This is a genomic window from Dyella sp. Tek66A03 (assembly GCF_052567735.1).
Map to the genome: position 1 here is coordinate 974,699 of NZ_CP199584.1, position 56,156 is coordinate 1,030,854.

Genomic DNA, 56,156 nt, shown 5'->3' on the forward strand with positions numbered 1-56,156 from the left:
GTCTGCTGATGGTGAGCCGCTTCCGCTACTACAGCTTCAAGTCGCTGCCGATGGGCGATCGCGTGCCGTTCCTGTGGATCATCATCGGCGTGCTGATCCTGGTACCGTTTTTCGTGGATCCGCCGCGCGTGCTGTTCGTGGTGTTTACCTTATACCTGTTGTCCGGGCCGGTCATGACCCTGTGGGGTCGCGCGACCCGCCGCCGGCGTCGCGGAGCGGCTTGAGCATGGCCACGCTCGCCCAAGCCTCTTCGGCCCACCGTGAGCGTGTGCTGCGCGCCTTGGGTGTGACGCCTTGGGTGCGCCGCGTCCCGTCTGAAGTCGTTACCGAAACCATCGAGATTGCGCCGGCGGCAGCATCGTCGGGCGCATGCGTCGTGCTGTTGCCGGCGGGTTGCTCACAGCGTGAGCTGGACTTGGTGGGGCGTGCGTTGATGACCAGTGGCGCAACCGTGGCTCGCGCGCCACGTATCGAAGTGAGCAATGGCCAGCTGCCTTCGGTGCCGGAGGCTCGCGCCTATCTTGTCTTTGGCGAGGCGCAGGCGCATGCGCTGGGCCGTGAGCTGCCGGCGGCGACGCTCAGCCGGGCACATATCGTACTGGCCGACGAGCCTGCCGGCGTGTTGGCGTCGGCGGCAAGCAAACGTCGCCTGTGGAATGCGCTGCGCAGCCTGCGGCGTGCCCTGGCCGCACCCATGGAATAGTGACCATGGTCGCCGTGGCCCGTCCTCATGCCGAGATCCGCGCCATGCGGCGCGAAGATTTGCCCGCGGTCGCGGCCATGGAGGCCGCCTCCTACGATTTTCCCTGGACGCAAGGCATCTTCAGCGACTGCCTGAAGGCCGGTCATCCGTGTTGGGTGATGTGGGTCGAGGGCGAGGCGGCAGGTTACGGTGTGTTGTCCGTGGCCGCTGGCGAAGCCCACGTGCTGAACGTGTGTATCGGTCCAGCGCATCGCGGGCTGGGCCTGGGACGCTTGCTGATGCGACGACTGCTCGATATCGCACGCTGGAACGGAGCGACGCGCGTGTTCCTCGAGGTCCGCCCTTCCAATCCCATCGCGCAGAAACTCTACGAGTCGATGGGCTTTGACGAGATCGGTCGGCGACCGAAGTACTACCCGGCCAAGCAAGGGCGCGAGGATGCCATTGTGATGGCGTTGGATTTGTTGCCCTCGTAGCTCCCGTCGCCCTCGTCACACCGAGCACGCATCGAGATGCGTGGACGAACTCGTCGCCGAGGAGGGGAAAGAAAGTCGCGATCACTGGCGATATGGCGATGGCATTGAGCATCGGCGACTTTCGCGTGTGTGCCGGTGAGACCGGCTGGCATTTTGGTTAATACAAGGCCATGACCTGGATCATTGCCGACAACGGGCTATGTAAAAGCCTACAAATAATGTGGGTGTTGAATGGGTACCCTCCCAGGAGTCAGGTGACGTAGCGTTGACCACCTCGGCGTTCGCCGGGTGATGCGCGGTTTCAGGCACTTCGTTAGGTCGGGATGAATGCACGTGGGCCGAGATGACCTCATCCCGGGGCAGGGTCGTTCATCCGGATTTCCGCCAAAGCCAATCGCACCGCGTCAGGTTCCGTACGCTTGTAGGGATACCCATGCAGACAGCAAGTCGCTTCCGCAGCATTGCATTGCTCTCCTTGGCCATGTGGGCCACGCTCGAGGCGTTCGCACAGACGGCTCCGCCACGCCCTGCACCAGACGCCGCTGTAACCTTGGCACCCATCGTGGTTTCAGGCGTCCTGCCCGGTCCCGCGCTGTGGCGGGTAAGCAAGGACGGTCACGTGATGTGGGTGCTTGGCATCACCTCTCCCTTGCCGAAAGACATGCAGTGGGAGTCGTCCAAGGTTGAGCAGCTGATTGCCTCGTCCCAGCAGGTGCTCAAGCCGCCGGGGATGGGCATGGGGGCGAACGTAGGCCTTTGGGGCCGGCTGTCCCTGATCCCCTCGATGATCGGACTGGAGAGGCTTCCCGATGGCCAGACGCTGCAACAGGCGCTCCCGTCCGAGCTCTACAACCGTTGGCTCGTGCAAAAGCACAAGTACCTGCAAGACAGTCGGAATGTCGAGCGATTGAGGCCGTCTTTTGCGGGAAAGAAGTTATACAGCGCTGCGCTAAGTCAATCGGGGCTGACCGACAACCGTACGGTGGAGCAGGTCGTCTATGCCGCCGCCAAACGAAGCAAGGTAGCCGTCACGGACACGCTCTATGTCTTGATGCTGGATAACCCAAGCCAAGCGGCAAAGCAGTTCAAGAAGGCGTCAATCGATGACCAGCAGTGCCTCCGCGGCATTCTCGACTCGATAGACCAGGATTTTCTGCAGGCCACGGAACGGGCGAACGCATGGGCGACGGGAGACCTACAGACGCTGAGCAACGTGCTGTCTACCAGACAGCAGGATGAATGTCTTTCCGCCATCGGCAACACGAGCTTTGCGAAAACCATTGGTATGACCGATGTATCCCACCAAATCCAAAAGGCATGGATCAAGGCTGCGGAGGCCGCACTGGAGCGTGCCCCGCAATCAGTGGCCTTGCTCCCCATGAATTTGGTCGTGGCCGGCAATGGCTACCTGAAAGCGCTGGAGAAGGAGGGCTACACCGTAGAGGCGCCGGAAGCCCTCTCCGAAACGAAGGCTGGTCTTTGAGTTCGACTTGGCGTTTTGCGCCAAGAAGGAACGTGGCGGCTTTGCTCCTTCTCCCCGTTGGGTCGCCCAAAGGGGAGAGGGAGTAAGAGTTTTTCACCCCAGCTTCTGCGCCTGTTCGCGCAGCGCATGGAGCTGCACGCCCCAGTCGGCGATGCGCTGGCGCTCCTGTGTCACCACTTCGGCGGGTGCATTCGCCACGAAGTTGGCGTTGCCGAGCTTACCCTCGCACTTCTTGATCTCGCTTTCGATGCGGGCAATTTCCTTGGCCAGGCGCGTCTTCTCGGCGCCGAGGTCGATCAAGCCGGCCAGCGGAATCAGTACACGCAGCGAGCCGACCACGGCCGCGGCTGCCGCAGGCTCGTCTGCGCCAGACGCGATCCATTGCGGTGCGTCGACGCGGGCGAGGAAGCTGATCTGCGCGGCGAACTTGGCGGCGCGTGAACGATCCGTCGCATCGCCGTCGGCGAGCAGAAGGGGAATGGTCTTGCCCGGGGCGATGTTCATTTCCGCGCGGATGCGGCGGATGCCGCTCAGCACATTCTTGAACCACTCGATTTCGGCGGTGGCGGCTTCGTCCGCCGCGATCTCGTCGGCACGCGGCCACGGACGCTGCATCAGGCCGCCTTCGGCGAGGCCGAGCTTCGGTGCGACCGATTGCCAGATCTCTTCGCTGATAAACGGCACGATCGGGTGCAGTGCGCGCAGCACGGTTTCCAGTACCACGACCAGGGTGTGACGCGTGGAGGCGGCCGCTAGTGCGTCGTCGCCATTCAAGGCTGGCTTTGACAGTTCCAGGAACCAGTCACAGAACTCGTTCCAGGTGAACTCGTACAGCTCCTGCGCCAGCAGGTCGAAGCGGTAACTGGCGAAATGCTGCTCCACATCGAGCAAGGTCTGCTTGAGGCGCGTAAGAATCCAGCGCTCCGCTTCCGTCGCCGGTGCGTCGGCGGGTGCCGGCAGTTCGCCTTCGGGCATGTTCATCAGCACGAAGCGCGCGGCATTCCACAGCTTGTTGCAGAACGCCTTGTAGCCTTCCGCGCGCTTGATGTCGAAATTGATGGTGCGGCTGTAACTTGCCAGCGCGGCGAAGGTGAAACGCAGCGCATCGGTGCCGATCGCGGGAATGCCGTTCGGGTAATCCTTGCGGATGCGCTTCTCGACCTTTTCTCGCACCTGCGGGATCAGCAGCGACTTGGTGGATTTCTCCACCAACGGCTCCAGTTCGATGCCGTCGATAAGGTCAAGCGGGTCTAGCGTATTGCCCTTGGACTTGGACATCTTCTGGCCTTCCGCATCGCGCACGATGGCGTTGATGTACACCTCGCGGAACGGCACCAGGCCAGTGAAGTATTTGGTCGCCATCACCATGCGGGCGACCCAGAAGAAGATGATGTCGAAGCCGGTGACCAACACCGCGCTGGGCAGGAAGATCTGGTCGTGCTGCCAGTCAGCCACGATCTCGCCGTGTTCGTTCTTCACCGGGCCTTCGGCGGGCCAGCCAAGCGTGGAGAACGGCCACAGCGCCGAGCTGAACCAGGTGTCGAGCACGTCATCGTCCTGACGCAGGGCGCCGACGGGAGCGACGGTGCCGTGCGCGCGGGCATCGGCTTCGTCTTCACCCACGAAGATGTTGCCTGCTTCGTCATACCACGCCGGAATGCGGTGGCCCCACCACAGCTGGCGGCTGATGCACCAGTCCTGGATGTTGTCCAGCCATTGCGTATACGTGGTGCTCCAGTTTTCCGGCACGAACTTGATCTCGCCCGAACGCACCGCGTCGAGTGCGGGTTCGGTAATCGCCTTGCGGCCACCGATGGTACCCGCCGGCTTGGCGCGACCTTCCGGAAGCTCGTCGGTGGTGAGGTCGAGGAACCACTGGTCGGTCAGCATCGGCTCGATCACCGCGTCCGAACGCTGGCTCACCGGCACCTGCAGTTTGTGTGGCTTGGTTTCGACCAGCAGGCCTTCGGCTTCCAGGTCGGCCAGCACGCGTTTGCGCGCCTCGAAGCGATCCAGGCCCTGGTACTTGGCCGGCGCGTTTTCGTTGACCTTGGCGTCGAGCGTAAAGATGCTGATCGGGGCAAGGTTATGGCGCTGGCCGATGGCGTAATCGTTGAAGTCGTGGGCCGGCGTAATCTTCACGCAGCCGGTGCCGAACTCGCGATCCACGTAGTCGTCGCCGATCACCGGAATCTCGCGGCCGGTCAGCGGCAGGGTCAGCGTCTTGCCAATGAGATGCGCATAGCGCTCGTCTTCCGGATGCACGGCGACGGCGACGTCGCCAAGCATGGTTTCCGGACGCGTGGTGGCAACCACCAGGCTGGTGCTGCCGTCCGCGGTGGGATAGCGAAGCGACCACATATGGCCGTCGCGTTCCACGTTGTTCACTTCCAGATCGGACACCGCCGTGCCCAGCAGCGGATCCCAGTTGACCAGGCGGTTGCCGCGGTAGATCAAGCCCGCGCGATACCACTCCACGAACACCTTGCGCACCGCCGCCGAGAGCCCCTCGTCCATGGTGAAGCGCTCGCGCGACCAGTCGGCGGCGGCGCCGATGCGGCGCATCTGGTTGGTGATGGTGGAGCCCGATTCTTCCTTCCACTTCCACACGCGCTCGATGAAGGCTTCGCGACCCAGGTCATGGCGGGTCTTGTCGTCGTTAGCGAGCTGGTTTTCCACGATCTTCTGCGTGGCGATGCCGGCGTGATCGGTACCCACCTGCCACAGCGTGTTCATGCCACGCATGCGCTGGTAGCGGATCAGCATATCCATCACGGTCTGCTGGAACGCATGCCCCATATGCAGCGTGCCAGTGACATTCGGCGGTGGCAGCAGGATGCAGTACGGCTCGCCACGACCGGAGGGCTTGAAGTCGCCACTGGCTTCCCAGCGGCTATACCACGTCGACTCGATCTGGCTGGGCTCGAAACTCTTTTCCATCGGGGGCTCGCGATTGCGCGCCAGGATCGGCGCGTGGGGATGGGCGTGAAAGGGTCGATTGTACGGGTGGGTGGGCTGGGGTGCCAAAAACGGGGGCGTTGGCCCATTAAAAACCGTCGGAACGACGGGATAGGGAGGCTGCCGCGAGCCCCCGCCCCTCACCCCGGCCCTCTCCCCGCAGGGGAGAGGGAGCAAGGCGGGTTAGCCGCGCAGGGTGCGGCCGTAGGCGTGGACTTCGTCCACCAGCACCTTGACGTGCTCGGGATCGACCTCGGGGGTGATGCCGTGGCCGAGGTTGAAGACGTGGCCGGGGTGGTTGCCGTAGCTGTCCAGCACCCGGCGCGCCTCGCGGCGGATGATCTCAGGGCTGGCGCGCAGTACGGCGGGGTCGAGATTGCCTTGCAGGGCCACGCGGCCGGCAACGGCCTGGCGGGCGTCGGACAAGTCCATGGTCCAGTCCACGCCCAGGCCGGCGCAGCCGGTGTCGGCCAGCTGGGACAGGTGCTGGCCGGCACCCTTGGAGAACAGGATCACCGGCAGCTCGCGGCTGTGGGGATCGGCCTTCAGCGCATCCATCACCTGGGCCATATAGCGCAGGGAGAATTCGCGGAACGCGGCCGGGCCCAGTAGGCCGCCCCAGGTGTCGAATACCATCAGCGCCTGGGCGCCGGCGGCGGCCTGGGCAATCAGGTAGGCGGCAACGGACTGCGCCAGCGTGTCGAGCAACTGGTGGGCCAGGGCCGGTTCATTCCAGCACATGGCCTTGAGTGTGGCGAAATCGCGCGAACCATGGCCCTCGACCATGTAGCACGCTAAGGTCCACGGACTACCGGAGAAGCCGATCAGCGGCACGCGACCATGCAGCTCGCGACGGATCAGGCGCACGGCATCCATCACATAGCGCAGCTCGCCTTCCATATCCGGCACGCCGAGCTTGTCGATGTCGGCCTTGCTGCGCACGGGGTGCGCGAACTGCGGACCTTCGCCTTGGGCGAAGTTCAGGCCAAGGCCCATCGCGTCGGGGATGGTGAGGATGTCGGAGAACAGGATGGCGGCGTCCAGCTCGAACCGTTGCAACGGCTGCAGCGTTACTTCGCACGCCAGCTCCGGGTTCTGCGCCAGCGCCATGAAGCTGCCGGCGCGGGCGCGGGTGGCGCGGTATTCGGGCAGGTAACGGCCGGCCTGGCGCATGACCCAGATGGGCGTAGTGTCGGTGGCCTCACGGCGCAGGGCGCGCAGGAAGCGGTCGTTTTTCAGGGTTTCTAGCATTTCAGTGTCCGTACGGGCCTTCCAGCCCCTGGCTGAACATCACGCGGAAGCCGCGTTTGAGCTGCACATCGCGGGCCTTCTCGAAGGCGGCGATAGCGTCGTCGCGTTCGAGAAACTGCTCGCGCTTAAGTGTGGCCTTGCCACCCTGGACACCGGATTCGCGATAAAGCGTCCAGCCACCGAGCAAGTCCTGCTCGATCGCAATCTGGACATAGCGCGGCGCCTGGCTGGCATCGGGCATGGCTTGCAGGTAGAGACGCATGGATACCTGGGCTTGGGAGCGGCAAGGTGCCGTAATGCCCGCATTCTAGAAGGCCGGACAAGTAGTAGCGAGCGTGGCGATCCGTCGCGCGTCGACAACCGAGCGCTGACGCCGCTACGTATGATCGCCCACAAGGTGGGCTCCTACATGAGATCCGATAGCTGTCAGCGCGTCGCCATGTCCAGCACCGCCAACACGGCGCTTTCGTCCACGCCGCCGACGATCTCCGCGCGGCCGATGCCCCGCCACAGGATCAGGCGCAAGGTGCCAGCAAGATTTTTCTTGTCCAGCCGCATCAACGCCAGCAGCTGCTCGGGATCCATGCCGGCCGGGATGGCCGTGGGCAGGCCCAGCGACGTGAGCAGGCGCTGCAGGCGTGCGGTATCCGCCGGCTCGCCCATGCCCAACCGCTCCGACAAGCGCGCCGCCAGCAGCATGCCGATGGCGACGCCTTCGCCGTGCAGCAACACCTTGTACTTGCCGGCGGTCTCCAGCGCGTGACCGAACGTGTGACCGAGATTGAGCAGGGCACGCTCGCCCTGTTCGGTTTCATCGCGCGCCACGACGCCCGCTTTGTAGCTCACCTTGCGCGCGATCGCATCGATCAGTGGTGCCGGTTCGCGCGCATTGAGCGCGGCGGCGTGCTGCTCCAGCCAGGCGAAGAAAGCCGGGTCGCCGATGGCGGCGCCTTTCACGACCTCGGCGAGACCGGCGCGATATTCACGATCCGGCAGCGTAGCCAGCGTGCTGGTGTCGGCCACCACGGCGCGTGGCTGGTGAAAGGCGCCGACCAGGTTCTTGCCCGCGGGAAGATTGACGCCGGTCTTGCCGCCCACCGATGAATCGACCATGGCTAGCAGGGTCGTCGGCATCTGGATGAAGTCGATGCCGCGCATCCAGCAGGCCGCACTGAAGCCGGCCAGATCACCCACCACGCCGCCGCCCAGCGCGACCACGCAGGCGTCGCGCGTGGCGCCCAGTTGGGCGAGTGCCTCCAGTGCGCGACCGACATTCGCAAACGTCTTGTACGCCTCGCCATCGTCAAGCTGGAACGATGACCAAGTCAGGCCATCCAGCCCTTCGGCCACGCGATCGAGATAGAGCGGTGCCACGGTCGTGTTGCTGATCACCAGCGCGTGGCGTCCGCGCAAGGTGGCCCGCCAGCGAGCGTGGTCAGCCAGTAGGCCCGGGCCGATCCATACGGGATAACTGCGCGTGCCGAGCGCAACGTGGATGGTGCGAAGGTGGGTGTCGGTAGGTGTGCTCATGCGGCGTGCTGACGATGCCAGGATGGGTCAATCAAAAGTATGCTGCGCGCGCTGGCAGCTTGGACATGTTCGTGTACGCCAGGAATCACCAGGTCGGCGATTTCCTGATAGAGATGCGTGCGTTGCTGCGCCATGGCTTCCAGCCGCGTGGCGCGATCGCCGCCAGCGAGCAGGGGCCGCTGCCGGTCCTGCGAGAGGCGTTCCAGTTGCAGCGCGAGGGTGGCTTGCAGCCACAGCACGTATCCGCGCTCGGCCAGCAGCCGGCGGTTCGCCGGGTCCAGTACGGCGCCCGCGCCGGTGGCCAGCAGTACGCCGCGCCTGCGGCTGCATTCGTCGAGCAGCTGGCTTTCGCGCTGCCGGAAGCCGACCTCGCCCTCGATCTCGAACACCATGCTCACCGGTACGCCACACTGGCGCTCGATCTCCTGGTCAAGATCGACGAAGCTCAGACCATAATGCTCGGCAAGCCGACGTCCAATGGACGTCTTGCCCGCGCCGGTCGGTCCGACGATAAACAGGTTGCACGATGGATTCATACGCAAATGCTAACAGGCGTGGGACCGCAAAGCGGTTCGCGGTAACGCGGAGGTGCGCTTGAGCCAGCGGGTGCTGATTGCCGGTTGCGGCGATGTCGGCCTGCGCGTGGCCAAGCAATTGCTGGCGCGCGGCGACCAGGTATGGGCGCTGCGCCGCCGGCTGCCCGCGCTTGATGGCAGCGGTATCCGCTGGCTGCAGGGTGACCTCACCCAGCCTGAGACACTGCGCGACTTGCCCGCCGGGATCACCCAGCTGGTCTATCTGCCGACGCCTGATGCACGTGATCCGGCCGTTTATCGCGCGGTCTTCGTCGATGGCTTGCGCCATCTTTTTGTGGCGCTCGATCGCGACACGCTTGACCGCGCGCTGTTCGTGTCATCCAGCGCGGTGTATGGCGAGCATGGCGACGGGTGGGTGGACGAGCAGACGCCACCGGAGCCGCCGGGCTTCAATGGCCGGGTGCTGCTGGAGGCCGAGCAATGGCTGGCGGCGCAGCCGGTGTTGTCGATCGTGTTGCGGCTTGCCGGCTTGTACGGGCCGGATCGACTTCAATGGGTCGAGCGTTTGCGCAGCGGTGCCGTGCGCGTGCCGCGTGAAGTGAAGCACTGGGCCAATCGCATCCACGTTGATGATGCGGCGACCGCCATCGCGCATCTTCTGGCCTTGCGCACACCGCTGCCGCTCTACCTCGGCGTCGACGACACGCCGTTGCCGCTGGATGTGTTGTACGACCATTTGGCAGCCCTGATCGGCGCGCCACCGCCGGTCGAGGGAGCAGCGCCGCCAGGTGTGGGCAGCAAGCGCCTCAGCAATGCGTGCTTGCGAGCTGGTGGGTTCGTGCCGCAATGGGCTGATGCGCGCGAGGGGTATGCCGCCCTGCTGCGGCCTGCCCGCTAAGCGCAGCTTGAAACGTGTCATCCAAGCGGCTGTTGAAAGCCGCCTGGAGGACGATCTGAAGTGACGCACCCTTAACCCCGGAGAAAGCCTTCATGCCCAGCAAGATCTCGCCGCACATGGTCAGCACCAGCCACGAACTGCCCGGCTACCGCATCGTCCGCCCGATGGGCGTCGTGCGCGGCATCACCGTGCGTTCGCGCAGCGTCATCGGCAATCTTGGCGCCGCGCTGCAGACGCTCGTGGGCGGAAATATCTCGATCTATACGGAGCTGTGCGAGCACGCCCGCGAAGAGGCTTTCGAGTTGATGCTGCGCCACGCTGCCGAACATGGCGCCAACGCGGTGATTGCGATGCGCTACGACGCCAACGATGTGGCCGAAGGCGTGACCGAAGTGCTGGCCTACGGCACGGCCGTGATGGTGGAACCGCTAGGCTGAAAAGTCGCAGGGGTCAGCTGTGATTGACAGCGAGGACATGGCGGTCGTCGTCGTACTCCACCGAGGTATCCGCCAGCGTGGGCAGGGTGGCCAGGGCGTGCCGGCTCAAGCGTTCGTAATGGGCGAGGAAGCGCACCATCGCCTTGGCGTCCATGGCCAGCGGAGCGTTACGCGCCAACAATTCCTCCTCCTGCTCGCTGCGCCACTTGCTGACGACTTCCCAGTTGGGTGCGTGCAGTACGATCAGGGCGTCCAGCTTGCGCCATAGCGGCTGGTAGCCGCGCAGCTGCTTGTTGACCCAGTGGCGCCAACGGCCGTCGGGATCTTCGTCGCGCTCCAAGCTGTTAATAGGCTCTTCCAATGCAGTCAGAAGCTGTGGACGGAGGCCTAGCGCCCATCCTTCCAGGATGACGAGCCTGGGGGGCCGGGTGACGCGAGGCCAGCGTGAAGGTGTAACACGCGTGTCACGCCCCTTGTCGAAACGAGGGTAGTCCACCGGCAGTTTTTCGGAAGCCTGTGGGAAGGCGGCCAACACTGACAGCAGCAGTTCGATCTCGTGCGTGCCAGGCACGCCGCGGGTGCGCAGCAACGGGTGGATCTGTTGCGCCAGCAGTTCCCGTTCGCTGCGCGAGTAGTAGAAATCGTCCAGCGAGAGTACTTCGGTCGGCCAGCCGCGCGATTCCGCCTGGAGCTTCATTTCCCGGGCGAGCGTGCTCTTGCCGCTGCCCTGCAGGCCGGACAGGCCGAGCAGGTAAGGGCGGCGGGTGCGGGCAATGCGACCGGCGTATTGGTCGAGCAGGTGTCCCGCCAGGGTCGAATTCTGCGTGCTAGCATCTGGTGACATTCGGCCATGATGGCGCGCGGCGGCCACGATTCAAGACCCCATGTTGAAATCAGAGATTCTAGACACCTTCCTGCAACTGTTGGACGAGGCGGCGGCGGGAGGCGATTCCGAGCCCACGGCCATGAATTTGGCGACGGTCGATGCGGCCGGACGGGTGAGTTCGCGCATCGTGCTGCTCAAGGGGGCGGACGAGCGCGGCTTCCGTTTCTATACCAATTACGAGAGCGACAAGGGCAGCCAGCTCGAGGCGCATCCCCAGGTCGCCCTGTGCTTCCACTGGAAGCAGTTGCGCGAAGTGGTGCAGGTACGCGTGGAAGGCCTGGCGCGCAAAGTGTTGGCGGAGGAGTCGGATGCCTACTTCGCCTCGCGTCCGCGCGCCAGCCAGCTCGGCGCCTGGGCCTCGTTGCAGTCGCAGACGCTGCCCGATCGCGACACCTTCGAGCAGCGCTTCAAGCGCTACGAGCACGAATTCGAAGGCCGCGACGTGCCGCGCCCCCCGCACTGGGGCGGCTTCGTGGTGGAACCGGACATGGTGGAATTCTGGTACGGCGCGGAATTCCGCTTGCACGATCGCGTGCGCTGGAGTCGCCACGGCCAGACCTGGACCCATCGCCTGCTTTATCCTTGAGCGTACCCCAAGCCATTCGGAGACATGAAGCATGCGCGCTGCGCCCGCCGATCACGTTGCCCAGAATGGCTTTGTCGTGCACTCGCGCGGCCGCGGCTTCACCGAGATCACCGACAAGGTCGGTGACGTGGTGACAGCCAGTGGCGTGCACACCGGCGTTGCCAACATCTTCAGCCTGCATACCAGTTGCTCGCTGTTGATCAGCGAGAATGCCGACCCCACCGTACGCGACGATCTGGAACGCTGGCTGGCCCGCGCCGTGCCCGATGGCGACGCCATCTTCCGGCACGACGAAGAAGGGCCGGACGATATGCCGGCCCACGTGCGTGCCATCCTCACCGGTGTCAGCCTGGTGGTGCCGGTGCATGCGGGCAAGCTGCAGCTCGGTACCTGGCAGGGCATCTTTCTTTGGGAACACCGCCTTGATCCGCATCAGCGCAAGATCACGGTAACCGTGCTGGGACATTGAACTCTTGACCGAAACCAACCGCGGCCGGGCCATGCCCGATCATTACCCTCAACGCATCGTCTGCATGACCGAGGAGCCGACCGAGGTGCTTTATGCGCTCGGTGAGGAACATCGCATCGTCGGCATTTCCGGTTTCACCGTGCGACCGCCGCGGGCGCGCAAGGAGAAGCCGAAGGTCTCGGCCTTCACCAGTGCGAAGATCGCCGAGATCCTCAAATTGGAACCGGATCTGGCGATCGGTTTTTCCGATATCCAGGCCGATATCGCGCGCGACCTGATCAAGGCCGGCGTAGAGGTGTGGATCAGCAACCATCGCAGCGTGGACGGCATTCTTGCCTATATCCGGCGTCTCGGCGCCATGGTGGGAGCCGGCGAGCGGGCCGAGGCCTATGCGCAGCAGGCCGAGCGGCACATCGCGCAGGTGCAGGCCGCCGCGTCGCAGTTCAAGCGGCGTCCGAAGGTGTACTTCGAGGAATGGGACGAGCCGCTGATCACGGGCATCCGCTGGGTGGCCGAGCTGGTTCGCATCGCCGGTGGTGATGACGTATTCCCGCAGATGTCCAGCGAGTCACTGGCCAAGCACCGCATCCTGGCGGATGCGGGCGAGGTCGTGCGGCAGGCGCCGGATATCATCCTGGGCTCTTGGTGCGGTAAACGCTTCCGTCCAGAGCGAGTGGCCGCGCGAGCGGGTTGGGATGCTATTCCAGCGGTTCGCAACGGTGATCTCTACGAGATCAAGTCACCGATCATTCTGCAGCCGGGACCGGCGGCGTTGATTGATGGGCTCGATGCAATCCACAGGATCTTCGCGGACTGGGCAGCGCGGCACGCTCACTAGCTTCCTCTCCCCCTTGGGGAGAGGATTGAGGTGAGGGGCGGGTGCTCGCGGTGAGGTTTCAAAAGATCGCGCTTTAATCTGGCGCTTTCTCAAGATTGGCCCCTCACCCCAGCCCTCTCCCCGGAGGGGAGAGGGAGCAAAGGAAAGTCACCAGATGCGAACGCGCTGTGCCTCGGGACGCCACATCGGCTGGCCCTGCTTCACGCCAAACGCTTCATAGAACTCCGGAATATTCGACAGCGGCCCGTTGACGCGCCACTTGGCCGGCGCATGCACGTCGCTGAGCAGGGCCTGCCGCAGCAGATCCTCGCGCTCCTGCGACAGCCACGACAGCGCATAGCCAAGGAAGAATCGCTGCATCGGCGTATAGCCGGCGATCTTTTCGCCCTTCTGGTATTGCTCGGTTTTCTTGAACGCGTCGATACCGATCATCAGGCCGCCGAAGTCCGCGATGTTTTCGCCCAGGCTGGCCTCGCCATTGATATGCAGGCCGGGTAGCGGTTCGAACGCGTTGAACTGCTTGACCATGACGGCGGCGCGCTGGTTGAAGCGGGCCGCATCCTGCTTGCTCCACCAGTCCTTCAAGTTGCCGGCAGCGTCGAACTGACGTCCCTGATCGTCGAAACCGTGGGTAATTTCGTGGCCGATGGTCGAGGCGGCGACATAACCGTAGACCACGGCGTCATCGATCTCGCTGTCCGCATGGCCGGGGATGATGAATTGCGCGGCAGGCAGCACGATCTCGTTGTTGGATGGGTTGTAATAGGCGTTATAGGTCTGCGGGTACATCTCCCACTCGTTGCGGTCGACCGGCTTGCCGAACTTCGACACCATGTCGTTGAAGGCCCAGTGGCTGGCATTCATCATGTTCTTCGCATACGACTCTCGGCCGATGCTGAGCGCGGCGTAATCCTTCCACTTGTCCGGGTAGCCGACCTTCCTGGTCACGGTGGCCAGTTTCTCGTGCGCCTTGGTCTTGGTGGCCGGGCTCATCCAGTCGAGCCGGTCGATGCGTTCGCCATAAGCCGTGCGGATCGATTCCACCATGGCGTTGTAGCGCTGTTTGCTGCTCTCGGAAAAATAGTCCTTCACGTAGATGCGGCCAAGGATCATGCCCATGGCGTTGTTCTCGGCGCGAAGGGTGCGCTTCCAGCGCGGTTTCTGCTCCTTCTGGCCCGACAGCACACGGTTGTAGAAATCGAAGTGCTCGTTGTCGAAGTCCTGGCTCAGGTAGGCCGCATAGGCGTCGGCCAGGTGGACGCGCAGGTAGTCGCGCAGCACGGGTACGGGCGTCTTGGCGAGCAGGGCCTGCAGCCCGCCGAAGAATTCCGGCTGGCCGACGATGACCGTTTCCGGCGACAGCTTCCACGCTTTCAGGCGCTCGCTCCAGGCGATAGCCGGCGTGACCTTGCCGGTGAAGTCGGCAGGCGCGATCTTGTTGTAGTTCTTCTCCGGATCGCGCAGGTCGGCCAGCGGGCGCGACACCTTCGCGAGTGCGGTTTCGAACGCCATCACCTGGGTCGCACTCTTGCGCGCGGCGGCGTCGTCGGCGCCGAGCAGGCGGAACATGCGCTGCAGGTGTTCCACGTAGGCAACGCGAGCCTTGGCGACGCCCGGCTCCTGGTTGAAGTAGTAGTCGCGCTCCGGCAAGCCCAGACCACCCTGGCCCAGATGCACGGCCATGACGGCGCTCTGCTTCTCGTCCTGCGATACACCGAAATCGAAGAACGCATCCACGCCCAGCGGCTGCAGCGCGAAGCCTTCGTCGAGTGCGGACTGCAAGTCATGCACCGCATCGATGCGGGCAAGCTCATCTTTCAGCGGGCTCAGGCCAAGTTTGTCGGCCAGGGCCTGGTCCATCGCGGTGGTCCAGAAATCGCCCACCTTCTGCTCGTCGCTGCCGCTGGCGGCGCTCTTTTGAGCGGCCGCGGTTTCGCTGATCTTGCGCAATTTGACGTAGAGGTCGTCCTGTACCACCTGGCCGATGCCCCACATCGATTCCTGTGCCGGGATCGGGTTGCTCTTCAGCCACGCGCCATTGGCGAACTGGAAAAAGTCATCGCCAGGGTTGACGGACGCGTCGATATTCGCCGCTACTACGTCGCGTGGCAGCGCAGCCGGGGCTGAAGCCGGCGCGGCTTTCGCTGTGGTGTCGGCGGCCTGGGCGCTGGGTAGCCACGCCGCAGCCATGCCCAGGGCGAGGGCACACCGACGAAGGGAATGCGAAGTCACTTTCATGGTGGACCTTCCGTATCAGAGAGGAACAGGGCGGCGATGGCATCGACGCGGCCCAGTGACATCGAAATCGAGAGCGCTTAGAGCCCGATAGCCAAACGGCTGCCAAAGTCGGCCAGCGGAGACACCACCAGCAGGCGGGCCAGGATCAGGATGATCATCACGACCCAGGGCGCGAAGTCGAGGCCGCCGGCCACCAGCTTGCCGCGCAGCGGGCGCAGCAGCGGGTCGACCAGGCTGCCTGCCAATCGATAGACCGGATGGTAGTGCTCGACCTGGAACAGGCTCATCAAGGACCAGATGAAGATCAGCACCACGTAGAACATCAGGATGAAGTCGAGCGTATCGGCTACCGACAGCAACAACAGGCCAAGCACATGCGGGAAGGCGCCGAGCAGCGCAAACAGCAGCACCCGCTTGAGCAGCATCAGCAGCCAGATCAGCAGCAAGGCGGCGATATTGATGCGGCGCCAGTTCGGCAGCAGCTTGCGGATCGGCGCCAGGATGGGATTGGTGGTGCGGTAGACGAACTGGCTGAGCGGGTTGTGGAAGTCCGCGCGACTGGCCTCAGCCAACAGGCGCAGGGCGAACAAGGCCGCGGCGGCGCCGAAGGCCAGTTCGAGCAGGAAGGAAACGGCGTTAACGAGATAATTCACGGCTTGTCATCCAGGCTGGCAGCCAGTTCAGCACCGCGGCGCGTGGCGGCGGCCACGGCGCGGGCCACAGTGGCGTGGAAGTGGTCGGCGGCAAAGCTTTCCAGGGCGGCTTGCGTCGTGCCATGGGGAGAGGTCACGCGCTGACGCAACACGCCAGGGTCCTCGCCGCTTTCGGTCAGCATGCGGCCGGCGCCCAGGCAGGCCTGGGCGGCCAGGGCGCGGGCCACGTTGCGTGGCATGCCCTGCGCAAAGGCGGCATCTTCCAGCGCCTCAACCAGGGCAAAGAAGTAAGCCGGGCTGGAGCCGGCGATGGCGGTGACGGTATCCATCTGCGCCTCGTCTTCGATCCAGCGCGTGAGGCCGACGGCGTCCATGATGTGCTGGGCCTGCGCACGCTGCTCCGGGCTTACCCGCCGGTTGGCGCACAATCCGGTAGCACCCGCGCCGATCAGCGCCGGGGTATTGGGCATGCAGCGGACGATGGCCAGGGCATGGCCGAACCAGCGCTCGAGCTGGTCGATGCGTACGCCGGCGGCGATCGAGATCAGCAGGGGCCTCTGGCGATGCAGGGTGTCCAGCAACTCGGCATGGACCGCCGGCATGATCTGCGGCTTCACCGCCAGGATCAGGACATTCGCCTCGGCGGCGGCGAGGCGGTTTTCGCCATAGCAGGCCACGCCAAAGTCCCGCCCCAGCTCCTGGCGTGCGTCGGCCCTGGGTTCGGCCACGGTGATGGAGGAAGCGGCGATGCCGGTTTTGAGCAGGCCGCCGATCAGGCTGCGCGCCATATTTCCGCCACCAATGAAAGCAATACGTGTCATGCGGGTTCCTCGCCAATCCGGCGCCTACCTTACAAGACGGCGCCTTGGCCCGTCCCGTGGCGGAAGTGCGGGGAGGCGGAACCGCCTCGGCCCAGACTTCTGCAAACCACGTCCCCGCTTTGGGTAGTAGAGCGAAGGAAAGGCTGGTGGCACGGGCCATGGCGCGAGTAGTATCGGCCCGCTGCATGGGGAACCGGGTTTGGACCGTTCGGACGGCGTCTGCGCGCTTGCGCGGTGGCGCCGCGTCCATGGATACCCCCGGCCGTGCGGCCTTGCCGCAGCATGTCATCCAGATGATTGGGTTGAGGGGAACGCCAGATGGATATCGCCGAACTGCTTGCCTTCTCGGTGAAGAACAAGGCCTCGGACTTGCACTTGTCCGCCGGTCTGCCGCCGATGATCCGCGTGGACGGCGACGTCCGCCGCATCAATATCCCGGCGCTTGAGCACAAGCAGGTGCACTCGCTGATCTACGACATCATGTCGGACAAGCAGCGCCGCGACTACGAAGAATTCCTCGAGGTCGACTTCTCGTTCGAGATTCCTGGCCTGGCCCGCTTCCGTGTCAACGCGTTCAACCAGAACCGTGGCGCCGGCGCGGTGTTCCGTACCATTCCTTCGGAAGTGCTCACCTTGGAGGACCTGGGCGCGCCGCCAGTCTTCCGCGACCTGATCGAGCAACCGCAGGGCCTGATCCTGGTCACCGGGCCCACCGGCTCGGGCAAGTCGACCACGCTGGCGGCGATGGTCGACCACATCAACAAGAACGAATACGGTCACATCCTCACCATCGAGGACCCGATCGAATTCGTGCATACCTCGCAGAAGTGCCTGGTCAACCAGCGCGAAGTCCATCGCGACACGCACGGCTTCAATGAAGCGCTGCGATCGGCATTGCGTGAAGACCCGGACTACGTGCTGGTCGGCGAGTTGCGCGACCTGGAAACCATCCGCCTGGCGCTGACCGCCGCGGAAACCGGTCACCTTGTGTTCGGTACCTTGCATACCAGTTCGGCCGCCAAGACCATCGACCGCATCATCGACGTGTTCCCGTCCGGCGAAAAGCCGATGGTGCGTTCCATGCTGTCCGAATCGCTGCGCGCGGTCATTTCGCAGACCCTGCTGAAGAAAGTGGGTGGCGGCCGTATTGCGGCGCACGAGATCATGGTGGGCATTCCCGCCATCCGTAACCTTATCCGCGAGGACAAGGTGGCGCAGATGTACTCGTCCATCCAGACGGGGCAGCAGTACGGCATGCAAACGCTCGACCAGAATCTGCAGGACCTGGTCAAGCGCGGTCAGGTGACTCGCCAGCAGGCGGGGAGCTACGCCCGCAACAAGGACATCTTCAAGTAAGCGGTTGGTCGTCGTGTTGAATCCAGAGGGTCCGTGCCATGAGTGATTTTGATTTCACCTCGTTCCTGAAGCTGATGGTGCACAAGAAGGCATCTGACCTGTTCATCACAGCCGGTGTTGCGCCCTCCATGAAGGTGCAGGGCCGCATCGTGCCGATCACGCAGAGCCCGTTGTCGCAGCAGCAATCGCGCGACATGGTGCTCAACGTGATGACGCCGTCGCAGCGCGAAGAGTTCGAGAAAACCCACGAGTGCCAGTTCGCGATCTCCGCGCAGGGCGTGGGCCGTTTCCGCGTGTCCTGCTTCTATCAGCGCAACTGCGTAGGCATGGTGCTGCGCCGGATCGATTCGAAGATCCCCACCATCGAGGAGCTGAACCTGCCGCCGGTCATCAAGCAGTTGGCCATGACCAAACGCGGCATCATCATCTTCGTCGGCGGTACCGGCACCGGTAAGTCCACCTCGCTGGCGTCGATGATCGGCTATCGCAACGCCAACTCGACCGGGCACATCATCACCATCGAGGACCCGATCGAATACGTGCACAAGCACGAGGGCTGCATCATCACGCAGCGCGAGCTGGGCATCGACACCGACAGCTGGGAGAACGCCCTAAAGAACACGCTGCGCCAGGCGCCCGATGTCATCATGATCGGCGAAGTGCGTACGCGCGAGACGATGGAGCACGCGATCAACTTCTCCGAGACGGGCCACTTGTGCCTGTGTACGCTGCATGCGAACAACGCGAACCAGGCGATGGACCGCATCCTGCACTTCTTCCCGGAAGACCGTCGCTCGCAGCTGTTCATGGACTTGTCGCTCAACCTCAAGGGCGTGGTCGCGCAGCAGCTGATCCCGACGCCGGACGGCAAGTCGCGCCGCGTGGCGGTGGAAGTGCTGCTGGGCACGCCGCTGGTGCAGGACTACATCCGCCAGGGCGAGATCCACAAGCTCAAGGAAGTGATGAAGGAATCCACCAACCTGGGCATGAAGACCTTCGACCAAAGCCTGGTCGAGCTCTATCACGCCGGCGAGATCTCCTACGAGGATGCGTTGCGTCACGCCGACAGCTCCAACGAAGTGCGCCTGCGCATCAAGCTCGCGCAGGGCGGCGATGCGCACACCTTGTCGCAGGGCCTGGATGGCGTGGAGCTGGAAGAGACGAAGGACTCGCAGAACTTCGGCGGTGGCCTGTTGCGTCGCTGATTTCAGTCACCGGACGGCTGGCAGAAAAGAAGGAGCCCTCAGGGCTCCTTCTTCCTTTCAGCGACCGCCAGACACGGCGTGCGTGCGCTTACTTGGCAGTATCGCTAACCGTCAGGCCACTGGTATCGACGCTCTTGACGCCCTTCACTTTCTGGGCCACATGCGCGATCTTGGCTTTCTCCGCCGCACTGGTCGCCGTGCCCGTCACGGTTACCACACCGTCCATGGTGGCGACGGTAACATCCGTGCTGCTGACACCCTTGGTCGTCGCCAGTTCGGACTTCACCTTGGTAGTGATCCAGGCATCAGCCGTCTTGTCGGGCACCGTCTGATTTTCCGAGGACTTCTGCATAGCGGCGTCCTGTGCGGCGACCTGCGCGAACGGCACGACCGAGAAGGCGGCAACCAGGCCAGCGGCGACCAAAGTCTTGCGAATGACGTTGTTGGTGCGCATGGGGAATCTCCTGTAGTGGGGAAGTGCTGTCCTTGAGACAGACGTCTGCCGCAGGTCGCGACATCCGTGGCACCTATCCAAACAGTGTCAACGTGAACCAAGCTCGGCTGATGTCCGAATCGGTTCAGTGCGTAATCACCGTTGCGAAGAAAACGTGTGCGCCACGTTGCGACATCGTTCTGCGGATCGGAAGGTAGTGTGATGCGCGGCACATTATTCAAGGGCTCTTCCCGGCCGTAGCTGTCGCCAATATGACGTCCGCCAACGTGTACGTGCCGCTCGTCGCAATGCCGTTGCATGGGACGCATGCCGCGCGTGGGATGGCTTGTGAAACCTCCGCGCATCCGGCACATTGCGCTGCGAAAACATTTGTCGCCAGGCTTGATTTCGGGGGGGATCATGGCCGAGTTGGAAGTTCGGGTGATATCCGAACGACGAGAAGGGTTGCTCATCGAATTGGGTCGCGTGGTCAGCGAGCATGGTCACGTGCTGCTGCGCCAGCGTCTGTTGCCTGATGCGCGCGGCGCGGGCCTGATCATGGTGTTGCGTGGACCCCAAGCCTCGCGATCGGCACTGGAAGTCGCGCTGGGCGCGCACCCTCGGGTGCTGCATTTCGAATCGTCCCAAGGGGCAGTCGACAAGCGTTTCCCGCCGGTATCGCAGGAGACCGCCGAAGCACCCGTGGTTACCCTGGCGCCATCCCGGGTCCCTAGCCTCGGCATGCCAGCGGGCGCCGAGGTGGCGCGCGTCGAGCGCATGCTGCCTGGCCTGGCGAAGGACTATCCACGGATCTTCCCGTGGTTGATCAATCTCGAGTATGCGGTAACCGCCGAGGCACGGGAGGCGTCCCTGCATCTTGCGGGTCGACGTGCGGGTGCCTGGGTGTTCCGGCGCGACTTCGCCCTGGGTGCGCGGCTTGCGTCCAACGATGCACTCAAGCGCATCGTGGTGCCGGCCTTGCGCGATCTGGTAACGGTGGAATTGCGCGGCGACCTGCTGCATGTGCGGGGCTGTCCGCTATGCCAGCCGGGCGGCCTGTCGGGTGGACGGTTTTTCTGTGGCTTTATCGAGGGATTGCTGGGCGATGCGTTGGCATCGGGCGAGCCAAGCGCCAGCGAGATCAGCTGCCATTGCCACGGTGCGTCGGAGTGCGTCTTCGCATTGACGCCGTGATCGATTCAAGGGGGAATTCATGCAGGACATGCATCAGCACTACAACTATCTGCTGGTAGGCCTTTCTTACCTGGTGGCCGTACTCGGCTCCTTCACCGCGCTGCAGTTCGCGCTAGGCATTCCCTTGGCGCGCACGCCGGGGCAGCGCTGGGGCTCGATTCTCGCCGCCGGCACGGCGATGGGTGGTGGCGCCATCTGGGCGATGCATTTCGTCGCCATGCTCGCGTGCAGCATGGGGGCGCAGGCGACCTACGACGTCGTGTTGACCGCGATCTCGGTGCTGCTCGCGGTGGTGGTGTCTTCGCTGGGGCTGGCGATCGCCGGTAGCCTGGTGTTTCGCTGGACCAACTTGCTGGCAGGCGGCAGTTTGATGGGGCTTGGCGTGGCGGGCATGCACTATCTCGGCATGAGCGCCATGCTGATGTCGGCGCAGGTGACGTATGACATGCGCCTGGTCGCGTTGTCGGTGCTGATCGCCATCATCGCGTCGATCGCTGCACTGTGGCTGGCCTTCAATCTACGCGGGAAGTTGCAGATGCTGGGCAGCGCCCTGGTCATGGGGATCGCGGTTTGCGGCATGCATTACACCGGCATGGCCGCCGCGACGTTCAATCAGGGCGGAACGCTGCCCGCCGGATTTGAACAAGGCGTGCGCGGTGATCATCTGGGCGGGGTGATCGGCATCATCGTGATGGTGATGCTGGTACTGGCTCTCGGGATCAGCATCGTTCGCCAGTATCGACGGTCGGTGCTTTCGATCTAGGACGTGTCGACACGCTAGATCGGGCACCTTGAGCCTGCGGAACGGCAAAGGGGCGCCGAGGCGCCCCTTTGTGATGGTGACAGCTGTCGCGGGCTTACTTCAGTTCGTTCTGGTTGGTGATGACCAGGCCATCGCTGTCCATATGAACTTCGGCGCCCACTGACTTGATGCGCGCCGCCTGTGCCTGCATCGACTCGAACTGCGCCTTGGAGCGCTCGGCCGAGGCCTTCGCGGCTGCCGCGGCGGCCGCATCATCGTGATCGGCCGGCGTGGCGAGCTGGGCTATATGGTCGGCCCGTTGCGCCATGGCCTTGACCCAGGCGGTGTACATATCGCCACTGAGCTGCAGGCGGCCGAAGCGGCCGGCATCGCCCGTCGGGGCGTTGAGCATGTCGCCCAACTTGCTGTCTTCGCCCGCGCCAATGGCCAGGGCGAGTGCCTTCGGACCCATGGCCGCCCACACCGGCGAGCCAAGTGGTGCAGTCACGTCAGGCGGCAGCGCCACCGGCTTGCCATCCGTGGTGAGCTTGAGCTGGGCGAGACCGGAGGCCACCATCTGGCTCATCGCCAGCAGTGCGGTGGGATTGGAGGTGCCGATGAGCACGCGGCCGCTGAACTTGGGAATGCCGTCCGCGTTGCCCGCTTCGAAACTGTCCAGCGCCACGCGCAGACCCAGCAGGTCACCTATCGGCGGTACCGCGGCCTGCTGCGATAGCGTGCCGATCTTCACAAAGCCATCGTTGAGGTCCGTCAGCGACTGGCAGGTGAATGGCTTGGATGCCACCGCCTCGGCCTGGGCGCTCCAGAACGTACGCAACTGGGCCACCGGCAGCGCCAGGCTGACATCGAACGGTGCGGTGCCCGCAGCCCCCAGCCCCGGCAATTCCACCTTGAGGCCGCCGAAGGCCTTGGTGATGTCATCGGCCAGGGCGACATCCCAACGCAGGTTCTGATGCTTCTCGTCGAGCTTGGTGTAGCCAAAGCTCACTGACGGTACGCGAGCAGCAATGCGCGCGGCTTCACCTTCGCAGCTCGGCGCGACCTGCAGCTGGCTGGTCACCGGCTCGCCCGTCTTGGCCGATTCGGTCGCGGCGCGCGCCTTGCGCAGGGCGTTGAACATCGGGTCCTTGCCGCCGGCAGCCAGCGGAAGCAGGCGGACCAGGTCGAGCTGGCCAATCGCCCACGGCTGGTAATCCTTGGCCTTGGCCAGCTTCTCCAGGCGACCGTCGTCCTGCAGGTTCTTGGACGGGCGATCCAGGCCGAGTGCGAGGCGCAAGGTGGCCTCGGGTGCATCGGTCGGCAACAGCGCCGCCACGGCCTGCTTGCCGACCACGGCGATGACGACCTGGGTGCCGGTTTCCGGCGACACGCGCTTGCGGTAGCTCTGGCCACCTACGGTCGCGGTATCGAACGGCTTGCCATAGGCCGTTTCCAGGCGTCCGACAAAGGCGTCGAAAGCCTTCGCGTCGATCAGCTCGAAGCGGATCACCGGCGACAGCCCCAGGCCGTAAAAAGCCGAGCGACCCTTGATGTTGAGGCCGGCGTTCTGCGCGAACTGCTCGATGGTCTTGCCATCCAGCTCGGCGATGACCGCCTTCAGCAGACGAGCGGTATCGGGGTCCTTGTCGGCCATGTCGTCGGCCGCGGACTTCAGCTGCACCAGCTGCGCGGGGAGCTGCGCATTGGTCTGCGCCAGCAGGGCCTTGCGGGTGCCCTCGTCAAGGACGTCGAGGTTGGCCACCACGTAGGGCGTATCGGCCGGCACGAAAGCAAGGGGAGCGTCCTTGTCCTTGTGATGGCACGCAGCCAGAAGTACGCCGGCGAAACCCAGCGCTACAAAGCGCGTCGTCGATCGCATGTTTATTCCCTTAAGAGAGGTGCGTTAGTGCGCCGGGCATTATGCCCGGAATCTAGGCCTGGCGCGGCGCACCGCGGCCGGGACAGCAGCTTGGCGGGAGCCTGCTGGCGTAGTGTTTGGACTACCTGATCTAGCGACCCAGTACCTCGGCCAGGACCGCCATGCGCACGAAGACGCCATTGCCGACCTGTTCGAGAATGCGGGACTGCGGGCCATCGGCCACTTCCGAGGCGATCTCGATACCGCGGTTGAGTGGGCCTGGGTGCATCACCAGGGCGCCCTTGGCGGCACGCTCGAGGCGACGGTTGTCGAGGCCGTAACGGGCAAAGTAAGCCGCCTCGTCGGGCAGGTCGGTGACGGCCATGCGCTCCTTCTGCAGGCGCAGCATGATCACCACGTCGGCGCCTTCGATGGCGGCGTCGAAATCGTCGGTAAGGACGCAACCCGGAAACTCCGTCGCGTCGGGCAACAAGCCACGCGGCGCGCACAGGCGGATTTCCTTCGTACCCAGCGCGGTAAGCGCGTGCACGTCCGAACGGGCCACGCGCGAGTGCTTCACGTCGCCGCAGATGGTGACGGTGAGCCGCTCGAAATCGGGACGATGCTGGCGGATGGTCAGCACGTCGAGCAGCCCCTGGGTGGGATGCGCCCGATTGCCATCGCCGGCATTGATCACCGAGACGCCGCTCATGGCATGGCGCACGAGCTCTTCGGGCGTGCCCGACTGCTTGTGGCGCACTACGATGGCATCCAGGTGCATCGCTTCCAGCGTGTGCAGCGTATCGAACAGCGCCTCGCCCTTGCTGGTGGAGGAGAAGCTGATGTCGAAGTTGATGACGTCGGCACCGAGTCGGCGCGCCGCCAGCTCGAACGAGGTGCGCGTGCGCGTCGACGGTTCGAAGAACAGATTGAGGATCGTGCGGCCGTTCAGGAGGTCGAGCTTACGGGTGCCGTGGGCGCAGCCGTCGCGCATGGTCTCCGCGCGGTCGAGCAGACGCTCGATGGCGGCGCGGGGCAGGTTTTCCAGCGTGGTGAGATGGCGCAGGCGAGGGGTCATGATGGGCGTGTCGTCCGAGGGTAAGGGTCAGCGGTCGGTGGGCGCAGGCGAGGCCAGCCAGCGTTCCAGGATGACCGCGGCGGCTTCGGCATCAATCGTCGCGGCATCGCGCCGCTTCTTCAGTCCAGCGGCGCGCGCATGGGCAAAGCGCTGGGCCGCTTCCTGCGAGCTGTGGCGTTCGTCGGTGAGCTCGATGGGCAGGCCGTAGCGCTTGCCGAGCTTCTCGGCAAAGCGGCGGGCGCTGCGGCTGGCAGGCTGCTCGCCGCCGTCGAGCGTCAGCGGCAGGCCAACCACCAGGGTTTCTGGCAGCCACTCCTGGCGCAGGGCGTCGAGTTTCTGCCAATCCGGATCGCCGTCGCGTACCGGGATGGCGGCCAGGCCGCGCGCGCTGCCGGTAAAACGATTGCCGACCGCAACGCCTAGCAGGCGGCTGCCGACATCGAAACCAAAGACACAGCTCATGCGTGGCCCGCGTAGTTGGGCAGCGCCAATGGGTCTACGCCGACCAGGCCCGCGGCGGCGCTCCAGCGCTCTTCCAGCGGCGTATGGAAGACCACGCGCTCGCTGGCCTCGACGGTGAGCCACGCGTTGTCCTTGAGCTCCTGTTCCAGCTGCCCGGCGCTCCAGCCGGCATAGCCCAGGGCCATCACCGCCAGGCGCGGACCTTCGCCATTGGCCATGGCCACCAGGATGTCGCGCGAGGTGGTGACCGACCACTCGGCATTGATGCGATAGCTCGATTCCCAGTGCCCTGGCTCGCGGTGCAGTACGAAACCGCGCTCCTGCTGCACGGGGCCACCGATCAGCACTGGGGCGTCGGCCAGTTCCAGATCGTTGCACTCGAGCTTCATCTGGGAGAGCACATCACCCAGGCGATATTCGGATAGCTGATTCACCAGCAGACCCACCGCGCCGTCTTCGTCGTGCTGGCAGATAAACGCCACGCCGCGCGAAAACGGGGGCTCGGCCAAGCTGGGCATGGCGATCAGGAAGTGGCCTGCGAGCGATTGGGCTTGAGACTGGGCAACGGTCATAGGCGCATTGTAGAACCTGTTCGCGCCCGCCCCATAGCGCGGCTGCATCCGCTGCGGTCTAGGTTCCCGCGGCCTGGTGTAAACACCCCGTGAGTGTCGGTGCTAGGGATGCCCTGATTAACTCTGCGCAGGCGTCACCGGCTCTGTCTGTTCGCAGACCACAGGGGTGACGGCGAAGGCAGACTGGACGTCTGTCGAGCCGGCGCACCGAAGGGATGCGGACAGACAGAGCCGGCCCCAACGTATTGGATTCAAAGCGATGGGGTGATGTCCAGAAGGCCCGCAGGCTGCGCCGCGCGACTTGGCAAGACGGCCAGTCTTCCCAGCGCCGCGCAACACACCCTGCGGGCCTTCTGGACATCATGGCGCCTGCGCAGAGTTAATCAGGGCATCCCTAGCGGCTGCGCAGGATGTCGTTCGGCATGAACTGCCAGGTGCGGGTGATGTTCAACTCGTCGATGTGTTCTTTGTCCACCGGCAGCGAGGGGAAGGGTGCCGCCAGGCGCACGATGCGCTGTGCGGCGGCGTCCAGCAGCTGTTGCCCTGAGCTGCTCACCACCTCGATACCCTTGACCGAGCCGTCGCGGTTGAGCGTCACGGTCATCAGCACGTCACCGTGCAGGCCGCGGCGGCGGGCCTCGTTGGGATAGTTCAGGTTGCCCACGCGCTCCACCCGGTCAACCCAGCCGCGCATATAGGCCGCGTAGGCGTATTCCTTGGTGTTGGCCGAAATGAACTTCTTTTTCGGGCGCTTGGCGTACTGCTCACTGCGATCGCGCACCTCGGCGGCCAGCTGCGCCATCTCCTGCCGCCGCTTGACCTCGTTCGGCGACTCAGGAAGGTCGTGCGGCGTTCGCTCCCGCTTGGCGCTGTCGCTGCTGACGGTGTAGTGGCTGTTGCCGGTGGTGGTCAGTAGCTTGTCGTCGGTGGCATCCTGCGGCCGAGGCGCGCTGGCCTCGACCGGTTGCGGGGCGACCCCGGCATTGGCCTTGGGAATCGGGCCGGAAACGGGCTGCGAGGGGCGGGCAGCCTTGTCGCTCTCGCCGCCACCGGAGTTGTTGGCCTGGGCCAGGAAGTCGGCCTTGTCCGGCACGTCGCGGTTGGCCACGTCCACCAGGGTCACATCCAGGGTGGGCAGGCTGGGCTTGGCCTTGACGTAGCTGAACGTGATGCCGAGCACCAGCACGCCATGCAGCAATAGCGAGAAAAGCAGGGTGGCGCCGATCATGTCGGCGCCAGTGGGGACTACAGGTTGGCTCACGCGGCGCGGTTTCCGATTCGAGTGCGTTCGATAACGTCGAACAATTGGCCCGCAATATTAAGCCCGAACTGCGCGTCCAGTTCGCGGGCACAGGTCGGCGATGTGACATTGATCTCGGTGAGGTAGTCGCCGATCACGTCCAGCCCGACGAACAGCAGGCCGCGACGGCGCAACTCCGGTGCCACCTGGGACACGATCCAGCGGTCCCGGTCGCTCAGCGGCACGCCAACGCCAAGGCCACCTGCCGCCAGGTTGCCGCGGAATTCGTTGCCCTGGGGAATGCGCGCCAGCGCATACGGCACCGGCTCGCCATCAATGACCAGGATACGTTTGTCGCCAGAGGTAATTTCAGCAATGTACTTCTGGGCCATGGTGAGCTGGCGATGCTCGCCATGCGGTCCGGCCGCAATCAAGGTCTCGAGCATCGAATTGAGGTTGGTGTCTCCAGCGCTGACCCGGAAGATGCCGCGTCCACCCATCCCATCGAGTGGCTTGAGCACGACCTCGCCATGGGCCGCCACGAAGGCGCGCATTTCGGCCGCGTCGCGCGACACCAGGGTGGGTGCCATGCATTGCGGAAAGTGCATCGCGAACAGCTTCTCGTTGCAATCCCGCAGGGCCTGGGGGCGGTTCACCACGGTCACGCCGGCACGCTCGGCCTGTTCCGCCACCATGGTGTCGTAGATGAACTGCGCGTCGACCGGAGGGTCCTTGCGCATCAGCAGCACGTCCATCTCCCGCAGGTCGCGCCAGCTGGGTTCTTCCAGCATGAACCAGCCGGAGGCGTCGTCCCGCACGGAAAGGGCGGCCAGGCGTGCCCAGGGCAGGCCGTCGCGCAGGGCCAGGTCGCCCTGCTCCAGGTAAAAAAGCCGATGCCCGCGTCGCTGGGCCTCCAGCAACATGGCGAAGGTAGTGTCCTTGGCGATCTTGATGGAGCCAATCGGGTCCATCAATACGGCGACCGAAAGGGTCATCGTCATTCTCCGGTAGTAGAGCGTCGTCACGATCTTCCCCGGCGCTGACCGGGAAAGAGCGTGGGAGTGTATGTCGAGACGTGGTCATCTGATGCCTGGCCTGGGCAACTTGCCCCCGACCCGGCGCGTGGCCGCCTTCTCCGCCTCGTCATGTGGGGGGCAGGCAGGTGGTCGGGTGGTCGTTTCAGGGGTCCAGGCGACGTGCACATTCAGGTGAATCAGCACATTGACCGGGCTGGCCAACCAACGTCACGATGACGCCCAGCATGGTGACGTCGCGCTGGCTGATCGCCAAATTCAATGACGTGGCGCTCTTCGTTTGAGATTTCAGCTTGACGCCACGTCAGGCAGGCGGTAAACAGCAACAGACAGATGCCTGCCGGCTGAGTAAAGTTAGTACGTCATAAGAAGCTTTATGGAATTCTTTAGTCCACGTGGGCTGGCGGCCAATGGCCGACGGCTGCACGTTTTACCTGAGCCTGGGGCGGGTAGCAGGGGGGTGTTGTGAACTTGAACATAAATGGAAATGGCTTGACCGGCCTGAAGGTCATGGTCATTGATGACTCCAAGACCATCCGCCGGACGGCCGAAACCTTGCTTAAAAAAGAAGGTTGCGACGTGCTGACCGCGGTGGACGGCTTCGAGGCCTTGGCCAAGATCTCCGACCAGAAGCCCGCCATCATCTTTGTCGACATCATGATGCCGCGCCTCGACGGGTATCAGACCTGCGCGCTGATCAAGAACAATCCACAGTTCCGCGGCACGCCGGTCATCATGCTCAGCTCGAAGGACGGCCTGTTCGACAAGGCCCGTGGTCGTATCGTCGGCGCCGAACAATATCTCACCAAGCCCTTCACTCGTGATGAGCTGCTTGGTGCTATCCATAGACATGTCAGCACGGTGTAAGGCCGGCGACTACAGGGTCTGAGGGGGACCTGTGGCCAATATTCTCATTATCGACGACTCACCGACCGACGTGCGCGTGTTCACCACGCTGCTCGAGCGCGCGGGTTACCGGGTTGACTCCGTGGGCAGTGCCGAGGAAGGCATCGAGCGCGTGCGCGCGCAGTTGCCCGACCTGGTCATCATGGATGTCATCATGCCTGGCATGAACGGCTTCCAGGCCACGCGTACGCTTACGCGCGACCCGGTGACGTCCAACGTTCCGATTGTCATGATCACCACCAAATCGATGGAGACCGATCGCGTGTGGGGGCTGCGCCAGGGTGCGCGTGCCTTCATCACCAAACCGGTGAACGAGAAGGATCTCCTTGCATGTATCAACGATCTGCTGCCGAACGCTGCCTGAGGTGACGATGAGCCAGACTGCCACGCTCTCGCCCTTCGAAATCCTGGCTCGTTACGAACGACTTTCGCTGGTTCATGCCTCCGATACGCCGGAGAAGCTGGAGGCCCCAGGCCTCTGGCGTGGCATTGGCTACCGCGCCGGCAGTCGTCTGTTCGTCAGCGGCATCGATGAAATCAGCGAATTGCTTGCGGTGCCGGTGTTGACGCCGGTGCCCGGCACGCAGACCTGGCTGCTTGGCGTCGCCAATGTGCGAGGCAACCTGGTGCCGGTCATCGATCTCGCTCGCTTCCTGTTCGCCGAGCGCACCATCCAAACCGAGCGTACGCGCCTGTTGGTGGTGCGACAGAGTGGCGGCAGCGTGGCGCTGATGGTCGACGAAGTATTCGGCCAGCGCACGGTGGATGCCGAGCAGCGCCGCACCGCCGAACAAGAAGACGATCCGCGCCTGGCGCGATTCGTGGAAGATCGCGTAGGCGAGCCCCGGTTGGCCGTGTTCAGCATGGGCAAACTGGTGCGCGCGCCTGACTTCCGGCAGGCCTCGGCGGCTTGACGGGCGATAGTTGAATCAAGAGTAGGACCGGCGCCAGTTGCGGCCGGAATCAGGGCGATGTTCCCAGCCTCCGCCAGCAAGGGTGGCGGGGGTAGACGGGCGAGGTGAACGAAATGAGCACTACAGGGGGCGTTGGCAAGGAGCGGGGCTATACCGGCCTCATCATTGCGCTGGTCATCGCGATTGGATTCGCGGGTGTCAACTTCGTCATGCTCAACATCAGGAACAGCGAGGATCGGCAGGCCATCGCCCTGACCACGCAGATCCAGGTGTTGTCGCAGCAGACGGCTAAATATGCGATTGAGGCGGCAGACGGTAACGTCGACTCGTTCAAGGAACTGGAAACCAGCCGCAATGCCATCGACTCGGCAGTGCAGCACCTGAACAAGGGCGATGCCAAGGGCGGCATGCAGGCCTATGCCGACAACAACGCAACGCCGGCCGGTCGTGCGGTAGGCGCGTTGACCAACGCCTGGGGGCAGCTCGATACCGATATCGGCAAGATCCTGTCCAACAAGGCCCTGGTGCTCGATTCGGCCCAGCGCGCAGCGACCTTGGCGCGCGAATTGCCGCTGCTCAACTCCAGCATGGAGCAGGTGGTAAACATCCTGCAGCAGCGCGGCGGCAGCGCGGAGCAGACCTATACCTCGGCCCGCCAAATGTTGCTGGCCGACCGCATGACCCGCCGCGTGCAGGAAGTGCTGCAGGGTGGTGACGGCTCCCAGCCCGCTGCCGATGGTCTGGCCCGCGACGGCCAGCTTTACGGTTCGGTGCTCAAGGGCCTGCTCGAAGGCAACGCCGAAGTGGGCGTGCGTTCGATGGGCGATACCAATGCACGCAAGATTCTTGCGGACATGCAATCCCAGTGGGACAACCTGCAGGATCCGGTCGGCAAGCTGGCCGGTGCCGCGGGCAACCTGAGTGAGGTGAAGCGCGCTGGCAGCCAGGGCTCGCTGGATTCGCAGAACGTGCTGCTGCGCGCGAACGAACTGGCTGAGCAGGTCGGCAAGCTGCCGTTGCGCCGCCTGTTCCCGAACGTGTGGTGGGGCGTGCTCGGTGCCATCGGCGCGGTCGCCTTCATCGTGGTGCTGGTGGTTCAGCTCGTCACCGACCAGCGCCGCCGCTTCCAGGACAGTGCCGAGCTCAACCAGCGCAACCAGGAGGCGATCATGCGCCTGCTGGACGAGATGGGCTCGCTCGCCGAAGGTGACCTGACGGTCAAGACCACGGTGACCGAAGACATTACGGGTGCCATCGCCGACTCGGTGAACTACGCCATCGACGAGTTGCGCACCCTGGTGACCACGATCAACGAGACCTCCGAGCAGGTGTCCTCGTCGGCCCAGGAGACGCAGACCACGGCACGTCATCTGGCCGAATCCGCGCAGCACCAGGCGCAGCGGATCAGCACGGCGACCACGGCAATCAATCAGATCGCCAGCCTCATGGATACCGTGTCAAAGGATTCCGCCGAGTCGGCCGACGTGGCCGAGCGCTCGGTGAAAATCGCCTCGCGCGGCGCCGAAGTGGTGCGCGAGACGATCTCGGGCATGGACTCGATCCGCGACCAGATCCAGGAGACCTCCAAGCGCATCAAGCGCCTGGGTGAGTCGTCGCAGGAGATCGGCTCGATCGTGGAACTGATCAACGACATTGCCGAACAGACCAACATCCTCGCGCTCAACGCGGCCATCCAGGCGGCGTCGGCCGGTGAGGCTGGCCGCGGTTTCGCGGTGGTGGCGGACGAAGTGCAGCGCCTGGCAGAACGTTCCGCCAGCGCTACGAAGCGTATCGAAACGCTGGTGCAGACCATTCAGTCCGATACCAACGAAGCGGTGAACTCGATGGAACAGACCACCGCGGAAGTGGTGGCCGGTGCCCGCCTGGCGGAAGATGCCGGCAGCGCGCTGGGTGACATCGAGCGCGTGTCGCACGATTTGTCCGCGCTGATTCAAAACATCTCCACCGCCGCCCGCCAGCAGTCCACCGCGGCGTCGGACATTTCGGTGTCGATGAATGCGATTCAGGAAATTACCTCGCAGACCTCGCAGGGTGCGAGCCAGACCGCCGATTCGATCGGTTACCTGGCCCAACTGGCGAGTGATCTGCGGCGCTCGGTGGCGCACTTTAAGCTGCCGGGCTGACACAAAACGATTTTCACAGGGGGCAACCTCGACGGTTGCGTGACAAAGCGTTACGTGGCCGCAGTGAGGGGCGCATGAGACTTCAAGATCACATCGATTTCACCACCCTGCAGTGGGTCAAGCCAGAGCTCGACGAGACGCTGGCGCTTGCCCGCGAGGCGTTGGAGTCCTACGTCGACAATCCGGGTGACCGGGATGCCATGCGTTCGTGCGCCGACAGCCTGCATCAGGTGCAAGGCACGCTGCGCATGGTCGAGCTCTACGGCGCCGCCATGGTGGCCGAGGAGATGGAGACACTGACCATCTCGCTGCTCGAGGACCATGTGGCCGATCGCGAGGACGCTTACGCGGCCCTGATGCGTGGCCTCATGCAGTTGCCCGACTATCTCGAGCGCTTGTCCGGCGGTCACCGCGACGTACCGGTGGTGCTGCTGCCGTTGCTCAACGACCTGCGTTCCAGTCGCGGTCAGCAGGCGCTGCACGAGTCGGCCCTCTTTACGCCCAATCTTGACGTGGTGCTGCCGCCGCAGGCGCCCGCTCCGGCCCATGACATCGCCGTTGAGCGTCAGCGCAGCGAAGTGGCAGCCCTACGGCTACGCTTCCAGCAGCAGTTGTTGACCTGGTTCCGCGGACAAGGTAACGACCAGCAGTTGACGGGCATGATTCAGACCTTGGATGCCATCACGGCGCGCTGCCAGAGCGTGCCTGGGCGTCGACTGTGGTGGATCGCGGCCGCCGTTCTCGAAGGCGTGCAACAGGGCGTGCTCAAGAACCAAGCGAGCGAAGTGCGCCAACTGATTGGCAAGGTCGATCGCAGCATCCGCCAACTGGTGGAGCATGGCGAGATCAGCCTGCGTGGCAGTGATTCCGATGAATTGGCGCGCAAGCTGCTGTACGTGACTGGCCAGGTCAAGCCGGGCAGTCCGCGTATGGAGCTGCTGCGTCAGACCTACGGGCTGGACGCCCTGCTGCCGGAAGCGAGCGAGGTGGAACACGCCCGCGGCTCCATGTCCGGCCACAACCGTGCCTTGCTCGATTCCGTGGCGCGCGCGCTGAAGGACGACTTGCTGCGCGTGAAGGAGGCGCTGGATCTGTTCCTGCGCCAGACCGATGCCGATCCGGCCCAGCTGGCGAGTCAGACCGAAGTGCTGGACCGCGTGGGTGACACGCTGGGCATGCTGGCCTTGGCCGTGCCGCGGCGCGTGGTCAACGAGCAGCGTCGCGTGCTGGACGAAATCGCCAACCGCGTACGCTCGGCCGACGAAGAGCTGTTGCTCGACGTCGCCGGTGCGCTGCTTTATGTGGAAGCATCGCTCGACGACCACATCGAAAGCCTGGGTGCGGAAGAAGAACCGGCACCTGAAGGCAGCACCGCGATGCTGCCACGCAGCGAGGCGCGCCACATCCTGGCGACCTTGATGCACGAGGCTACCGCCAACACCGGCAAGGTGAAGGAAGCGATCGTCGCCTATGTCGAGTCGGGCTGGCAGCCCAGGCAGCTGGCCGATGTAGGCTCGCTGATGGAAGAAGTGGCGGGTGCCATGCGCATGCTTTCTGCGCCACGCCCCGCCGAACTGGCCGAAGGCATTGGTCGTTTTGTCGGCAACGAGTTGCTGGCCGATCGACGCGTGCCCAGCAGTGCGCAGATGGATCATCTCGCCGATGCGCTTGCCGCGCTGGAGTATTACCTTGAGGCCGCACGCGAGCATCGCGGTGGCCTGGAACACATCCTGGACGTGGCCGAGCACAGTCTGGGAACGCTCGGCTATTGGCCGCCGCCGGCTGCGCGCGCCGCGTCGCTGGACGACCTGGACGAAGCGCCTGCGCACGTGGCCAAGGCGGCGGATGCCGCCCTGGCGGCAGCGTTGGCCAACCAGCCGGGACTCACGGAAACCGTCAGTCTTGCCCATGGCGATGATTTGTCCGGGCTGATTATCGGTCACAGCGAAACGCCGCAACCGCTGGAACACGAAATCACCGGCATGCGCCTGGCGGATACCGAACATCTCGGTCCGCAGGAAGTCATGCAGGGCGGCGATGACGAATGGATGGAGATCGAGGAAGAGATCTTCGAGCAGGTGCCAGTGGCAGGCATGTCACAGGCCGAAGCTGGCTTCCAGGCCAGTACGGCGGGGATCGACGACGACATCCGCGACATCTTCCTGGAGGAAATGCAGGAAGAAATCGATAGCTTGCATGCGGCCCGCCAGACCTGGCTTGCCGATGCGGCGCAATTGGATGCACTCACGCCCATTCGGCGCTCCTTCCATACCTTGAAGGGTTCCGGTCGACTGGTCGGCGCCACCATGCTGGGCGAGTTCGCCTGGAAGGTGGAGAACATGCTCAATCGTGTGCTGGATCATTCGATTCCGGCCAACGCGGGTGTGCAGGAAGTGGTGAGTGGCGCCATCGATGCCTTGCCGCAGCTGCGCGTTGCGCTGCTGGGCGAAGGAGCACCGACGGCACCGATGGGCGCCATCATGGAAACGGCCGAGCGACTTTCTGCGGGCCAGCAGGATGCGCGCATCGCCGACATTGCGCCTGCCGCGATGGAGAGCGTGCGCCGCGTCGTGCACCGCCGTGTGCCGCGCATCGATGCCGCCGCCGTTCCGTCCGCCAGTCTTGCCGGCATCGAGGCCGCACCCAGCGCGCCGGTCGAGTATTTCGCCGACACGATCGAGGCTCCGGTCATGCCGCCGATCGATCCGGTGTTGCTGGAGATCCTGCGCAGCGAAGTCGCGCAGTACCTTGCAGCCATTCGCACGGCGATCAACCGCGTCGATGGCGAGCTCCGCGTCGACGACAGCCTGTTGCGAGCCGTGCATACGCTGCACGGCGCCATCGCGATGGTCGACATTCCGGTGCTGACCCAGTTGCTTTCGCCACTGGAAAGCCTGCTCAAGCGTCTGCGTGCCGCCGGTCGACCGCTTTCGACTGAGGGCGTGCATCTGCTTAGCCGCAGCGCCGACGCCGTGGATGAGGTCATGGGGCAGTTCGATGCGCCGGCGCCGCAGTTGCCGAATATCGATGCACTGATCCAGCGCATTGCCGAGTTGCGTGACAGTCAACCGGAACCGCAGGTTGCCCATGTGTTGTTTGAGCCGCACGCCGACGATCTCGTCGATAGCGACGGCCCAACCAATGACGCCGAGCGGGAAGACCTGCTCGCCGCCTCGCTGGATGAGGCCCTGTCTGGTGTGTCGGGGACGACGGTGCACAGCCATACCGTCGCCGCGGATGAGCCCTCGGGCGATTCCTATGCCGACGAATTGATGGCCGCCCTGGGCGAGTTCGATCTTGACGCGCATCTGCCCGTCAGCGAGCACGCCACACCTGCGGCGGAAGCCACCCCCGACGCGACCTCGGTCGCTTCGGACGAGGAGGACTTCGCCAAGGCCTATGCGGATCTGCTGGATGAAGCCGATGCCGAAGAGGCGCCGGGCGTCGACAAGGCCGACGAAGAATACGTCGCGCTGACCTCGGCCGACGAGATGGCGCTGGCGTTCGAGCTCGACGATGCGTCCGTTGCCGCTTCCACGATCGAGATGGCCGAACCGGCTGCTCTCGATGAAGTCGTGGCCGCTGATGACGTGGCACCGGTTGACGTCGTTGCCGCTCATGGGGATGCGCCGGCGCCCATCGAAGAGACGCCGATCGAACCCATCGCTTCGTTGCGCGAAGCCGCCGAGACGCAGGAGAGCATGGCCTCGCCTGCGGACGAGCAAGAGCCTGCTGTTGAGGCCGAGCAGCTCGAAACTGCCCCGCTGGAAGAGCACGAGGTCACGGGCGAAAACGTACTTGTGCCCAGCCAGATCGATCCTGACCTGCTGGAAATCTTCATTGAGGAAGCGCGCGAGATTCTCGATCATTCGGACGGTGTGCTCGCCCAGTGGCGCGAGGCACCAAGCGCGATCGAGCATGTGGCCGAGCTGCAGCGCGACCTGCACACGCTCAAGGGTGGTGCGCGTATTGCCGGGCTGGTGCCGGTGGGCGATCTCACCCACGCCATCGAAACGGCGCTGGAAAAACCGCTGCATGCCGAGTCGGCCCATATCGGCGAGCTGATCGCCGCGCTGGAAGCGGGCTTCGACCAGCTGCATCAAATGGTCCAACGCGTCGCGCAAGGCCGCTTGGTCGAATACCCGCAAGCCATGATCGACCGTTTCGTGGCGATGGCTGGCGGCACGGCCAGCGAGGCCGTCACGGCCGAGGCGCTCAGCGTCGAGCCGGCGGCCGTCGAGCAGACGAGCGCGACGGTGTTGGCATTCCCCGATCGCACCAAGCTGCCCGAGCTGCTGCCGGAAGAGCGCGAAGAGGTTGCCGGTGCGCCGCAGGAGCAGATCCGCGTACGCGCCGAACTGCTCGACACGCTGGTAAACCACGCCGGTGAGGTGGCGATCTACCGCTCGCGCCTGGAACAGCAGGTTGCGGGCTATCGCTTCAACCTGGTCGAGCTCGATCAGACGGTGCAGCGTCTGCGCAGCCAGCTGCGCATGCTCGAAATCGAAACGGAAGCGCAGATCATCGCGCGTTTCCAGCGCGAACATCGCGAGGGCGGATTGTCGGTGTTCGATCCGCTCGAACTCGATCGCTTCTCGCAGTTGCAGCAGTATTCGCGCGCACTGGCCGAGTCGGTCTCCGACTTGGTGTCCATTCAGGGCATGCTCGACGACCTGACGCGTCAGGCCGAGACGCTGCTGATCCAGCAGTCGCGTGTCAGCTCCGAGCTGCAGGAAGGTTTGCTGCGTACGCGCATGCTGCCATTCGACACCATGGTGCCCAACCTCCGCCGCACGCTGCGTCAGGCAGCACAGGAGGAGGGCAAGAGTGCGCAGCTCTATGTGGAGGGTGCGCATGGCGAAATGGATCGCAACCTGCTCGACCGCATCAAGGCGCCGTTCGAGCACATGTTGCGCAACGCCGTGGCCCACGGCATCGAGTCGCCGGCCGAACGGCGCAAGGCGGGCAAGCCGGCCGAAGGTGCCGTGCGCATCCGCGTGGCGCGCGAGGCGACCGAAGTCGTCGTGCGCGTCAGTGACGACGGCCGCGGGCTTGATCGCGATGCGATTCGCAAGCGCGCCATCGAGCGTGGTCTGGTGCGCGCCGACGCCAGGCTCAGTGACGATCAGCTGCTTGCGCTGATCACGCAACCAGGCTTTTCCACCGCCAGCAAGGTCACCCAGTTGGCCGGTCGCGGCGTGGGCATGGACGTGGTGGCGAACGAGATCAAGCAGCTCGGTGGTTCGCTATCGATCGAATCGAAGGCCGGCGAAGGCTCCACCTTCGTGCTGCGCCTTCCGTTCACGCTGGCCGTCACGCAAGCCATCCTGGTGCGTATTGGCGAAGCCAATTTCGCCATTCCGATGACCTCGGTGCAGGGCGTGGCGCGCATCACCCCGGCCGAACTGACGGAGCGTCTGGGCGATGCCGAGCCATCGTTCCCGTACGGCGGAGACGAGTACAGCATCCACGACCTGTCCGAACTTCTCGGCATCGTGAGCGGTTACACCGGTGACGAAGATCAGCTGCCGTTGTTGTTGACCCGCTCCGGTGATCTGCGCGCCGCCATTCGCATCGACGCTGTGATCGGTTCGCGCGAAATCGTGGTGAAGTCGGTTGGCCCGCAAATCAGTTCGGTCCCCGGCATTCTCGGCGCCACCATCATGGGTGACGGCTCGGTTTTGATCATTCTTGATCTCGCACCGCTGGTCCGCCACGGGGTGGCACGCCGTCAGCAGCGTCTGGAAGAGGGGCTCAGCGCCGTGCAGGCGCCGGTGGTGGAAGAGGTTCGCGTGCGTCCGCTGGTCATGGTGGTCGATGACTCCATCACCATGCGCAAAGTCACCAGTCGCGTACTGGAGCGTCACGAATACGAAGTCTGCACGGCCAAGGACGGTGTCGACGCGATCGAACGGCTGCATGAACGCGTGCCCGACCTGATGCTGCTCGACATCGAAATGCCGCGCATGGACGGTTACGAGCTGGCCACGCACATGAAGGCCGACCCGCGTTTCCGCGATGTGCCTATCATCATGATCACCTCGCGTACCGGCGACAAACACCGCCAACGTGCCTTCGACATCGGCGTCGACCGCTACCTCGGCAAGCCGTATCAGGAGGCCGAACTGCTGATTCAGATTGGTGAAGTGCTCGAGCAGCGGACCACGGAGTCGTTCAATGGCTGAATCGGCCACCGCAGTCGCCTTGCTGTTCGACGACCGGGAACTGGGCGGTCAGTTGCGTGATGCGCTGCATGAGCGCGGCGCCCGGATTGTCCACGAGGGAGCGCTTTCCACCTTCAGTCGCGCGATGCTCGACCACACCGGTGCCGAAGTGCTGGTGGTGAATCTGGACGAGGATGCCGACGACGATCTCGATCGGCTTTATGACCTGCTCGACGGCGATCGGCCGCGGGTCGTGTTCAACGATGCCCAGGCCAGTCGCAAGCTGGACGGATGGGATCGCGCCCGTTGGGCCCGTCATCTCGCCGTGAAGGTGATGGCGCAAGGCGATCTCGACCCGCCGCGCCCGCTGGATGCGCCCCTCGTGCTTGCGGTCGCGGAGGCTACGCCTTCGGCAGCGAGCGACGAGGCCGTGGGCATCGAGCTCGCTGCAGCGCAGGCGACTGCCGTATCCGTCGCGGCGCATCCGCTGGATGCGCCCGTCGATACCGCTACGCCGGTGTATTCCCATGAACCTGTGGCAATGGCGAGCAGCAACACGGCCGCCGTGTCCGAGACGCTGGCGGCTGAGCTCGAGGCCTTGCTGGCTGCCGGCGACGGGCTGTCCGAGGTAGACGATTTTGGCGCGGGACTGAAGTTCAGCGCGGAAGACGAGCTGCCCCCGTTGCATGACGGGCATTTCGGCGTAGACGCTTTGATGACGCAAGGCCCCGCCCCAGTCGAGTTCGAGCCGATGGCCAAGGAGGCCGCCGTGGTGGCCATGCCGTCCTTCCAGCTCGATCATTTATCCTTGGCCCCGCTGGACGAATCGTTCGTTGCGCCGGTGCTTGCGGTGACAGCCACGGTCGCCGAAACAGCCCGCGAGTCCGTCGTGACGGCGGCGTCGAGCTGGGCCTTGGTGGAGGACGAACCGCAGACCGAGCAGGCCCCGGCGCGACCGTCGGAATTTGGCATCGAGAAGCTCAGCGCGGCTGATTTCCTCGCACCGGAAGGTGGCGCTGATGACGAGACGGCCATGGAGCTGGGTTTGAGCCTGGAACTGGTATCGATCGAGGAAGCCATTGCTCCGCAAGCTTATGAAGGCGGGCACGAAATGCTGCTTTCCGATCTCGATACCGCCATTGGGCGCATGCTCGTGCTCGGCGCGGCATCCGACAGTACCGAGGCCGTCTGCACGTTCCTGTCGCTGCTGCCGTCCCATTTGCGCATGGCCGTGCTGCACGTCCAGCATCTGGGCGGCAAGTCGGCGGACGAACAGGTACAATTGTTGGCCCAGCACAGTCGGTTGCCCGTGCGCTTGGCGGCACATGGCGCGCGTGCACGTGTTGGCGAAGTGTTGGTTGTACCGGGCGATCAGCAGGCGCGCGTGTATCGCGACGGCCTCATCGAGCTGCAGCCGCTGGAAGCGCAGGCCGTGCAGAGCTCCCTGATCGATGCCAGCTTCACCATGGTGGCCAATGTCTTTGGTCGCAATGCGCAAGCGATTGTATTTGCCGGCCAGGCGAATGATGCCGTGGGCGGCTGTCAGGCCATTCATGACCGTGGTGGTCGGGTCTGGGTGGAAGCGTCATCCGAAGGGCATTTCGCCGATATGGTGCATGGCGTCGAAGCCGAGCGCCTTAACAGCTATTCCGGCACGCCCGCTGAATTGGCGGCGCGCCTGATCGAGGAGATGTCCATGGAGAGCCGGCGATGAGTGAGCTACCGCTACCTCGCGAAATCCGTTGTGTCCTGGTGCCCGTAGGCAACCTGCGTTTGCTGTTGCCCAATGCCACCGTGGCCGAAGTCATTACCTTGCCCGCTTCCGAGCCGGTCGAAGGTGCGCCGCCCTGGTTGCTGGGTCGCATCGCGTGGCGTGGCTGGCGCGTGCCGTTGCTGTCGTTCACCAAGCTCGCCGGGGTGAGTGAGGGCGACAGCGAACAAGCCGTGCGCGTGGCCGTGCTGAAAGCCTTGGGCGGTCATGCCGACCTGCCGTTCGTGGCGGTCATCACGCAGGGCTTCCCGCGTCTGACCACGCTCAACGCCGAACTGATCATTCCCACGCACGATGGCGCGCCGTTGCCGCCCGGCGTACGGGCGCAGGTCCTGGTGCGTGACGACGTCGCTGTGATCCCGGATCTGGAAGGCATCGAAGCCGAACTGATCGACCTGCTCGCGCTGGCGAGCTGATCGCTGGCGCTGCGGGGCGAGGCGGCTACAGGTCGCCGTGCAGCGCCTGCAAGGCTGCCAGGGCGGCGAGTCCGGCGGTCTCCGTACGCAAGATACGCGGGCCCAGGCGCAGTCCGTGGAAACCCGCCTCGGCAAGCGAGGCGACGTCGCGACTGCCCAAGCCACCTTCCGGTCCTACCACGAGCACGCCGCCGGCCGGCGTGAAGCGAAGCGCGCCTGCTTGCTGGGTGCCTTCCGGCAGCAGGGCGAGACGCAAGGTGTCGTCGCTGGGCAGTTCCCGTAGCCAAGTGTCGAGCCCGATGGCGGGCACTACCTCAGGCACGCGGGCGCGACCGCATTGTTCGCAGGCGCTGGCCGCCACGGCGCGCCAGTGTGCCAGGCGCTTTTCGGCGCGGCTGGCATCCAGCTTCACCTCCGAGCGTTCGGTAAGCAGGGGCACGATGCGGGCAACCCCGAGTTCCGTGGCCTTTTGCACGATCAGGTCCATTTTCTCGCCGCGGGCCACGCCTTGCGCCAAGGTCAGCCGCAGCGAAGACTCGTTGTCCAGGGCTTGCGACGAGCGTATCTGGGCGGTTACTTCGCGCTTGCCGACGCTGAGGATCACCGAGGGGTAGTCGCTGCCGTCGCCGTTGAACAGCGTGATCGCATCGCCAACGACCAGCCGTAGCACGCGCGTCACATGTTCCCCGGCCTGCTGCGGCAGGGCCAGCTCACTGCCCACGGTCAGCGCTTGATCAATATGTATGCGAATAGTGCGCATGAAACGTTTTGGCTACGAAGGAATCGTCAGCATAACGGACGAAGGACCGGTCCTAGCGCCCTCCCAGGCGAAACCTGAATGGACGCGAGGTGCTGGCGACAGAACGTTGCGCGGCTGTCCACGCAGGCGCAGCATGCACTTGATCGTCCTTGCCTTAAGGAGGTGGAGACCATGTTCAGAACCAGCCATGCCCTTATCAATCATGCCCTGATTGCCTCGCTGGTTGCCCTGGGTGCCGCCACGGCGGCCTTTGCGCAGGACGCTGCGCCACCGGCGTCCACCAACGCCTCCATGCAGAGCGTTGCCGACGCACAGAACAACGCGGCCACGCCGGCGGCGGCGCGTCGACAGGTACTCAAACCGGGCGATCGCAATTGCCTCCAAACCACCGGCAGCCTGATTCCGACCAAGCCGGGAACTTGCCTCACGGGAGCACCGGGTCGCAGTTACAGCAAGGACGATATCGACCGCACCGGCCAGCCCACTTTGGGGCCGGCCCTGCAAATGCTGGATCCCGCCGTGACGGTGCGCGGCCACTGACGGGCCCAATGACCGTGGCGAGGCGATCAGCCCGCCACGGCGATATCGATTCCACGCATCGCCACGTCGACTAGATGGTCGATCTCCTGCGTCGTGACGACATAGGGCGGCATGAAGTAGATGACGTCACCAAGCGGGCGCAGCACGGCGCTGTGCTCCAGAGCGTGCAGATAGACGCGCAGACCACGTCGCTCGCCGGCCGGGAAAGGGCGTCGAGTGGCTTTGTCCGCCACGAGTTCGACGGCGGCGATCATGCCGGTCTGACGCACATCCGCCACGTGCGGGTGATCCCTCAACGGCGCCAGCCTGGCGCCCAGGTGGGCCGCCAGCGCGCGATTGCGTGATAGCACCGGCTCGTCGCGGAAGATGTTCAGGGTTTCCAGCGCCACGCGGCAGGCCAGCGGGTTGCCGGTATAGCTATGCGAATGCAGGAAGGCCTTGCCGGCGCTGTATTCGGCATAGAACGCTGCATAAACCCGTGTCGTGGTGAGCACCGCGGACAGCGGCAGGAAGCCGCCAGTAAGTCCCTTGGACAGGCACATGAAATCAGGCGTTACCTGCGCCTGCTCGCAGGCGAACAGGGTGCCGGTGCGACCGAAGCCGACCGCGATTTCGTCCGCGATGAAATGCACGTTGAACTCGTCGCACAGCGCGCGCAGGCCGCTCAGGTAGTCCGGGTGATACATGCGCATGCCACCCGCACATTGCACCAGCGGCTCGACGATGACGGCACAGACCTCGTGGGCATGTCGCTCCAGCACATGCCGCATGTCGCCGAGCCGCCGCCGGGCGACTTCGGTAGCGCTTTCCCCGGGTTCGGCATCGTAGGCATCCGGCGATGGGGCGAGGATGGGCGTCAGCAGCAACGGTGCATAAGTCTTGCGATACAGCGCCACATCGCTGACTGACAGCGCGCCCAGCGTTTCGCCGTGATAGCTGCCGGTCAGTGCGATAAAGCGCGTCTTCTCGCCATGCCCCTGGTTGAGCCAATAGTGGAAGCTCATTTTCAGCGCCACTTCGATCGCCGCCGAGCCATTGTCGGCGTAGAACACGCGTTCGAGGCCCGGTGGCGTGACACGCACCAGTGCTTCGGCCAACGCCACCGCAGGTTCGTGGGTGAAGCCGGCGAAGATCACGTGCTCCAGCGTGCGCGCCTGCTCGGCAAGCGCAGCAGCGAGTCGCGGATTGGCGTGGCCAAAGATATTGGTCCACCACGAACTGATGCCGTCCAGATAGCGGCGGCCGTCCGTGCCGATCAGCCAGGCGCCGTCGCCGCGGGCGATGGGCACCATGGGTACCGTTTCGTGATCCTGCATCTGGGTGCAGGGGTGCCACAGGTGGCCCAGGTCGCGGCGCACCAGGGAATCGACAGCGGGAGAGGTATTCATGCGGCTATGATCGGGGTTTGGAGCGTACTCACTCAAGTCTTGCAAGCACTGCGGGAGTCGGTTTGAAGCGTTGGCGAGCTGTATGGATCGGCCTGTTGGCCGTGCTCTTGATCGGTTTTGGACTGCTGTGGTTCCTTCCCGCAAGCTGGGCCGTGCCCATGCTCGCTGCTCGGCTGCCTGCCGTTCGCCTGCAGCAAGTGAGTGGCTTGCTGTGGGACGGGCGGGCGGGCCAGGTGCTGTCTGCCAAGGGCGAGGATCTGGGTCGTGTGAGCTGGCGGCTATCGCGGCGCGCCCTGCTTGGTGAGACCCGGTTACAGCTGAATCTACATGGCACACGGATGGATTTTGCCGGGCGCATGGTCGGGCCGAGTGCCGCTGAGGCGACCTGGATGGACGTCCATTTGCGTGCCGATTTGGGGTTGCTTGGTCCGCTGCCGATGCTGCCAATAGGACAGCCGCGCGGTGTCATACGCGTCGATGCGGAACGCGTGCAACTGCATGGTGGCTGGCCGCAGGAACTGGATGCCCGGGTGCGATGGGAAAACGCCGGCTTGCTTACACCACGAAACGGCAACGTGGCGCTCGGCAATCTGCTGATCAGCGTGCAGGGGAGCGCAGGGGTGCTGGCTGGACACGTGCAGGACGATGGCAGCGGTCCGCTGCGTATCGATGGCCGGTTTCAGCTGAGTCCGTTGGCCCGCCGTCTCACGGCAACGGCGGCGCCACGCGAGCCGAATCCCGCGTTGCAGCGCTGGTTGGCCGGGTTGGGTCCCACCGACGCCGGCGGCAAGACGCATATCCATTACAGTGGCGGTCTCGCGGCCGCCATGCCAGAGGGGACACGATGAGTGGATTGAACCTGTCGCACGCACTGGAGGCTGCGCGCGAGGCCGCGCAGGCCGCCGCCGAGGTATTGCGGCACTACTGGAAGCGTGGCGTCGAGGTCGAGCTGAAGAGCGACGATACGCCGGTTACCGTGGCCGATCGCGAGGCCGAACTGGTGATCCGCAAGGTGCTGCAAAAAGCCTTGCCTGAAGCGGCCATCTACGGCGAGGAGTTCGGTCGCGACGACGGTGTCCACGAGCTGCTGTGGATGGTCGACCCGCTCGATGGCACCAAGAGCTTCGTACGACGCACGCCGTTTTTTTCCACCCAGATCGCGCTGATGCACCATGGTGAACTGGTGCTCGGCGTGTCCAGTGCCCCGATCTATGGCGAGACCATGTGGGCCAGCAGCGGCGGCGGCAGCTGGTTCGAGGGCCAGCGCGTGCATGTGGCTGCCACGACGGAGCTGGCCCACGCGGCCATCTCCACCGGCAACATCAAGTCGCTCACCGCCGATGCCCGCTGGGCGGAGCTGGGTGCCTTGATTCGAGAGAGCAACCGCATTCGCGGCTATGGCGATTTCTGTCACTACCACCTGCTGGCGCGTGGCGGCCTGGACTTGGTGCTGGAGTCGGACGTGAGCATCCTCGATGTCGCCGCCCTGGCGGTGATCGTGCGTGAAGCGGGCGGCATCTTCACGGACCTGGATGGCCAGGCATTGACGCTGGATTCACGCAGCGTGCTCGCGGGCACGCCCGCCCTCCATGAACTTGCCCTGGCGCGTCTGCGTCGGGCGCTCAAGGGATAGAATGCGCCGATGCGCAAGCCACCGATCATCCATGCCACCCGGGACGTGCACGACAGCCATTTCCTGCATGTCGAGCAGCTCGATCTTGAATTTTCCAACGGCGAGCGCCGGATCTATGAACGCTTGAAGGGCGGCGGCCTGGGCGCCGTCATCATCGTGCCGATGCAGGACGAGGACACCGTCCTGCTGGTTCGCGAGTACGGCGCGGGCGTAGGGCGCTACGAACTGGGCCTGCCCAAGGGGCGCCTCGATCGCGATGAAACCGCGGAGCAGGGCGCCGATCGTGAACTGAAGGAAGAGATCGGTTTTGGCGCACGCAAATTGAAGATCCTGCACAACCTGTCGCTGTCGCCGTCGTACATGACGCATATGGCGCACGTGGTACTGGCGCAGGATCTCTACCCCGAGCGCCTGGAAGGCGACGAGCCGGAAGAGCTTGAAGTGGTGCCGTGGAAACTCGCCGATCTGCATACCTTGATTGCACGCGACGATGTGACCGAAGGGCGCTCCATCGCCGCCCTGTTCATGGCGCGCGAATACCTTGCTGGCCGCTTTCAACCAACATGATTCAGCCGACATGATTCAACCGATATGAGCCCCCCAACCTTTTCCACCCTCCTGCAGCAGATTTCGACGATCGCCCGCGATGCCGCCGAGGCGATCCTGCTGGTCTACCGCGATGACTTCGAAGTGCAGCGTAAGGACGATCATTCGCCAGTAACGGCGGCGGACCTCGCCGCGCAGCAGGTGATAGTCGCGGGATTGGCTCAGCTCGACACCGTGCTTCCGGTGATATCCGAGGAAGCGCGCACGCTGCCCTGGCTGCAGCGACGCGAGTGGCGTCGCTACTGGCTGGTCGACCCGCTCGACGGCACGCGCGAGTTCATCAAGCGCAACGGCGAGTTCACCGTCAACATCGCCCTGATCGAAGATCATCAACCGGTACTCGGGGTGGTGCTGGCGCCCGTGACCGGCGAACTGTATGCCGCTGCGCGCGGGCAGGGGGCCTGGATGCAGCAAGACGCCCATGCGGCCTGGCGGCGCATCGCTACGCGCGCCATGGCGCAGCCGCCGACGGTGGCGGGCAGTCGCTCCCATGGGGGTGCCGGCGCCGCCTTACTGCCGCAGCTGATTGGCGATGACTACAGCTCCATGCCGCTCGGATCGTCGTTGAAGTTCTGCTTGCTGGCGCGTGGCGCGGCGGACGTCTATCTGCGTCGCGGTGCGACCAGCGAATGGGATACCGCCGCCGCGCAGGCCGTGCTCGAGGAAGCGGGCGGCGCGGTGCTCGATCTCACCGGCGAGCCCCTTCGCTACAACGGCCGCGATTCGCTGCTCAATCCTGAGTTCATTGCCGTCGGTGACGCTTCCGTCGACTGGAAGGCGCGCCTGCTGGCCGCCGACATGGAAGCCTCATGAGCGGGAATCCGCGCCACAGTCTCGACGATCTGCTCGCGATCATGGTGCGTCTGCGCGATCCGCAGCATGGTTGTCCCTGGGACGTGCAGCAGAGCTTTGCCACCATCGCGCCGTACACGATCGAAGAGGCCTACGAGGTGGCCGACGCGATCGATCGCCAGGACTGGCACGATTTGCGCGATGAGCTGGGCGATCTGCTGCTGCAGGTCGTCTTTCACGCCCAGATGGCCAAAGAGGCCGGGCTGTTCGATTTCACCGATGTTGCGCATGCCATCAGCGACAAGATGGTGCGCCGTCACCCGCATGTGTTCGGCGATGAGACTTACGCGAATGTCGAGGCGCAGACCCAGGCCTGGGACGCGATCAAGGCGGCCGAACGGGCGGCCAAGGGCGAGCAGCATGACGACAGCGCCCTGGCGGGTGTCTCCCGCGGGCTGCCTGAATGGAAGCGTGCACTGAAGTTGCAGGAGCGCGCAGCGCGCGTCGGCTTCGATTGGCCGGACGAGCAGCCGGTCATCGACAAGCTGCTCGAAGAGGTGGATGAAGTGCGCGCCGAGTTCGCCGACGGACGCGACGCCCAGCGCCTGCAGGACGAGATCGGCGACGTGTTGTTCGTGATGGTGAATCTGGCGCGGCATGCCGGCGTGGATTTTTCCCAAGCCATGCGTCATGCCAATGCGAAGTTCGAGCGACGCTTCCGCAGCATGGAGCAGTTGTCGCACGCGCAGGGCCAGCCTTTGGCGCAGCGCGATCTGGCCGAACAGGAAGCGCTTTGGCGGCAGGCTAAGCGAGACGAGGTTGCAGGGTAAGCGCAACTGGCTCGAAGCACCTGCTCGCCGCAGAGAGAAAAAGGAGGCACGGGTTCTGGGGTTCCCGTGCCTCAGGATAGGACGCGGCCAATAACGGCTGCGTCAAGTTCTTATTGTAGTTATGGCTGTGTCGCGGGCGCAGCGCCCGGCTTCGTCGTGCCGTGATGTTCCTGCCAGTCGCCGCGCATCTTCTCGAATTCGGCACGTCGCTTGGCCTCGTTGGCGAGGTTTTCGTCGAGGCTCTTGCGCAGCGTGGCGATGGCCTGCTCCGGGTTGCTCGGCGCCATCTGGGCGCGGGCCAGGTGGTGATAGACGTAGGTGTGCACGGCCGGATCCTGCGACTTGGCGAGCACCTCGTTGTAGAGCGCAGGCAGTTCCTTGGCGCGGCCGGTCATCAAGTAGAGGCGTTCCAGTGCGTGCAGGTCGGCGATCACCGCCGCGCCAGGACCTCCAAAGCTGGGACCACCGAAATCGGAGCCACTCCTGGGGCCGCGATGACCGTCGTCGCCCATGGACGGGGCCGCTGGACGAGTCTTCTGCGCGGACGGCGGAGGCACGCCCGGAGCGACGTCCTGGGCCACGACCACGGATGTCGAGCCGGCGATGAGCATGGCCAGGGCGGAAGCGAGCAGAGTCTTGCGCTGCATGGTGTCCAGTCTCCACGATGGGTTGTGATGACAAACGTGGCTTGGGGGAAACTGGTTGACCATGACGGAAGTCATGGTCATGAGGCTTCAACCTTTTGGCCGCACGGCACATCCCATGATGGTCCGCCTACCGAGGAGTTCTACATGCGCCGACTTCTTCTTGCTGCCCTTTTCGTCGCACCGCTGGCCGTTCAAGCTAACGACTGCAAATACGAGGCGCCGCGCAATCTTTCGCTGGATCTCACCGGCGTCCATTCGGTGCAGATCGATTTGCACAGCCACGATCTGCATCTCACCGGCAGCGAAAGCGCCAAGAGTGGCGAGCTGACCGGGCGTGCCTGCGCTTCGGAACCCAAGCTGCTGGACGATCTGGTGGTGACCCAGCGGCGTGAAGGCGACCGTCTGATCATCGACGCCGGTGGCAAGAGCCATGTGATGATCAGCCTGTTCGGAAGTTCCTACCGGAACCTGGATTTAAACCTGTCTGTGCCGGCACAGATGCCCGTGGTGCTCAACGTGGGCTCGGGCGATGCATGGGTGACCGGGCTGCAGCGTCTGGAGAGTCAGGTCGGTTCGGGCGATCTCCATGTCAGCAAGATCAGCGGCCCGTTCAGCACCAGCGTGGGCTCGGGCGATGTAGAGGCGCGCGATGTCGGCAGTCTTGACCTGGGCGCCTTGGGTTCGGGCGACTTGAAGGCCGACGGCATCAAGGGCGATGCGCGCGTGGGTGCGGTTGGTTCGGGCGATGTGACGCTATCCAGTGTCGGCGGCAATGTGCGTGCCGAGACCCTGGGTTCGGGCGATCTGAAGGTCAGGGATGTGCGTGGCGATTTCAGCCTTGGCGCCAAGGGCAGTGGCGATGTGAGCCATAGCGGCGTGCAGGGCAAGGTCAGCGTGCCGCGCGAGGATTGAGCAAGCTCTCAGCCCAGCCACCGGTAGGCCAGATAGACCAGCGGCGCGCAGACCAGCAGAAAAGGGACTGACACCTGGTGAAACAGCCGTGCTCTGTGCGGCTGTTTCACCAGGCGCAAGGCGATCAGGTTGGCCAGCGAACCTATCGCAAGACCAAAGCCACCGACATTCACCGCCACGGCCAGCGCTGTCGCATCAGGCGCGTGGTCGAGCAGCAACACCGTGGCCGGCACATTGCTGATCAGCTGCGAGGCGACGATACCGCTTGCGTACAGCGTGAGCGAGTGATCCAGGTTCAAGCCATCCAGCGCATGGCGCACCATCCCCAGCTCGGCAAAATGGCCCAGGCCGAGAAAGATCGCGACGAAGGTCGCCAGCAGCAGCCAGTCCACGCGCGCCAGCGTGCTGCGTTCCAGCAGCGCGAACGGCAACAGCAGGAGCAAGGCGCCAAGCACGGCGTGGCCGCGTTCCATCATCAACACCATGCTGATCAGCGCGCCGACCGAAAGCACCGCTTGCGAGATGGATACCGGGTGGCCGTCTACCTGTTGGGCGTGCAGCTCCACGCGTCCGGGTGGCATCCACAGTAGGGCGAGCAGGGTGACCAGCGCGAACATGATCGCGAACGCCGGCAGCATGGCCTGGCCAAATTGCAGGAACGAGAGATGGCCGTACTGCCACAGCAAGAGATTTTGCGGATTGCCAATCGGGCTGAGCGTTGACCCGGCATTCACCGCCAGTGCTTCCAGGACCACCGCGCGCATCACCGGAAGGTTGCAGATGCGGCCGATGGCCAAGGTCAGCGGCACGATCAGGAACAGGCTGACATCGTTGGTGAGCACCATCGACAGCAGTGCCGTGGTGCTCACCAGTAGCAAGGCCAGTCCGCGCATGGAGTGCACGTGCTCGACCAGGGCGGCGGCGGCGTGTTGCACCAGGCCGCTGTCGCGGATGCCCTGGATACAGATGAGCAGGCCGAGCAAGCCACCGAGCGTCGGCGCTTGCAACCAACGCTGATAGTCGGGGAGCGGCCGCGGATCGACGATGGCCAGCACCAGTGCCAGCAAGGTAAAGCCGAGCAGCAAGCGCTCCTGGGCGAGGCGCTTGATCCCATGCTGCAGCGATGTCATGCCGGGGTGACCTGCCGGCGTGAGCGTTTCGTGCGTGCGGCATTCCGTGCCAGGAGCGACCCGTCGAACAAGCGCTTAGCCCTCACGCAACAGTCGCATCGGCGACGTGTGGCTGACCCGTCGCGTGCCGGCTAGACCCAGCAGCATCACCACGATGGCGGCAGCGAGCGCGGCAAGCATCAGCGATCCCAGCGGCGGCACGAAGTTCTCGATATGGAAGATCGCGTGTCCAAGCCATAGCCCGGTGCCCGCGGCGCCGAAGGCGGCGGTAAGCCCTGCCACCAACCCAAGCAGGGCAAACTCGCAGGCAGCCGCCGCACGCAATTGCGATCGACGCGCACCCAGCGTGCGCAACAGGGCGGCTTCGTGGCGACGCTCCTGCGCGCTTGCCGCGAGTGCGGCGGCAAGTACCAGCGCGCCCGCGAGCAGGCTGAAGCCGAGCACCCAGCGCACGGCGCCGCTGACCTGGTTGACGATGTCGCGGACGCGATCGAGCATCGCATCCACATCGATCAGGCTGAGGTTGCTGTAGTCGCGCGACAGTTGCGCCAGCGCATCGGCATGGCCGCGCGGCAGGTAGAAGCTGGCGATCCAGGTATGCGGCAGGGCATTGGCGTGGGCGGGATCGAGCACCAGGAAGAAGTTGACGCGGAACGAACTCCAGTCGACCTGGCGGATGCTGCCTACTTTGGCATCGAGATTTTCTTCACCCACGTTGAAGCTCATGGTGTCGCCCACTTTGAGCGCGAACATGTCGCGCCACATGGTATCGATCGACACTTCAGCCTGCGCGGGATGCTCTCCCGACCAGCGCCCGGCCACCACCTGATTGCTTGGCGGCAACTCGCCGGCCCAGGACAGGCGTAGTTGTCGATCCGCCCACTCCTTGGCGCGCTCATCCTTGAACCTGAGCTGGTCGATCGGCTGGCCGTTGATGGCCGTGAGCTTGCCCACCGCCAACGGCGCCATGTTGAGCTTTTGTCCGCCCATCTGCGCCAGGGCCTGCTCAAAGCCGGCGCGCTGGTCGTCCTGCAGATTGAGCACGAACCAGTTCGGTGTGTCGGCCGGCAGTTCGCGCCGCCAGCCTTCCAGCAAGGCGGGGGCGACGATGGCCAGCAGCAGCAAGGCGACCAGGCCAAGGCTCAGCGCGGTGGCTTGCAACAGGCTCATGCCGCGGCGGCGTGCCAGCGCGGCCAGGCCAAGCCGCAGGGCGGGGTGCGCGCCTGGCGCCACCCGTCGCGCTATCCACAGCAGCAGGGCCGACAGCAGGGCAGCGACCACGGCGACCCCAAGCAAGCTGGCCGCGAGTATGCCCGCCAGCTTGGCCGAGCCGCTCTGGCTCCAGATCAGCAACAAGGCCACCAGGGCCGGTATCAGGTACAGCGCATCGAAGCGCCGCACACGCCGTGCGGCGCTCTCGCGAAAGACCGCGACCGGGGGCACTTCGGCCAGACGCGTCAGCGGCGGCAGGGCGAAGCCGGCCAGCACGGCGAGTCCCATCACGGCGGCAGCGCAGGCAGGCCCGATCGGCATCGAGGTTGGCACCGTCGTAAACATCTGGCCGGCGAAACCCCAGATGATTTGCGCCAGCCCGAGAGCGATCGAGGCGCCGAGCAGCACCGCCGGCACGGCGAGCAACCCCAGTGTGCCAACCAGCAGGCCGAGCACCTGGCGACGCGGCGTGCCCAGTGCGCGTAATAGCGCCACTTCGTTGGTCTTGCGGCGCGCATAGCGCTGTGCGGCGAGCGCAATGGCCACGCCTGCCAGCAGCGCGGAGAGCAACGCCGTCAGCCGCAGAAAGGCGCTGGCGCGATCGAAGGCACTGCGCATGCGCTCTTGGGTTTGTTCGGGGGTGATCAACTGGGCGCCCTGCGGCAACGTCTGCGCCTGCACCCAGCGACGCCACTCCTGCACGGCAGAAGGCTGACCGGCGACCAGCACGCGGTGGCGCGCGCGGCTGCCCACGCCGAGCAGGCCCGCCTGCTCGGCGTCGCTGACATGCATCAGCGCGCGGGGCGCCAGCGCAAACAGTTCGCCACCATCCGGCTGGCGTACCAGCTCGGCACCAACGCGCAGCTCGCGGCCGCCCAGTTGCACGGTGTCGCCGAGCTTGATGCCGAGCGCGACCAGCGCCCGATGATCCAGATAAACCGCTCCGGGCGGCGGCCCGTGGCCGGTGATGCTGCGCCCATGCAGGTCGAGCAGTTCCAGCTTGCCGCGCAGAGGGTAGGCGCCGTCGGTGGCCTGCACGTCGAGCAACTGGCTTTGCCCATGGGCGAAGGCCACGCTGGGAAAGCCCGCGCCGCTGGTGACGGCGAGACCGCGCTGGCTCGCCTGGCTGGCGTAGGTGGCGGGCAGTGCCTGCGGCGAACTGATGCCCAAGTCGCCGCCGATCAGCTCGGCCGCGCTGGCCAAGACGCCACGCTCCATGCGCGCGGCCAGGGTGGCGACCACGCCGAGCGCGACCACGGCCAGCACCAGCGAGGCGCCGAGCGTGCGCAGCTCGGGCAGGTGCCATTCGCGGCGAAGGGTGCGCAGTGACAAGGCGAGCAGTTTCATGCGCGTACGCTCGCCGCGGGGATCGGACCCGTCATGGCGCCACGGCCGCCGACGTGCGCGATGGCGTAACGACACGGCCGTTGTCCAGCTCCACCTGACGGGTGCAGCGCGCGGCCAGTTTGGGGTCATGCGTCACCAGGATCAGGGTGGTGCGGTGATCGTGATTGAGCGCGAACATCAGGTCGCTGACGTGGTGCCCGGTGCGCTGGTCCAGATTGCCGGTGGGTTCGTCCGCAAACAGCAGGCGTGGACCGTGCACGAAGGCGCGCGCAATGGCCACGCGCTGCTGCTCACCACCGGAGAGCTGGGCCGGATAGTGCCGCCGCCGTGGTGTCAGCTCGACCGCCTCGAGCGCTTCGCGGGCACGGGCGCGCGCGTCGTCGCGACCCTCCAGTTCCAATGGCAACATCACGTTCTCCTCGGCGGTGAGGGCGGGCAGCAGGTGGAACGACTGGAAGACAAAGCCAACCATGCGCCGCCGCAGGTCGGCCCTGGCTTCTTCGTCCAGCTGTTCGAGGGCGTGGCCGTTCAGCGCGATATGTCCACTCGACGGCGTGTCCAGGCCGGCCAGCAGGCCGAGCAAGGTGGTCTTGCCCGAGCCGGAGGCGCCGACAATGGCGACGCTTTCGCCTTCACAAACCTGCAGCGAGACTTTCGTAAGGATGTCCAGGCGCCCCTCGGGGCCCTGTACCGACTTGCTAACATCGACCACGTCCAGAAGGACATCTTTGGTGAAAGCGGAGGCATTGCCACTCATGCGTCGTTTCCTTTGCTGGCCGGCTTTTTTGGGGCGGGCCCTGTGTGCCCTGGTCCTGCTGGGTGCCGTCGGCACCGTTCACGCGGCCCCGCCGAAAACCGTGCTGGTGTTGGGCGACTCGCTTTCGGCCGCACACAACATCCCGGTCGACTCCGGCTGGGTACATTTGCTGGGCGACCGTCTAGCCAAGATGGAGCCAGCCTGGGCCGTGGTCAATGCCAGCATCAGTGGCAAAACCTCGTTGAGTGGGCGAGATCGCCTGCCGGGGTTGCTGGAGAAGGTCCACCCGGCGGTGCTGGTGATCGAGCTGGGCGCCAATGACGGCCTGCGCGGGCTGCCGCTGGCGGCCCTGCGTGACAATCTCGCTGCCATGATCGACGCCGCAAAGAAGTCCGGCGCGCGGGTGTTATTGCTCGGCATCGAGCTGCCGGTGAATTATGGGCCGCAGTATCGCGATGGCCTGCGCGCGGTTTATGCCGACCTATCGAGGGAGAAGAAGGTCGCCCTGGTGCCGTTTCTGCTCGAGGGCGTCGCTACCCGGCCCGAATTGATGCAGGAGGATGGCCTCCACCCGGTGGCCTCGGCTCAGCCGCAGGTACTGGACAATGTCTGGAAAGAGTTGGAGCCTCTCTTGCACTAGACGTGCACGCGATCACAACATACGGTGAGGCCAGGCGGTGAATTTCACGCGGCCCTCACCATGCGAATCGTTAGCTGTTCACCTTTGTGAAGTCTGCTTCAGGAGGTAGGGATGAGCTCACGCGACGAACAATCCGGATTGATTCTGCTGGTGGAAGATAACCGCCAGATTGCGGAAATGGTCGGCGAGTTTCTCGAGCGCCGCGGCTACTCGGTGGACTACGCCGCCGACGGTGTCAGCGGGCTCCATCTGGCCGTCTCCAACAGCTACGACGTGGTGGTGCTCGACCTGATGCTGCCGGGCCTCGACGGCCTGGACGTGTGCCGCAAGCTGCGTCGTGACGCCAAGAAATCCACCCCGGTGTTGATGCTTACCGCCCGCGACACGTTGGAAGACAAACTAGTGGGGCTGGAGGCGGGCGCCGACGACTATCTGGTCAAGCCGTTCGAGGTGCGCGAGCTTGAGGCACGGCTACGCGCCTTGATACGCCGCGATCGACGCCAGGTATCCACAGAAATCCTCACCGTGGGCGACATGACGCTCGATACGGCCACGTTGCGCCTGGTGCGCGGCGGGCACGAACTGACCGTCTCGCCCATTGGATTGAAGCTGTTGGCGATTCTTATGCGCGAATCGCCGCGCGTGGTCAGCCGACGCGATATCGAGCGGGAAATCTGGGGCGACACGCTGCCCGATTCGGACACATTGCGCTCCCATCTCTATAACCTGCGCCGGGTCATTGACAAACCCTTCGAACGCCCTCTGCTACATACCATCCATTCTGCCGGTTATCGCCTTGCCGATCTTGAATCGGAGGTGGCTTCTGCCTCGCAACCGGCATGATACCGCCCGTATGAGTTAGCTATGGTCAGCAGGGACAGTTCGCAGCCCGCGGGGGTATTCCACCGCGGCCTGTTTCATCGACGCTTGGCGATCATCTTTGGCCTGCAGTTGTTGGCCATCGTGATCGTGTGTCTGATGGGTCTCTACGACGTGGCGCCTACCGGCGCCGTGTTGGTGTTGATCGTGATCATCAGTGCGCTGGCATGGCTGGCGGCACGCCGCCAATGGGCGCCGGTGAGTCGGTTGGCGCAGGCCGTGAGCGACTGGGACGAACAATCGCCCGACCTCGACAGCTGGCAACCCGAGCAGCTGTCGCGCCGCACAGATGCCGATGTGGCGACGTTGGCAAGCAGTCTTTATGGCTTTGCCAACCGTATTGCAGGCTACAACCAGCGCGAACGCAACTTTACCCGCGATGCCAGCCATGAGCTGCGCAGCCCACTCACGGTGATCAAGATGTCGGCCGACATGCTGGCCGATGACCCGATGCTGGGCGACTTCGGGCAGCGTTCGGTGCAGCGGATCAAGCGCTCGACGCGCGAGATGGAAGCGCTGGTCGAGGCCTTGCTGATACTCGCACGGGAATCGGACAACGGCCTCACCGAAGAGGACTTCGTGGTCAACGACGTGCTGCGCGACGAACTGCCCGACGTGCTGGAAATGCTGGAAGGGCGGCCCATCACGCTGGAGCTGGAAGAGCCTGCACGATTCGCGCTGCATGGCTCGCCGCGCGTATTTGCGGTGCTGTGCTGGCAGCTGATCCGCAACGCTTGCCAACAGGCGGAGGGCGGTACGGTGGTCGTCACCGTGATGCCGGGCGTGGTGACGGTGACGCACCGGGGCGAGGCGCCTGCGCCGACCACGGCCGATCGCCACGGCTTCGAGCTGGCGATCGCGCAGCGCATCAGCGAGCGCTTCCGCTGGCCGCTGGAATTGCAGACGCGCGAAGGTCGTCGACACATCGCGCGTATCCGTTTTCCCGAGTCAATGCCGACGGCCTAAAGGCGCTGGATCCCCGCGTACGCTGGAGGCGCTTCACGACAGCGCAGCTGGTCATCCAGTGACTTTAGCTGTAGCTCCCGATTACTGCCTCAACGCGGTGCTCACCGCAAACGAACAGCCGGTCTTCGCCTTCACATCGTCCAGCGTCACGCCATCCTGCAGCTCAATCAACGTCAAGCCCTTGCCCTTCTCGACTTGGAATACGCATAGGTCGGTAATGATCAGGTCGACCACCTGCTTGCCAGTAATCGGCAAGTCGCAGTTGTCCTTGATCTTCGGCGAGCCGTCCTTCGCGGTGTGCTCCATCAGCACCACCACGCGGCGCACGCCGCTGACCAGGTCCATGGCGCCACCCGGGCCTTTTACCATCTTGCCCGGCACCATCCAGTTCGCCAGGTCGCCGGTGCAGGAGACTTCCAGGCCGCCAAGGATCGACAGGTCGATATGGCCGCCGCGAATCATCGCGAACGACTCCGCGCTGGAGAAGAAGCTGGAGCCGGGCAGTTCGGTGATGGTCTGCTTGCCGGCGTTGATCAGGTCGGGATCGACCTTGGCGTCATCCGGGAACGGGCCAATACCCAGCAGGCCGTTCTCGGACTGCAGGGTGACGTCCATGCCTGGCGGGATGTAGTTGGCGACCAGGGTGGGAATGCCGATGCCCAGGTTCACGTAGAAGCCATCCTGCAACTCCTTCGCGGCGCGCTGCGCCATGGCGGTGCGGATCGGGCTTTCCTTGCCGGTATTGGCGCCAGCCACGGTGCGGAACTCGATGCGCTTCTCGTAGGACGGGCCCTTGATGATGCGGTCGACGTAGATGCCCGGCACATGGACGTTGTCCGGGTCGAGTTTGCCCACCTCGACCAGC

General features: G+C 64.6%; 53 protein-coding genes (2 of these 53 running past the window's edge). 30 read left to right on the top strand and 23 right to left on the bottom strand.

The features are described from left to right. From pssA to ACT01B_RS04275, 4 genes are all read left to right on the top strand, one after another. On the top strand, nt 1–224 hold the 3' portion of the coding sequence (gene pssA, locus ACT01B_RS04260; RefSeq protein ID WP_445146143.1) for a CDP-diacylglycerol--serine O-phosphatidyltransferase. Its footprint begins 547 nt before the window's first position; only the last 224 of its 771 coding nucleotides appear in the window; the start codon falls outside the window, past its left edge; its stop codon occupies nt 222–224. Between the two features lie 2 nt (nt 225–226). Further along, nucleotides 227–703: a hypothetical protein gene (locus ACT01B_RS04265; protein ID WP_445146144.1), complete on the top strand. Its 477-nt coding sequence runs from the start codon at nt 227–229 to the stop codon at nt 701–703. A 5-nt stretch (nt 704–708) separates the two neighbouring features. Beyond that, nucleotides 709–1,179: a ribosomal protein S18-alanine N-acetyltransferase gene (rimI, locus tag ACT01B_RS04270; protein WP_445146145.1), complete on the top strand. Its 471-nt coding sequence runs from the start codon at nt 709–711 to the stop codon at nt 1,177–1,179. Between the two features lie 433 nt (nt 1,180–1,612). Next, entirely contained in the window at nt 1,613–2,662 is a 1,050-nt protein-coding gene (locus ACT01B_RS04275) for a TraB/GumN family protein (RefSeq protein WP_445146146.1), read from the top strand. 93 nt (nt 2,663–2,755) lie between these two features. Here the strand turns inward: ACT01B_RS04275 and ACT01B_RS04280 are convergent, their stop codons facing one another. The 5 genes from ACT01B_RS04280 to ACT01B_RS04300 form a co-directional block, all read right to left on the bottom strand. Beyond that, a complete protein-coding gene (locus ACT01B_RS04280) occupies nt 2,756–5,602 on the bottom strand; it encodes a valine--tRNA ligase (protein WP_445146147.1) in 2,847 nt (948 codons plus the stop codon). Between the two features lie 201 nt (nt 5,603–5,803). Further along, complete coding sequence (hemE, locus tag ACT01B_RS04285; RefSeq protein WP_445146148.1) at nt 5,804–6,871, bottom strand: uroporphyrinogen decarboxylase; 1,068 nt, start codon at nt 6,869–6,871, stop codon at nt 5,804–5,806. Between the two features lies 1 nt (nt 6,872). Further along, the gene (locus ACT01B_RS04290) at nt 6,873–7,133 is read right to left on the bottom strand and encodes a WGR domain-containing protein (RefSeq protein WP_445146149.1); all 261 of its coding nucleotides are present in this window, start codon (nt 7,131–7,133) and stop codon (nt 6,873–6,875) included. A 164-nt stretch (nt 7,134–7,297) separates the two neighbouring features. Further along, entirely contained in the window at nt 7,298–8,401 is a 1,104-nt protein-coding gene (aroB, locus tag ACT01B_RS04295) for a 3-dehydroquinate synthase (RefSeq protein WP_445146150.1), read from the bottom strand. Beyond that, the gene (locus ACT01B_RS04300) at nt 8,398–8,937 is read right to left on the bottom strand and encodes a shikimate kinase (protein ID WP_445146151.1); all 540 of its coding nucleotides are present in this window, start codon (nt 8,935–8,937) and stop codon (nt 8,398–8,400) included. Before ACT01B_RS04300 ends, aroB begins: the two co-directional genes overlap by 4 nt. Nucleotides 8,938–8,995: 58 nt before the next feature. Between ACT01B_RS04300 and ACT01B_RS04305 the strand changes: the two genes are divergently transcribed. Continuing rightward, entirely contained in the window at nt 8,996–9,835 is an 840-nt protein-coding gene (locus ACT01B_RS04305; protein WP_445146152.1) for an NAD-dependent epimerase/dehydratase family protein, read from the top strand. Between the two features lie 92 nt (nt 9,836–9,927). Then, complete coding sequence (locus ACT01B_RS04310) at nt 9,928–10,272, top strand: YbjQ family protein (protein WP_445146153.1); 345 nt, start codon at nt 9,928–9,930, stop codon at nt 10,270–10,272. Nucleotides 10,273–10,285: 13 nt separating this feature from the next. Here ACT01B_RS04310 and ACT01B_RS04315 read toward each other — a convergent pair whose 3' ends face one another. After that, nucleotides 10,286–11,116, bottom strand: coding sequence for a kinase (locus tag ACT01B_RS04315; protein ID WP_445146154.1), 831 nt, complete (start codon nt 11,114–11,116; stop codon nt 10,286–10,288). A gap of 40 nt (nt 11,117–11,156) precedes the next feature. On the opposite strand from ACT01B_RS04315, the gene pdxH reads away from it, so the two are divergent. From pdxH to ACT01B_RS04330, 3 genes are read left to right on the top strand one after another with little or no spacing between them, the layout of a single operon-like run. Further along, nucleotides 11,157–11,744, top strand: a complete 588-nt coding sequence (gene pdxH, locus ACT01B_RS04320; RefSeq protein ID WP_445146155.1) for a pyridoxamine 5'-phosphate oxidase — start codon at nt 11,157–11,159, stop codon at nt 11,742–11,744. A 31-nt stretch (nt 11,745–11,775) separates the two neighbouring features. Next, on the top strand, nt 11,776–12,213 hold the full coding sequence (locus ACT01B_RS04325) for a secondary thiamine-phosphate synthase enzyme YjbQ (RefSeq protein ID WP_445146156.1): 438 nt from the start codon (nt 11,776–11,778) through the stop codon (nt 12,211–12,213). A 31-nt stretch (nt 12,214–12,244) separates the two neighbouring features. Continuing rightward, entirely contained in the window at nt 12,245–13,051 is an 807-nt protein-coding gene (locus tag ACT01B_RS04330; RefSeq protein ID WP_445147424.1) for a cobalamin-binding protein, read from the top strand. Nucleotides 13,052–13,198: 147 nt separating this feature from the next. On the opposite strand, the gene ACT01B_RS04335 is transcribed toward ACT01B_RS04330, so the two are convergent. The 3 genes from ACT01B_RS04335 to proC form a co-directional block, all read right to left on the bottom strand. After that, on the bottom strand, nt 13,199–15,289 hold the full coding sequence (locus ACT01B_RS04335) for a M13 family metallopeptidase (RefSeq protein WP_445146157.1): 2,091 nt from the start codon (nt 15,287–15,289) through the stop codon (nt 13,199–13,201). Between the two features lie 77 nt (nt 15,290–15,366). Beyond that, nucleotides 15,367–15,942: a YggT family protein gene (locus ACT01B_RS04340; protein ID WP_445146158.1), complete on the bottom strand. Its 576-nt coding sequence runs from the start codon at nt 15,940–15,942 to the stop codon at nt 15,367–15,369. Continuing rightward, nucleotides 15,939–16,763: a pyrroline-5-carboxylate reductase gene (proC, locus tag ACT01B_RS04345; RefSeq protein WP_445146159.1), complete on the bottom strand. Its 825-nt coding sequence runs from the start codon at nt 16,761–16,763 to the stop codon at nt 15,939–15,941. Before proC ends, ACT01B_RS04340 begins: the two co-directional genes overlap by 4 nt. 318 nt (nt 16,764–17,081) lie before the next feature. Between proC and ACT01B_RS04350 the strand changes: the two genes are divergently transcribed. Further along, nucleotides 17,082–18,119 carry a type IV pilus twitching motility protein PilT gene (locus tag ACT01B_RS04350; protein WP_445146160.1) on the top strand — a complete coding sequence of 346 codons (1,038 nt, stop codon included), beginning with the start codon at nt 17,082–17,084 and terminating at the stop codon, nt 18,117–18,119. Between the two features lie 38 nt (nt 18,120–18,157). Continuing rightward, complete coding sequence (locus ACT01B_RS04355) at nt 18,158–19,324, top strand: PilT/PilU family type 4a pilus ATPase (RefSeq protein WP_445146161.1); 1,167 nt, start codon at nt 18,158–18,160, stop codon at nt 19,322–19,324. Nucleotides 19,325–19,412: 88 nt separating this feature from the next. Here ACT01B_RS04355 and ACT01B_RS04360 read toward each other — a convergent pair whose 3' ends face one another. After that, the gene (locus ACT01B_RS04360) at nt 19,413–19,778 is read right to left on the bottom strand and encodes a BON domain-containing protein (RefSeq protein WP_445146162.1); all 366 of its coding nucleotides are present in this window, start codon (nt 19,776–19,778) and stop codon (nt 19,413–19,415) included. A gap of 444 nt (nt 19,779–20,222) precedes the next feature. Between ACT01B_RS04360 and ACT01B_RS04365 the strand changes: the two genes are divergently transcribed. Beyond that, nucleotides 20,223–20,951: a hypothetical protein gene (locus ACT01B_RS04365; RefSeq protein ID WP_445146163.1), complete on the top strand. Its 729-nt coding sequence runs from the start codon at nt 20,223–20,225 to the stop codon at nt 20,949–20,951. A gap of 19 nt (nt 20,952–20,970) precedes the next feature. Further along, nucleotides 20,971–21,714, top strand: coding sequence for an MHYT domain-containing protein (locus ACT01B_RS04370; protein ID WP_445146164.1), 744 nt, complete (start codon nt 20,971–20,973; stop codon nt 21,712–21,714). Nucleotides 21,715–21,808: 94 nt separating this feature from the next. Here the strand turns inward: ACT01B_RS04370 and ACT01B_RS04375 are convergent, their stop codons facing one another. The 6 genes from ACT01B_RS04375 to gshB all read right to left on the bottom strand — a co-directional run bounded on the left by ACT01B_RS04375 (nt 21,809) and on the right by gshB (nt 27,898). After that, nucleotides 21,809–23,572, bottom strand: a complete 1,764-nt coding sequence (locus ACT01B_RS04375; RefSeq protein ID WP_445146165.1) for a hypothetical protein — start codon at nt 23,570–23,572, stop codon at nt 21,809–21,811. A 130-nt stretch (nt 23,573–23,702) separates the two neighbouring features. Further along, nucleotides 23,703–24,629: an aspartate carbamoyltransferase catalytic subunit gene (locus ACT01B_RS04380; RefSeq protein WP_445146166.1), complete on the bottom strand. Its 927-nt coding sequence runs from the start codon at nt 24,627–24,629 to the stop codon at nt 23,703–23,705. 27 nt (nt 24,630–24,656) lie between these two features. Further along, nucleotides 24,657–25,091: a Holliday junction resolvase RuvX gene (gene ruvX, locus ACT01B_RS04385; RefSeq protein ID WP_445146167.1), complete on the bottom strand. Its 435-nt coding sequence runs from the start codon at nt 25,089–25,091 to the stop codon at nt 24,657–24,659. After that, entirely contained in the window at nt 25,088–25,663 is a 576-nt protein-coding gene (locus ACT01B_RS04390; RefSeq protein ID WP_445146168.1) for a YqgE/AlgH family protein, read from the bottom strand. Before ACT01B_RS04390 ends, ruvX begins: the two co-directional genes overlap by 4 nt. Before the next feature lie 394 nt (nt 25,664–26,057). Continuing rightward, nucleotides 26,058–26,924, bottom strand: coding sequence for an energy transducer TonB (locus tag ACT01B_RS04395; RefSeq protein WP_445146169.1), 867 nt, complete (start codon nt 26,922–26,924; stop codon nt 26,058–26,060). After that, complete coding sequence (gene gshB / locus ACT01B_RS04400) at nt 26,921–27,898, bottom strand: glutathione synthase (protein ID WP_445146170.1); 978 nt, start codon at nt 27,896–27,898, stop codon at nt 26,921–26,923. The genes ACT01B_RS04395 and gshB overlap by 4 nt, the downstream gene beginning before the upstream one ends. Nucleotides 27,899–28,447: 549 nt before the next feature. Here gshB and pilG point away from each other — a divergent pair. The 7 genes from pilG (at nt 28,448) to ACT01B_RS04435 (ending at nt 40,252) form a co-directional block, all read left to right on the top strand. Beyond that, complete coding sequence (gene pilG / locus ACT01B_RS04405) at nt 28,448–28,804, top strand: twitching motility response regulator PilG (protein ID WP_114238650.1); 357 nt, start codon at nt 28,448–28,450, stop codon at nt 28,802–28,804. 31 nt (nt 28,805–28,835) lie between these two features. Next, on the top strand, nt 28,836–29,207 hold the full coding sequence (locus ACT01B_RS04410) for a response regulator (protein ID WP_266148133.1): 372 nt from the start codon (nt 28,836–28,838) through the stop codon (nt 29,205–29,207). 7 nt (nt 29,208–29,214) lie between these two features. After that, entirely contained in the window at nt 29,215–29,757 is a 543-nt protein-coding gene (locus ACT01B_RS04415; protein WP_445146171.1) for a chemotaxis protein CheW, read from the top strand. Nucleotides 29,758–29,870: 113 nt separating this feature from the next. Continuing rightward, complete coding sequence (locus ACT01B_RS04420; protein ID WP_445146172.1) at nt 29,871–31,901, top strand: methyl-accepting chemotaxis protein; 2,031 nt, start codon at nt 29,871–29,873, stop codon at nt 31,899–31,901. A gap of 74 nt (nt 31,902–31,975) precedes the next feature. After that, nucleotides 31,976–38,086 (top strand): Hpt domain-containing protein, encoded by a 6,111-nt coding sequence (locus ACT01B_RS04425; protein WP_445146173.1) that lies wholly within the window; start codon nt 31,976–31,978, stop codon nt 38,084–38,086. Next, nucleotides 38,079–39,779, top strand: a complete 1,701-nt coding sequence (locus tag ACT01B_RS04430; RefSeq protein ID WP_445146174.1) for a chemotaxis protein CheB — start codon at nt 38,079–38,081, stop codon at nt 39,777–39,779. Before ACT01B_RS04425 ends, ACT01B_RS04430 begins: the two co-directional genes overlap by 8 nt. Next, entirely contained in the window at nt 39,776–40,252 is a 477-nt protein-coding gene (locus ACT01B_RS04435) for a chemotaxis protein CheW (RefSeq protein ID WP_445146175.1), read from the top strand. Before ACT01B_RS04430 ends, ACT01B_RS04435 begins: the two co-directional genes overlap by 4 nt. Before the next feature lie 25 nt (nt 40,253–40,277). Here ACT01B_RS04435 and ACT01B_RS04440 read toward each other — a convergent pair whose 3' ends face one another. Then, nucleotides 40,278–41,012 (bottom strand): 16S rRNA (uracil(1498)-N(3))-methyltransferase, encoded by a 735-nt coding sequence (locus ACT01B_RS04440; protein WP_445146176.1) that lies wholly within the window; start codon nt 41,010–41,012, stop codon nt 40,278–40,280. 171 nt (nt 41,013–41,183) lie between these two features. On the opposite strand from ACT01B_RS04440, the gene ACT01B_RS04445 reads away from it, so the two are divergent. Next, on the top strand, nt 41,184–41,552 hold the full coding sequence (locus ACT01B_RS04445; RefSeq protein WP_445146177.1) for a hypothetical protein: 369 nt from the start codon (nt 41,184–41,186) through the stop codon (nt 41,550–41,552). Between the two features lie 26 nt (nt 41,553–41,578). On the opposite strand, the gene ACT01B_RS04450 is transcribed toward ACT01B_RS04445, so the two are convergent. After that, entirely contained in the window at nt 41,579–42,940 is a 1,362-nt protein-coding gene (locus ACT01B_RS04450; RefSeq protein ID WP_445146178.1) for an adenosylmethionine--8-amino-7-oxononanoate transaminase, read from the bottom strand. Between the two features lie 62 nt (nt 42,941–43,002). Between ACT01B_RS04450 and ACT01B_RS04455 the strand changes: the two genes are divergently transcribed. The 5 genes from ACT01B_RS04455 to mazG are packed head-to-tail and all read left to right on the top strand — an operon-like array spanning nt 43,003 to nt 46,801. Then, entirely contained in the window at nt 43,003–43,788 is a 786-nt protein-coding gene (locus ACT01B_RS04455; protein WP_445146179.1) for a type II secretion system protein N, read from the top strand. Beyond that, nucleotides 43,785–44,573 (top strand): inositol monophosphatase family protein, encoded by a 789-nt coding sequence (locus ACT01B_RS04460; protein ID WP_445146180.1) that lies wholly within the window; start codon nt 43,785–43,787, stop codon nt 44,571–44,573. The genes ACT01B_RS04455 and ACT01B_RS04460 overlap by 4 nt, the downstream gene beginning before the upstream one ends. 9 nt (nt 44,574–44,582) lie before the next feature. After that, nucleotides 44,583–45,140 (top strand): ADP compounds hydrolase NudE, encoded by a 558-nt coding sequence (gene nudE / locus ACT01B_RS04465; protein ID WP_445146181.1) that lies wholly within the window; start codon nt 44,583–44,585, stop codon nt 45,138–45,140. Nucleotides 45,141–45,164: 24 nt separating this feature from the next. Then, complete coding sequence (gene cysQ / locus ACT01B_RS04470) at nt 45,165–45,992, top strand: 3'(2'),5'-bisphosphate nucleotidase CysQ (RefSeq protein WP_445146182.1); 828 nt, start codon at nt 45,165–45,167, stop codon at nt 45,990–45,992. Beyond that, nucleotides 45,989–46,801: a nucleoside triphosphate pyrophosphohydrolase gene (gene mazG, locus ACT01B_RS04475; RefSeq protein ID WP_445146183.1), complete on the top strand. Its 813-nt coding sequence runs from the start codon at nt 45,989–45,991 to the stop codon at nt 46,799–46,801. The genes cysQ and mazG overlap by 4 nt, the downstream gene beginning before the upstream one ends. Nucleotides 46,802–46,920: 119 nt before the next feature. Here mazG and ACT01B_RS04480 read toward each other — a convergent pair whose 3' ends face one another. Then, nucleotides 46,921–47,448 (bottom strand): hypothetical protein, encoded by a 528-nt coding sequence (locus tag ACT01B_RS04480; RefSeq protein ID WP_445146184.1) that lies wholly within the window; start codon nt 47,446–47,448, stop codon nt 46,921–46,923. Nucleotides 47,449–47,592: 144 nt separating this feature from the next. Between ACT01B_RS04480 and ACT01B_RS04485 the strand changes: the two genes are divergently transcribed. Next, nucleotides 47,593–48,360, top strand: a complete 768-nt coding sequence (locus ACT01B_RS04485) for a DUF4097 family beta strand repeat-containing protein (RefSeq protein WP_445146185.1) — start codon at nt 47,593–47,595, stop codon at nt 48,358–48,360. Nucleotides 48,361–48,368: 8 nt separating this feature from the next. On the opposite strand, the gene ACT01B_RS04490 is transcribed toward ACT01B_RS04485, so the two are convergent. The 3 genes from ACT01B_RS04490 to ACT01B_RS04500 all read right to left on the bottom strand — a co-directional run bounded on the left by ACT01B_RS04490 (nt 48,369) and on the right by ACT01B_RS04500 (nt 52,806). Further along, nucleotides 48,369–49,490, bottom strand: a complete 1,122-nt coding sequence (locus tag ACT01B_RS04490) for an SLC13 family permease (protein WP_445146186.1) — start codon at nt 49,488–49,490, stop codon at nt 48,369–48,371. 75 nt (nt 49,491–49,565) lie between these two features. Beyond that, nucleotides 49,566–52,049, bottom strand: a complete 2,484-nt coding sequence (locus tag ACT01B_RS04495; protein ID WP_445146187.1) for an ABC transporter permease — start codon at nt 52,047–52,049, stop codon at nt 49,566–49,568. A 31-nt stretch (nt 52,050–52,080) separates the two neighbouring features. Beyond that, the gene (locus tag ACT01B_RS04500; protein ID WP_445146188.1) at nt 52,081–52,806 is read right to left on the bottom strand and encodes an ABC transporter ATP-binding protein; all 726 of its coding nucleotides are present in this window, start codon (nt 52,804–52,806) and stop codon (nt 52,081–52,083) included. Between ACT01B_RS04500 and ACT01B_RS04505 the strand changes: the two genes are divergently transcribed. The 3 genes from ACT01B_RS04505 to ACT01B_RS04515 all read left to right on the top strand — a co-directional run bounded on the left by ACT01B_RS04505 (nt 52,805) and on the right by ACT01B_RS04515 (nt 55,291). Beyond that, nucleotides 52,805–53,446, top strand: coding sequence for an arylesterase (locus ACT01B_RS04505; protein ID WP_445146189.1), 642 nt, complete (start codon nt 52,805–52,807; stop codon nt 53,444–53,446). The genes ACT01B_RS04500 and ACT01B_RS04505 overlap by 2 nt on opposite strands. A 111-nt stretch (nt 53,447–53,557) precedes the next feature. After that, complete coding sequence (locus tag ACT01B_RS04510) at nt 53,558–54,289, top strand: response regulator transcription factor (protein ID WP_266148162.1); 732 nt, start codon at nt 53,558–53,560, stop codon at nt 54,287–54,289. Nucleotides 54,290–54,310: 21 nt separating this feature from the next. Beyond that, nucleotides 54,311–55,291, top strand: coding sequence for a sensor histidine kinase (locus ACT01B_RS04515; protein WP_445146190.1), 981 nt, complete (start codon nt 54,311–54,313; stop codon nt 55,289–55,291). Between the two features lie 81 nt (nt 55,292–55,372). On the opposite strand, the gene ACT01B_RS04520 is transcribed toward ACT01B_RS04515, so the two are convergent. Next, nucleotides 55,373–56,156 carry the 3' portion of a 3-oxoacid CoA-transferase gene (locus ACT01B_RS04520; protein ID WP_445146191.1) on the bottom strand. It continues 575 nt past the right edge of the window, so only the last 784 of its 1,359 coding nucleotides appear in the window; its start codon lies beyond the right edge, outside the window — the gene reads right to left on this strand; the stop codon is at nt 55,373–55,375.

Bases quoted from the DNA above. Each gene is read 5' to 3' on its own strand.
- gshB (WP_445146170.1), bottom strand. From the start codon at position 27,898: ATGACCCTTTCGGTCGCCGTATTGATGGACCCGATTGGCTCCATCAAG.
- ACT01B_RS04430 (WP_445146174.1), top strand. From the start codon at position 38,079: ATGGCTGAATCGGCCACCGCAGTCGCCTTGCTGTTCGACGACCGGGAA.
- ACT01B_RS04330 (WP_445147424.1), top strand. From the start codon at position 12,245: ATGCCCGATCATTACCCTCAACGCATCGTCTGCATGACCGAGGAGCCG.
- ruvX (WP_445146167.1), bottom strand. From the start codon at position 25,091: ATGAGCTGTGTCTTTGGTTTCGATGTCGGCAGCCGCCTGCTAGGCGTT.
- ACT01B_RS04510 (WP_266148162.1), top strand. From the start codon at position 53,558: ATGAGCTCACGCGACGAACAATCCGGATTGATTCTGCTGGTGGAAGAT.
- ACT01B_RS04350 (WP_445146160.1), top strand. From the start codon at position 17,082: ATGGATATCGCCGAACTGCTTGCCTTCTCGGTGAAGAACAAGGCCTCG.
- pdxH (WP_445146155.1), top strand. From the start codon at position 11,157: ATGTTGAAATCAGAGATTCTAGACACCTTCCTGCAACTGTTGGACGAG.
- proC (WP_445146159.1), bottom strand. From the start codon at position 16,763: ATGACACGTATTGCTTTCATTGGTGGCGGAAATATGGCGCGCAGCCTG.
- rimI (WP_445146145.1), top strand. From the start codon at position 709: ATGGTCGCCGTGGCCCGTCCTCATGCCGAGATCCGCGCCATGCGGCGC.
- ACT01B_RS04300 (WP_445146151.1), bottom strand. From the start codon at position 8,937: ATGAATCCATCGTGCAACCTGTTTATCGTCGGACCGACCGGCGCGGGC.
- ACT01B_RS04335 (WP_445146157.1), bottom strand. From the start codon at position 15,289: ATGAAAGTGACTTCGCATTCCCTTCGTCGGTGTGCCCTCGCCCTGGGC.
- ACT01B_RS04390 (WP_445146168.1), bottom strand. From the start codon at position 25,663: ATGACCGTTGCCCAGTCTCAAGCCCAATCGCTCGCAGGCCACTTCCTG.
- ACT01B_RS04375 (WP_445146165.1), bottom strand. From the start codon at position 23,572: ATGCGATCGACGACGCGCTTTGTAGCGCTGGGTTTCGCCGGCGTACTT.
- ACT01B_RS04450 (WP_445146178.1), bottom strand. From the start codon at position 42,940: ATGAATACCTCTCCCGCTGTCGATTCCCTGGTGCGCCGCGACCTGGGC.
- ACT01B_RS04420 (WP_445146172.1), top strand. From the start codon at position 29,871: ATGAGCACTACAGGGGGCGTTGGCAAGGAGCGGGGCTATACCGGCCTC.
- ACT01B_RS04480 (WP_445146184.1), bottom strand. From the start codon at position 47,448: ATGCAGCGCAAGACTCTGCTCGCTTCCGCCCTGGCCATGCTCATCGCC.
- ACT01B_RS04500 (WP_445146188.1), bottom strand. From the start codon at position 52,806: ATGAGTGGCAATGCCTCCGCTTTCACCAAAGATGTCCTTCTGGACGTG.
- ACT01B_RS04490 (WP_445146186.1), bottom strand. From the start codon at position 49,490: ATGACATCGCTGCAGCATGGGATCAAGCGCCTCGCCCAGGAGCGCTTG.
- ACT01B_RS04515 (WP_445146190.1), top strand. From the start codon at position 54,311: ATGGTCAGCAGGGACAGTTCGCAGCCCGCGGGGGTATTCCACCGCGGC.
- ACT01B_RS04445 (WP_445146177.1), top strand. From the start codon at position 41,184: ATGTTCAGAACCAGCCATGCCCTTATCAATCATGCCCTGATTGCCTCG.
- ACT01B_RS04415 (WP_445146171.1), top strand. From the start codon at position 29,215: ATGAGCCAGACTGCCACGCTCTCGCCCTTCGAAATCCTGGCTCGTTAC.
- pilG (WP_114238650.1), top strand. From the start codon at position 28,448: ATGGTCATTGATGACTCCAAGACCATCCGCCGGACGGCCGAAACCTTG.
- ACT01B_RS04290 (WP_445146149.1), bottom strand. From the start codon at position 7,133: ATGCGTCTCTACCTGCAAGCCATGCCCGATGCCAGCCAGGCGCCGCGC.
- ACT01B_RS04355 (WP_445146161.1), top strand. From the start codon at position 18,158: ATGAGTGATTTTGATTTCACCTCGTTCCTGAAGCTGATGGTGCACAAG.
- ACT01B_RS04315 (WP_445146154.1), bottom strand. From the start codon at position 11,116: ATGTCACCAGATGCTAGCACGCAGAATTCGACCCTGGCGGGACACCTG.
- ACT01B_RS04280 (WP_445146147.1), bottom strand. From the start codon at position 5,602: ATGGAAAAGAGTTTCGAGCCCAGCCAGATCGAGTCGACGTGGTATAGC.
- ACT01B_RS04380 (WP_445146166.1), bottom strand. From the start codon at position 24,629: ATGACCCCTCGCCTGCGCCATCTCACCACGCTGGAAAACCTGCCCCGC.
- hemE (WP_445146148.1), bottom strand. From the start codon at position 6,871: ATGCTAGAAACCCTGAAAAACGACCGCTTCCTGCGCGCCCTGCGCCGT.
- mazG (WP_445146183.1), top strand. From the start codon at position 45,989: ATGAGCGGGAATCCGCGCCACAGTCTCGACGATCTGCTCGCGATCATG.
- ACT01B_RS04275 (WP_445146146.1), top strand. From the start codon at position 1,613: ATGCAGACAGCAAGTCGCTTCCGCAGCATTGCATTGCTCTCCTTGGCC.
- ACT01B_RS04370 (WP_445146164.1), top strand. From the start codon at position 20,971: ATGCAGGACATGCATCAGCACTACAACTATCTGCTGGTAGGCCTTTCT.
- ACT01B_RS04425 (WP_445146173.1), top strand. From the start codon at position 31,976: ATGAGACTTCAAGATCACATCGATTTCACCACCCTGCAGTGGGTCAAG.
- aroB (WP_445146150.1), bottom strand. From the start codon at position 8,401: ATGAGCACACCTACCGACACCCACCTTCGCACCATCCACGTTGCGCTC.
- nudE (WP_445146181.1), top strand. From the start codon at position 44,583: ATGCGCAAGCCACCGATCATCCATGCCACCCGGGACGTGCACGACAGC.
- ACT01B_RS04310 (WP_445146153.1), top strand. From the start codon at position 9,928: ATGCCCAGCAAGATCTCGCCGCACATGGTCAGCACCAGCCACGAACTG.
- cysQ (WP_445146182.1), top strand. From the start codon at position 45,165: ATGAGCCCCCCAACCTTTTCCACCCTCCTGCAGCAGATTTCGACGATC.
- ACT01B_RS04325 (WP_445146156.1), top strand. From the start codon at position 11,776: ATGCGCGCTGCGCCCGCCGATCACGTTGCCCAGAATGGCTTTGTCGTG.
- ACT01B_RS04435 (WP_445146175.1), top strand. From the start codon at position 39,776: ATGAGTGAGCTACCGCTACCTCGCGAAATCCGTTGTGTCCTGGTGCCC.
- ACT01B_RS04360 (WP_445146162.1), bottom strand. From the start codon at position 19,778: ATGCGCACCAACAACGTCATTCGCAAGACTTTGGTCGCCGCTGGCCTG.
- ACT01B_RS04265 (WP_445146144.1), top strand. From the start codon at position 227: ATGGCCACGCTCGCCCAAGCCTCTTCGGCCCACCGTGAGCGTGTGCTG.
- ACT01B_RS04440 (WP_445146176.1), bottom strand. From the start codon at position 41,012: ATGCGCACTATTCGCATACATATTGATCAAGCGCTGACCGTGGGCAGT.
- ACT01B_RS04495 (WP_445146187.1), bottom strand. From the start codon at position 52,049: ATGAAACTGCTCGCCTTGTCACTGCGCACCCTTCGCCGCGAATGGCAC.
- ACT01B_RS04460 (WP_445146180.1), top strand. From the start codon at position 43,785: ATGAGTGGATTGAACCTGTCGCACGCACTGGAGGCTGCGCGCGAGGCC.
- ACT01B_RS04505 (WP_445146189.1), top strand. From the start codon at position 52,805: ATGCGTCGTTTCCTTTGCTGGCCGGCTTTTTTGGGGCGGGCCCTGTGT.
- ACT01B_RS04485 (WP_445146185.1), top strand. From the start codon at position 47,593: ATGCGCCGACTTCTTCTTGCTGCCCTTTTCGTCGCACCGCTGGCCGTT.